At 64.6% G+C, this 57,671-nt stretch carries 46 protein-coding genes and 1 pseudogene (1 of these 47 running past the window's edge); 25 read left to right on the top strand and 22 right to left on the bottom strand.

The features are described 5' to 3' along the window. A protein-coding gene (locus tag E8E75_RS07240) for a TonB-dependent siderophore receptor (protein WP_280358391.1) crosses the window boundary here: on the top strand, window positions 1-2,160 show its 3' portion. Its footprint begins 81 nt before the window's first position; the window shows 2,160 of its 2,241 coding nt (coding positions 82-2,241); its start codon lies off the left edge, out of view; the stop codon is at window positions 2,158-2,160. A 126-nt stretch (window positions 2,161-2,286) separates the two neighbouring features. Here the strand turns inward: E8E75_RS07240 and E8E75_RS07235 are convergent, their stop codons facing one another. Then, the gene (locus E8E75_RS07235; protein ID WP_120651390.1) at window positions 2,287-3,654 is read right to left on the bottom strand and encodes a phosphate ABC transporter substrate-binding/OmpA family protein; all 1,368 of its coding nucleotides are present in this window, start codon (window positions 3,652-3,654) and stop codon (window positions 2,287-2,289) included. Window positions 3,655-3,929: 275 nt separating this feature from the next. Here E8E75_RS07235 and E8E75_RS07230 point away from each other — a divergent pair, with 275 nt between their 5' ends. Further along, complete coding sequence (locus E8E75_RS07230; protein ID WP_153921395.1) at window positions 3,930-4,259, top strand: YegP family protein; 330 nt, start codon at window positions 3,930-3,932, stop codon at window positions 4,257-4,259. Window positions 4,260-4,353: 94 nt separating this feature from the next. Here the strand turns inward: E8E75_RS07230 and xthA are convergent, their stop codons facing one another. Continuing rightward, window positions 4,354-5,166 carry an exodeoxyribonuclease III gene (gene xthA, locus E8E75_RS07225; RefSeq protein ID WP_120651388.1) on the bottom strand — a complete coding sequence of 271 codons (813 nt, stop codon included), beginning with the start codon at window positions 5,164-5,166 and terminating at the stop codon, window positions 4,354-4,356. A 134-nt stretch (window positions 5,167-5,300) separates the two neighbouring features. Between xthA and E8E75_RS07220 the strand changes: the two genes are divergently transcribed. The 4 genes from E8E75_RS07220 (at window position 5,301) to tpx (ending at window position 12,123) form a co-directional block, all read left to right on the top strand. Further along, a complete protein-coding gene (locus E8E75_RS07220) occupies window positions 5,301-5,954 on the top strand; it encodes a GNAT family N-acetyltransferase (RefSeq protein ID WP_120651387.1) in 654 nt (217 codons plus the stop codon). 49 nt (window positions 5,955-6,003) lie between these two features. Next, window positions 6,004-7,734 carry an autotransporter assembly complex family protein gene (locus E8E75_RS07215; protein WP_153921393.1) on the top strand — a complete coding sequence of 577 codons (1,731 nt, stop codon included), beginning with the start codon at window positions 6,004-6,006 and terminating at the stop codon, window positions 7,732-7,734. An 8-nt stretch (window positions 7,735-7,742) separates the two neighbouring features. Continuing rightward, entirely contained in the window at window positions 7,743-11,378 is a 3,636-nt protein-coding gene (locus E8E75_RS07210; protein WP_280358396.1) for a translocation/assembly module TamB domain-containing protein, read from the top strand. Between the two features lie 247 nt (window positions 11,379-11,625). Further along, window positions 11,626-12,123, top strand: a complete 498-nt coding sequence (tpx, locus tag E8E75_RS07205) for a thiol peroxidase (RefSeq protein WP_153921391.1) — start codon at window positions 11,626-11,628, stop codon at window positions 12,121-12,123. A gap of 120 nt (window positions 12,124-12,243) precedes the next feature. Here the strand turns inward: tpx and E8E75_RS07200 are convergent, their stop codons facing one another. Then, window positions 12,244-13,572, bottom strand: coding sequence for a TldD/PmbA family protein (locus E8E75_RS07200; RefSeq protein ID WP_153921389.1), 1,329 nt, complete (start codon window positions 13,570-13,572; stop codon window positions 12,244-12,246). After that, complete coding sequence (locus E8E75_RS07195; protein WP_120651382.1) at window positions 13,572-15,005, bottom strand: TldD/PmbA family protein; 1,434 nt, start codon at window positions 15,003-15,005, stop codon at window positions 13,572-13,574. Before E8E75_RS07195 ends, E8E75_RS07200 begins: the two co-directional genes overlap by 1 nt. A 169-nt stretch (window positions 15,006-15,174) precedes the next feature. On the opposite strand from E8E75_RS07195, the gene E8E75_RS07190 reads away from it, so the two are divergent. From E8E75_RS07190 to E8E75_RS07175, 4 genes are all read left to right on the top strand, one after another. After that, a complete protein-coding gene (locus tag E8E75_RS07190; RefSeq protein ID WP_120651381.1) occupies window positions 15,175-16,443 on the top strand; it encodes an MdtA/MuxA family multidrug efflux RND transporter periplasmic adaptor subunit in 1,269 nt (422 codons plus the stop codon). After that, a complete protein-coding gene (locus tag E8E75_RS07185; RefSeq protein ID WP_120651380.1) occupies window positions 16,440-19,532 on the top strand; it encodes an MdtB/MuxB family multidrug efflux RND transporter permease subunit in 3,093 nt (1,030 codons plus the stop codon). Before E8E75_RS07190 ends, E8E75_RS07185 begins: the two co-directional genes overlap by 4 nt. A gap of 73 nt (window positions 19,533-19,605) precedes the next feature. Then, window positions 19,606-22,713, top strand: a complete 3,108-nt coding sequence (locus tag E8E75_RS07180) for a multidrug efflux RND transporter permease subunit (protein WP_153921387.1) — start codon at window positions 19,606-19,608, stop codon at window positions 22,711-22,713. Then, a complete protein-coding gene (locus tag E8E75_RS07175) occupies window positions 22,710-24,209 on the top strand; it encodes an efflux transporter outer membrane subunit (protein ID WP_153921385.1) in 1,500 nt (499 codons plus the stop codon). The genes E8E75_RS07180 and E8E75_RS07175 overlap by 4 nt, the downstream gene beginning before the upstream one ends. Window positions 24,210-24,268: 59 nt before the next feature. On the opposite strand, the gene E8E75_RS07170 is transcribed toward E8E75_RS07175, so the two are convergent. After that, window positions 24,269-25,138, bottom strand: a complete 870-nt coding sequence (locus E8E75_RS07170; protein WP_153921383.1) for a LysR substrate-binding domain-containing protein — start codon at window positions 25,136-25,138, stop codon at window positions 24,269-24,271. 104 nt (window positions 25,139-25,242) lie between these two features. Between E8E75_RS07170 and E8E75_RS07165 the strand changes: the two genes are divergently transcribed. The 6 genes from E8E75_RS07165 to E8E75_RS07140 all read left to right on the top strand — a co-directional run bounded on the left by E8E75_RS07165 (window position 25,243) and on the right by E8E75_RS07140 (window position 29,402). Next, a complete protein-coding gene (locus tag E8E75_RS07165) occupies window positions 25,243-25,908 on the top strand; it encodes an ankyrin repeat domain-containing protein (protein ID WP_153921380.1) in 666 nt (221 codons plus the stop codon). A 15-nt stretch (window positions 25,909-25,923) separates the two neighbouring features. Further along, a complete protein-coding gene (locus tag E8E75_RS07160) occupies window positions 25,924-26,385 on the top strand; it encodes a nucleoside deaminase (RefSeq protein ID WP_120651375.1) in 462 nt (153 codons plus the stop codon). Beyond that, window positions 26,372-27,568: a CynX/NimT family MFS transporter gene (locus E8E75_RS07155; RefSeq protein ID WP_153921378.1), complete on the top strand. Its 1,197-nt coding sequence runs from the start codon at window positions 26,372-26,374 to the stop codon at window positions 27,566-27,568. The genes E8E75_RS07160 and E8E75_RS07155 overlap by 14 nt, the downstream gene beginning before the upstream one ends. Before the next feature lie 389 nt (window positions 27,569-27,957). Continuing rightward, complete coding sequence (locus tag E8E75_RS07150; protein ID WP_120651373.1) at window positions 27,958-28,701, top strand: glucose 1-dehydrogenase; 744 nt, start codon at window positions 27,958-27,960, stop codon at window positions 28,699-28,701. A 109-nt stretch (window positions 28,702-28,810) separates the two neighbouring features. Then, window positions 28,811-29,137 (top strand): DUF190 domain-containing protein, encoded by a 327-nt coding sequence (locus tag E8E75_RS07145; RefSeq protein ID WP_120651372.1) that lies wholly within the window; start codon window positions 28,811-28,813, stop codon window positions 29,135-29,137. A 49-nt stretch (window positions 29,138-29,186) separates the two neighbouring features. Next, window positions 29,187-29,402 (top strand): DUF3820 family protein, encoded by a 216-nt coding sequence (locus E8E75_RS07140; protein WP_120655213.1) that lies wholly within the window; start codon window positions 29,187-29,189, stop codon window positions 29,400-29,402. 20 nt (window positions 29,403-29,422) lie between these two features. Here the strand turns inward: E8E75_RS07140 and E8E75_RS07135 are convergent, their stop codons facing one another. The 7 genes from E8E75_RS07135 to E8E75_RS07105 form a co-directional block, all read right to left on the bottom strand. Further along, window positions 29,423-30,376, bottom strand: coding sequence for a helix-turn-helix domain-containing protein (locus E8E75_RS07135; protein WP_153921376.1), 954 nt, complete (start codon window positions 30,374-30,376; stop codon window positions 29,423-29,425). A gap of 123 nt (window positions 30,377-30,499) precedes the next feature. Beyond that, window positions 30,500-31,519 carry a phosphotransferase gene (locus tag E8E75_RS07130; protein WP_153921374.1) on the bottom strand — a complete coding sequence of 340 codons (1,020 nt, stop codon included), beginning with the start codon at window positions 31,517-31,519 and terminating at the stop codon, window positions 30,500-30,502. 10 nt (window positions 31,520-31,529) lie between these two features. Further along, complete coding sequence (locus E8E75_RS07125; RefSeq protein WP_153921372.1) at window positions 31,530-32,810, bottom strand: aminotransferase class III-fold pyridoxal phosphate-dependent enzyme; 1,281 nt, start codon at window positions 32,808-32,810, stop codon at window positions 31,530-31,532. Continuing rightward, complete coding sequence (locus E8E75_RS07120; RefSeq protein WP_153921370.1) at window positions 32,803-34,125, bottom strand: amino acid permease; 1,323 nt, start codon at window positions 34,123-34,125, stop codon at window positions 32,803-32,805. The genes E8E75_RS07125 and E8E75_RS07120 overlap by 8 nt, the downstream gene beginning before the upstream one ends. A 506-nt stretch (window positions 34,126-34,631) precedes the next feature. After that, window positions 34,632-35,141, bottom strand: coding sequence for a sterol desaturase family protein (locus tag E8E75_RS07115; RefSeq protein ID WP_218584182.1), 510 nt, complete (start codon window positions 35,139-35,141; stop codon window positions 34,632-34,634). Window positions 35,142-35,247: 106 nt separating this feature from the next. Beyond that, window positions 35,248-36,426 carry an MFS transporter gene (locus tag E8E75_RS07110; RefSeq protein ID WP_153921368.1) on the bottom strand — a complete coding sequence of 393 codons (1,179 nt, stop codon included), beginning with the start codon at window positions 36,424-36,426 and terminating at the stop codon, window positions 35,248-35,250. 101 nt (window positions 36,427-36,527) lie between these two features. Next, window positions 36,528-37,211 (bottom strand): response regulator transcription factor, encoded by a 684-nt coding sequence (locus tag E8E75_RS07105; protein WP_120651366.1) that lies wholly within the window; start codon window positions 37,209-37,211, stop codon window positions 36,528-36,530. A gap of 117 nt (window positions 37,212-37,328) precedes the next feature. Between E8E75_RS07105 and E8E75_RS07100 the strand changes: the two genes are divergently transcribed. Beyond that, a complete protein-coding gene (locus tag E8E75_RS07100) occupies window positions 37,329-38,060 on the top strand; it encodes a phosphatase PAP2 family protein (protein ID WP_153921365.1) in 732 nt (243 codons plus the stop codon). A 151-nt stretch (window positions 38,061-38,211) separates the two neighbouring features. Here the strand turns inward: E8E75_RS07100 and E8E75_RS07095 are convergent, their stop codons facing one another. The 7 genes and pseudogenes from E8E75_RS07095 to E8E75_RS07065 form a co-directional block, all read right to left on the bottom strand. Next, entirely contained in the window at window positions 38,212-39,156 is a 945-nt protein-coding gene (locus E8E75_RS07095) for a hypothetical protein (RefSeq protein WP_153921363.1), read from the bottom strand. Window positions 39,157-39,291: 135 nt separating this feature from the next. After that, a pseudogene (locus E8E75_RS07090) lies at window positions 39,292-40,565 on the bottom strand (HAMP domain-containing sensor histidine kinase). Between the two features lie 9 nt (window positions 40,566-40,574). Then, window positions 40,575-42,218 carry a phosphoethanolamine--lipid A transferase gene (locus E8E75_RS07085; RefSeq protein ID WP_153921361.1) on the bottom strand — a complete coding sequence of 548 codons (1,644 nt, stop codon included), beginning with the start codon at window positions 42,216-42,218 and terminating at the stop codon, window positions 40,575-40,577. 241 nt (window positions 42,219-42,459) lie between these two features. Further along, the gene (locus E8E75_RS07080; protein WP_153921359.1) at window positions 42,460-44,037 is read right to left on the bottom strand and encodes a malate:quinone oxidoreductase; all 1,578 of its coding nucleotides are present in this window, start codon (window positions 44,035-44,037) and stop codon (window positions 42,460-42,462) included. 202 nt (window positions 44,038-44,239) lie between these two features. After that, window positions 44,240-44,851: an HTH domain-containing protein gene (locus tag E8E75_RS07075; protein ID WP_120651360.1), complete on the bottom strand. Its 612-nt coding sequence runs from the start codon at window positions 44,849-44,851 to the stop codon at window positions 44,240-44,242. 22 nt (window positions 44,852-44,873) lie between these two features. Continuing rightward, window positions 44,874-45,506 (bottom strand): hypothetical protein, encoded by a 633-nt coding sequence (locus E8E75_RS07070; RefSeq protein ID WP_153921357.1) that lies wholly within the window; start codon window positions 45,504-45,506, stop codon window positions 44,874-44,876. Between the two features lie 94 nt (window positions 45,507-45,600). Further along, window positions 45,601-47,031, bottom strand: a complete 1,431-nt coding sequence (locus E8E75_RS07065; protein WP_120651358.1) for a mechanosensitive ion channel family protein — start codon at window positions 47,029-47,031, stop codon at window positions 45,601-45,603. 335 nt (window positions 47,032-47,366) lie between these two features. Here E8E75_RS07065 and E8E75_RS07060 point away from each other — a divergent pair, with 335 nt between their 5' ends. Next, the gene (locus tag E8E75_RS07060) at window positions 47,367-47,945 is read left to right on the top strand and encodes a DUF4157 domain-containing protein (RefSeq protein WP_120651357.1); all 579 of its coding nucleotides are present in this window, start codon (window positions 47,367-47,369) and stop codon (window positions 47,943-47,945) included. A gap of 169 nt (window positions 47,946-48,114) precedes the next feature. Here E8E75_RS07060 and E8E75_RS07055 read toward each other — a convergent pair whose 3' ends face one another. The 3 genes from E8E75_RS07055 to E8E75_RS07045 all read right to left on the bottom strand — a co-directional run bounded on the left by E8E75_RS07055 (window position 48,115) and on the right by E8E75_RS07045 (window position 50,580). Further along, the gene (locus tag E8E75_RS07055) at window positions 48,115-48,819 is read right to left on the bottom strand and encodes a glutathione binding-like protein (protein ID WP_120651356.1); all 705 of its coding nucleotides are present in this window, start codon (window positions 48,817-48,819) and stop codon (window positions 48,115-48,117) included. Between the two features lie 126 nt (window positions 48,820-48,945). Continuing rightward, window positions 48,946-49,605, bottom strand: coding sequence for a glutathione S-transferase family protein (locus E8E75_RS07050; protein ID WP_120651355.1), 660 nt, complete (start codon window positions 49,603-49,605; stop codon window positions 48,946-48,948). A 105-nt stretch (window positions 49,606-49,710) separates the two neighbouring features. Beyond that, window positions 49,711-50,580 (bottom strand): LysR substrate-binding domain-containing protein, encoded by an 870-nt coding sequence (locus E8E75_RS07045; RefSeq protein WP_153921353.1) that lies wholly within the window; start codon window positions 50,578-50,580, stop codon window positions 49,711-49,713. A gap of 111 nt (window positions 50,581-50,691) precedes the next feature. Here E8E75_RS07045 and phnD point away from each other — a divergent pair, with 111 nt between their 5' ends. From phnD to phnX, 7 genes are all read left to right on the top strand, one after another. Next, window positions 50,692-51,561, top strand: coding sequence for a phosphonate ABC transporter substrate-binding protein (gene phnD, locus E8E75_RS07040; RefSeq protein ID WP_153921351.1), 870 nt, complete (start codon window positions 50,692-50,694; stop codon window positions 51,559-51,561). Next, entirely contained in the window at window positions 51,558-52,355 is a 798-nt protein-coding gene (gene phnC, locus E8E75_RS07035; RefSeq protein WP_153921349.1) for a phosphonate ABC transporter ATP-binding protein, read from the top strand. The genes phnD and phnC overlap by 4 nt, the downstream gene beginning before the upstream one ends. A 2-nt stretch (window positions 52,356-52,357) precedes the next feature. After that, a complete protein-coding gene (gene phnE, locus E8E75_RS07030) occupies window positions 52,358-53,176 on the top strand; it encodes a phosphonate ABC transporter, permease protein PhnE (protein ID WP_153921347.1) in 819 nt (272 codons plus the stop codon). A 167-nt stretch (window positions 53,177-53,343) separates the two neighbouring features. Continuing rightward, window positions 53,344-54,435: an iron-containing alcohol dehydrogenase PsrA gene (gene psrA / locus E8E75_RS07025; RefSeq protein WP_153921345.1), complete on the top strand. Its 1,092-nt coding sequence runs from the start codon at window positions 53,344-53,346 to the stop codon at window positions 54,433-54,435. 108 nt (window positions 54,436-54,543) lie between these two features. Continuing rightward, complete coding sequence (locus tag E8E75_RS07020) at window positions 54,544-55,845, top strand: MFS transporter (RefSeq protein WP_153921343.1); 1,302 nt, start codon at window positions 54,544-54,546, stop codon at window positions 55,843-55,845. A 39-nt stretch (window positions 55,846-55,884) separates the two neighbouring features. Next, the gene (locus E8E75_RS07015; protein ID WP_153921341.1) at window positions 55,885-56,766 is read left to right on the top strand and encodes a LysR substrate-binding domain-containing protein; all 882 of its coding nucleotides are present in this window, start codon (window positions 55,885-55,887) and stop codon (window positions 56,764-56,766) included. An 86-nt stretch (window positions 56,767-56,852) separates the two neighbouring features. Further along, on the top strand, window positions 56,853-57,671 hold an 819-nt coding region (gene phnX / locus E8E75_RS07010), incomplete at its 3' end, for a phosphonoacetaldehyde hydrolase (protein ID WP_280358376.1).

Raw genomic sequence — 57,671 nt, 5'->3', positions numbered from 1 at the left:
GTGGCGATCCTGGGCGTGGCCCTGGCGTTGCAGGCAGTTGCAGTGCTGGCCGAAGAGCAGGAAGGCAACGGATCGCTGGAACTGGTGGCTACGTCCATCACCGATAACCGCCTCGGGGAAACCACCGAGGGTACCGGTTCCTACACCACCGGCTCGACGCGTACCGCCACAAAGCTGTCGCTGTCGCCTCGCGAGACTCCGCAGTCGATCAGCGTCATCACCCGTCAACAGATGGATGACCAGTACCTGACCAGCATCGGCGATGTGCTGTCGAAGACTCCCGGCATCACCATCAACAAGCTCGACAGCAGCCGCGCCAGCTTCAAGTCCCGTGGCTTCGAGATCGACAACTTCCAGATCGATGGCATCCCGGCGGCTTTCCGCTTCGGCAACGGCATCGACCAGGCGGACATGGTGATCTACGACCGCGTGGAAGTCCTCAAGGGCTCCACAGGCCTGCTCAGTGGCTTCGGCAGCCCCTCGGCCACCGTCAACCTGGTGCGCAAGCGTCCGACCAAGGAACTCTCCGGCTACATCTCCGCCGGCGCTGGCAGCTGGGATACCTACCGCAGTGAGTTCGACATCGGCGGTTCGCTGACCCCGCAAGGCAACGTGCGTGGGCGTTTCGTCACCGCCTATGAGGATGGTCATTCGTTCATGGATCACTTGTCCGAGAAGAAGCAGGTGTTCTACGGCATTCTCGAAACAGATATCACCGAAGACACTCTCCTGAGTGCTGGCGTCAGCCGCCAGACCAACCGCCCGGATGGCTCCTCCTGGGGCTCCTCGGTGCCGCTGCTCGACAGCAATGGCAACGAAATCAACATGTCCCGTTCGCACAATCCAGGCACCAAGTGGAGTCAGTGGGACAACACCACCGACAACGCCTTCGTGACCCTGGAGCAGCGCCTTGCCTACGACTGGATGGTGAAGGCCTCGATCAGTCGCACCGAGACTGATTCGCCCATCACCCTGGGTTCGGCCGCCAGCGGCAACCCGAATCCGGTAGACGGCACTGGTATGTTCGTCTGGCGCGGCAAGTACGACTACGAGACCAGCCAGAACGCCTACGACCTGTACGCCAGCGGTCCGTTCCAGCTACTGGGACGTGAGCATGAGCTGGTGGTCGGCCTGTCCCATCGCGACATTGAGTCGGACGAAACCAACTGGCCGTTCTTCTTCGACGCCGCGCCGAGCGTCTTTGGCTGGAACGGCGACTTCCCCGAGCCCGACTGGGGCAACCCGCAGTCCAAGGTCAAGACCGAGCTGAAAGAGTCTGCCGCCTACCTGACCAGCCGCTTCAAGCCGACCGACGATCTGTCGATCATCCTTGGCACCCGCGTTTCCAACTGGAAGCTGGACAGCACTGGCACCGACCTGACCTCGGGCCAGAGCGCCAAGTTGCAGAGCCTGCGTGAAACCGGCGTAGTGGTTCCTTACGCCGGCGTGGTCTACGACCTCAACGACACCTACTCGGTCTATGCCAGCTACACCAGCATCTTCAAGCCTCATGAGAGTGAGCAGGATGCCAACGGCAAGGCCATCGAGCCGGAAGAGGGTGATGCCTACGAACTGGGCCTGAAGGCGGAACTCTTCGACGGGCGCCTTAACGCCAGCGCGGCGATCTTCGAGGTCAAGCAGGACAACCTGGCTGAAGAAATCGGCTTCGACCTGGCAACCAACAAGTCCATTTACCGAGCGGTGCAGGGCGCCAAGACCAAGGGCTTCGAGCTCGAAGTCGCCGGCGAGTTGATGCCGGACTGGAACGTGCAGGGTGGCTACACCCACCGCATCACGCGCGATGGGGATGACGACAAGATCTCCACCACTGAGCCGGAAGACATGTTCCGCGTGTCCACCAGCTACCGCCTGCCGGGCCAGTTCAACAAGCTGACCATCGGTGGTTCGGCCAGCTGGCAGAGCAAGATCTGGAAGGACATCTGGAACCCGGCGACCAACGCCAGCGACTACGAGTACACCCAGGAAAGTTACTGGGTGCTGGATGCCATGGCGAAGTACCAGGTCACCGAACAGTTGTCCGTCACCCTCAACGGCAACAACCTCACCGACAAGAAGTACTTCAGCAACCTGGGCTTCTATGACGGTGGTTTCTACGGCGACCCGCGTAACTTCATGCTGACCACCCGCTTCGACTTCTGATGCGGCGAGGCCCCCCTCCCGTTTGGGAGAGGGGGCTCGGATTTCCTGCAGGAGCGAGCTTGCTCGCGAAAGATCGCGCTAGGACTGTTCGCGCGCAAGCTCGCTCCTACGATCCTTCTGCCTCGGTCAATACACCCAGACTTCCACTCGACGGTTGCGAATCCGTCCCTCTTCGGCCGTGTTGGCCGCCACCGGCAGTTCGTCGCCAAGCCCAGTCACATCCTTCAGGACGACGCCGCCCTTGACCAGTTCGCGGCGAACGGCCATGGCTCGCAGCTTGGACAGCAGCTCAGCCCGTTGCGGGTCGGCCTTGGGATCGCCGAAGCCTACCAGTACGACTTTCTGCTCCAGTTTGCTGGTCTGCTTCAGGTAGTCCAGCACGCGTTGCACATCGCGCTGGGCCTTGTTGTCGAGGTTGGCGCTGCCTTCCTGGAAGCGGAAATTCACCGATAGCCGCTGGGCGTTGCTGGCCAGTTCGCGGTAGTTCTCCGGCATGTCCTTTTGGGCCTGGACCTTGATTGCCTGGACCTGTTGGGCGACGAAGCCACTCTGGTCGACGATCGCCTGGCCGCGAGCGCTCTGGGCGAAGTGCACCAGCGACTTGGCCCAGCGGTTCTGTTCGCCTGGCCTCATATAAAGGAACAGGCGACGCGACAGCGGATAGTCTTCGGTGGCGATCAGCTCGGCGCTGGGGGGCATCGCCTGGGAATCACCGTCGGCGATGGCCAGGGCGCGGGCCTGGTTGATCGAGGCGAGGCCGACGAAGCCGATACCTTGCGGATCGGTGCTGACGGCGGCGGAAAGCTTGTCATTGGATTCGAAGCGCTGGGCCGTGTTGGCCAGCGTCTTGCCCTGGCGGGCCAGCACCAGTTCCTTGAAGGTGTCGTAGGTGCCCGACTGGTCATCGCGGGCATAAAGATGGATGGCGCCACCCTTGCCGCCGAGCTCTTCCCAGGTTTTCACCTCGCCGGCGAATACCGCGGCCAGTTGGGCGGTGGTCAGGGCGCGCAGCGGATTGCCCGGATGCAGGATGATGGCGAGGCCGTCGATGGCGATCACTTGCTCGGCGTACTGGCTGCGCAGGTCGCCGAAAGTGGACAGTTCCTGGGCCTCGGCATCCTTGATAGGGCGTGAAGAGGCGGCGAGGTCGGCGCTGCTGTCCTTGAGTGCGACGAAACCGGTGGACGAGCCATGGGCGGCCAGCTCCACCTGGATCTCCTTGCCCTGGGCATCATGAGCCACGATATGCACTTCGTTTTCCCGGTCGCCGGGCGTCTGGTGCACGCCGCGCAGTCCTTCCTCTTCCAGCATGCCCTTGACCAGAGCCGGGCCCAGTTTGGCACCGATCGTATTGGAGCCCTGGATGCGCAGGACGGTCTCGGGCTGGGCGGCGAACACCGACCAGGGGAAGGCATAGCAGATGAAACCGAGCAGCAACATGCTGAGGGCACGGCCCCACATGTCCTTGTCGCTGGCGGTCATGGCGCGCGGCATGGGCAGACACCTTGTACATAGGGAGTGAAAGGAGCCGCGAGATTAAGTCAGCCGGGTGACGGAGATATGACAAGGCGCTCTGCCTTGGGCCTTTTCCAACCTTGAGGCTCTTTCGCCTCGACTGCCCAGGGGTATTCCTACAACGCTATAAGTCCGTTCCTGCAACCCGGAAATCTGCCAGGGGGTAGGGTATCCCGCTGCCCGAAACGCCCCGTGAGAGGTGCTTCGAGTTGGCGCATTAAGCGCATCCCTTACTTGTTCAAGGAGTGTTTGAGATGAGTGGTTGGTTCGAGCTGCGCAAGAACACTGGTGGCACCTGGCGCCTGCGTTTGAAGGCGGCCGACGCGCAAACCCTTGTGGATACCGGCATCCATGAAGACCGTGGCACTGCAGAGGAGGCCATGGCCCGTTTTCGCGAGAATTGCGTGCATGAGGAGCGCTTCGTACGGCGCATCGATTCCAGCGGCAAGAACTACTTCAAGCTGCGCGCAGCCAACAAGGAGGTGATCGTCCGGAGCCACCTCTATGATTCGGAGCATGCCCTGCAACGGGCCATCGAAACCATCATGCGGGTAGGTGCGACCCGGATGGTGAAAGAGGCCTGAGCAAACAGGCGCTGAAAGAAGAAAGGCCCATCATCGATGGGCCTTTTTCGTGTGCGGGCTCAAGGCCGGCGCCCTTCGGCGACAGCCTGCGGGGTCAGGCCAGTTCCAGCCAGATGGGCGCATGATCCGACGGTTTTTCCATGCCGCGCAGGTCGTAGTCGATGCCAGCGTCCTTGATGCGTGCCTGCAGCGGGCTGGTGGCGAGAATCACGTCGATACGCAGGCCGCGCTTGGGTTCATCTTCGAATCCGCGGCTGCGGTAGTCGAACCAGCTGAAGCGGTCATTCACCTCGGGGTTGAGGTGGCGGAAGCTGTCCACCAGGCCCCAGTTCTTCAGGCGCGCGAGCCATTCGCGCTCTTCCGGCAGGAAGCTGCATTTGCCGGTCTTCAGCCAGCGCTTGCGGTTCTCTTCGCCGATGCCGATGTCGCAGTCTTCCGGCGAGATGTTGATGTCGCCCATCACCACCAGTTGCTGGCTCGGTTGGAATTGCTGCTCCAGCAGCACTTGCAGGTCGGCGTAGAAGCGTTCCTTGGCGGGGAACTTGACCGGATGGTCGCGGCTTTCGCCCTGCGGGAAGTAGCCGTTCATTACGGTCACCGGGTTGCCATGGGCATCGGCAAAGGTGCCGTAGATGAAGCGGCGCTGGGCTTCCTCGCCGTCGTTCGGGAAGCCCTTGAACAGGGAAATCGGCTCCTGGCGGGAGAGCAGGGCGACGCCGTAGTGCCCTTTCTGGCCGTGGTAGTGCACGTGGTAGCCGAGTTGGCGGATTTCCGCTTCCGGGAACTGCTCGTCGGCGACCTTGGTTTCCTGCAGGCCGATCACGTCCGGCTGGTGCTTGGCGATCAGCGCTTCGAGCTGGTGGGGGCGTGCCCGCAGGCCATTGATATTGAAAGAAACGATCTTCATCGCGAAGGCATCCTGGCAAAAACGCGATGCTAGCCGATGGTTGGCCGCCCGGCCAGCAGGCATGGCTGGGCCCGGAATCTGGTGCTAATTTCCTTCTTGGCCCGATAGAACCCATAACAAAAGAGGTGCCGTGAATGCCCGGTTACATCCCCACCGCGCCGGTCGAGGTGCGTCTGCTGGACGGCGGTTACGCCCGCGAAGCACGTTCCCTGCTGTACCACGCCTACCGCCATGAACCTACCTTCGCCTATCTGTTCGAGGCCGAGCGTCCCGGCTACGACCAGCGGGTACGTGCCACGGTACGAGAACTGGTGCAACAGCATTTCCTTGAGGACCTGCCGGCCATCGGCCTGCTGATCGAGGAGCGCCTGGTGGGCATAGCCCTGATCGCGCCTCCACAGCGCCGCCTGGACATCACCGAAAGCTGGGGCTGGCGGCTACGCATGCTGCTCACCACCGGATTCCGCTGCACCCGCCGCTATCTCGATTACCACGACGCTGTGCTCGCCTGCCTGCCTCCGGGGCCTTATCACGTGCTGCCGTTGCTCGGCATCCATCCGGAGTTCCAGGGGCGGCATCTCGGTGAAAAGCTGCTGGAGGCCTTGCACAACTGGTGCGCCGAGGACGATGGCTCCCAGGGGGTCGTGCTGGACACCGGCAACGTCCGTTACCTGGAGTTTTACAAGCGTCAGGGGTACGAGGAGGTGGGAGAGGTCGCCTTGGGTCCGGTGGTCGAGCATGTCTTCTTCCACCCCAATCCGCGGCCGGTGATGCGGGCTAGCGGCTGATTCGCATTTCCGACAGAAAGGGCGAAATGCCGTGGTAGGATTTCGCCCCATGAATTTCTGCCAAGGATTGCGCGGGCCGCTGCTGTTGGTCCTGCTCTGCACAAGCACTCTGGCGCTGGCCAAGGCCAGGCTGGACGTGAAAGTCGAACCTGCCAATGCGCCGTTGAAGGCCAATATCGAGGCCTATATCGGCGCCCTTGGCGACCGCAAGGAAGAAGACCTGCGACGTTTCCGGCGTTCAGCCGAGGACCAGGCGCGCCAGGCCGCTCAGGCGCTCGGCTATTACCAGGCCGGGATCGACAGCCGCGTCGAAGGTGGCAAGGACCCCGCCCTGCACCTGCTGGTGGTTCCCGGTGAGCCGGTGCGGCTGCGCAACGTAGTGGTGCGGATCGAGGGCGAGGCCGGCGCGCTTAAGGCGTTTCGCGTTCCCGATAGCAAGGCGCTGAAAACCGGTGCGCAACTCAACCACGGCGCCTACGAGGACGCCAAGAAACTGATCCAGAATCAGGGACTGCGCTACGGCTTCTTCGACGGACGCTTCAAGCGTCAGCGACTGGATATCGACCCGCGCGCCGGGGTGGCGGATATCGAGCTCATCTATGACAGCGGTCCGCGCTACAGCCTGGGTGCTGTCAGTTTCGATGGCGATACTCCATTCGACCCCGATCTGCTGGCACGTCTGGTGCCATTTCCAGCCAACACGCCCTACGACTCCGACCAGGTCGCCAAGCTCAGTCAACATCTGCAGGCCAGCGGCTACTTTGACGAGGTCCGGGTGGATGCCAGCCCGGTGAAGGGCGCCGGCCAGGTGATTCCCGTGAAGGTGAAACTGGCGACGGTGAAGCCGCGTACCGTTGGCCTGGGCATCGGTTTTTCCACCGACGTGGGCCCGCGTGCCCGTGCCAACTGGACCCGCCACTGGATCAACCGGCAGGGCCACCGCCTGGGCGCCGAGACCGAAGTGTCGCCGGTACGACAGAGCGTCGGCACCTGGTACGAGATTCCCCTGGACCCGCCGCTCACTGACACGCTGCGCTTCTCTACCGGCCTGCAACGGGAAAACCTGGTGGACGTGGACAGTCGGCGCTTCACCATCGGGGGCCAGTGGCAGTCCAAGCTGCCCAGCGACTGGCAACGGGTGGTCTCGCTGCGCTGGGAGCAGGAAACCTTCGACTTCGGCGATGGCAGCGACGACGGGCGCAGCAGCTCCCTCATTCCCGGTATCAGCTACGGCGTAACCCGCGGTGACAACAAGCTCGACCCCAATCGTGGCTATTCGCTGCAGTTCGACGTGCGTGGCGCCAAGGAGGGCATCCTCTCAGACACCGACTTCACCTATGCCAGCGCCATGGCCAAGGGGCTCTACACCTTGCCCGGTGGCCATCGCGTGCTGGGCCGGGTGCAGGCGGGCGGCATCGCCACCACTGATTTCGACGCCATCCCGCCGTCCCTGCGCTTCTTCGCCGGTGGCGACCAGAGCGTGCGCGGCTATGACTACCAGACCCTTTCGCCGGAAGACAGCAGCGGCAACAAGGTTGGCGGCCGCTACCTGCTGGTGGGCAGCGCCGAGTACCAGTATCCGGTCGCCGAGAAGTGGCGTCTGGCGGCGTTCGTCGACCGTGGCAATGCCATGGATTCCCTCAATGCGGCGATGAAGACCGGCGCCGGCATTGGCGTGCGCTGGGTTTCTCCGGTGGGGCCCATTCGCCTGGACGTGGCCAAGGCCCTGGATGATCCAGGCGGCTTCCGTATCCACTTCTCCATGGGGCCCGAGCTGTGAGGCACAGTGTGAAGTACGGCCTTGCGGGGCTGGCCGCTGTTCTTGCGGCGGCGGTGGCGATTCCGGCAGCACTGCTGTTCACCGAAGCCGGTGGCCGCTGGGCCCTGGGCCAACTGCCGGGACTGGAAGTGGACGACTACAGAGGCACCCTGGGTGGCCGCTGGAGTGCCACCCGAATGTCGTGGCAGCAGGATGGCACCGTCCTGAAACTGGAAGCGCCAATGCTGGACTGGAATCCCGCCTGTCTGCTGCGTCGCACCCTCTGCATCAACGAGCTGTCCAGCGACAGCATTCACCTCGATCTGCCTCCCACCCGGGATGTAGAAAGCGGCGGCCCCATCAGTCTGCCGGCGCTGCGTTTACCGTTGGCGCTGGAAGTCAGGCAAGCGCGAATTGGCCGCTTTCTGCTCGACGGCAATGACCAGCTGCAGCAGCTGGAGCTGGTTGCGCGATGGCAAGCGGATGGCGTGAACCTCGAACGTCTCAAGCTGCGCCGCGATGATCTGGCCCTGGATCTCCACGGCAGGCTGCACCCCGAAGGTAATTGGCCCCTGGCCCTGCAGGGCAGCCTGCAGCTACCCGCGCCGGGAGAGGGACCGTGGACGCTGATGCTGAAGGCGGACGGCGAGCTGCAGTCAGCGATCCGGCTCCAGGCCGATAGCAGTGGCTACCTCAACGGCCGCCTCGACGGCGAGCTGCGCCCCCTGGCGGAGAACCTGCCGGCCAGCGCCACCCTGCGGGCCGATGGTTTCAAGGCCAGCACAGAGCTGCCGGATACCCTGACCCTCAACCAGGTGGTCCTGGACGCCAAGGGCGATCTCCAGGCGGGTTACGCCGTGCAGGGCAAGGCCAGCCTCCCGGGTGAAGGTGGCGCCGTAGCGCTGGACTTGGCTGGGCGAGTCGATGCCAACGGCGCGGACATCCAGCAGCTACTGCTCACTGGTGATGCCCAGCAGACCCTGGCGCTGCAGGGGCGGGTCGACTGGCAGCAGGAGCTGGCCATCGACAGCCGCCTGCAATGGCGTGATTTCCCCTGGCAACGGCTGTTCCCCCAGGAGCAACCTCCGCCAGTGGAGCTGCATCAGCTCGATGCCGAGGCGCGCTATGCCGCGTCGCGCTATGAGGGCAGGTTCGAAGCCAGCCTCAAGGGGCCGGCGGGCGACTTCAGCATTGGCAGTCCGGTGGTTGGAGACCTCGCCAGCGTCAACCTGCCCGACCTGCTGCTTAAAGCCGGGCGGGGGCGGGCGCAGGGCCAGGTGAAAGTTGATTTCGCCAACGGCGTAGGCTGGGACAGCCAACTGGCCCTGAGCGAGCTGGACCCTTCCTACTGGCTGGCCGAACTGCCCGGCAAACTGGCTGGCAAGCTGCAATCAAGGGGGGCTTGGCGCGACCAGCGACTGGAGCTGAATGCCGACCTCGACCTCAATGGCCAGCTGCGCGGCCAGCCGGCTGTGCTTCAGGCCAAGGCCGAAGGTGCCGGCGAGCGCTGGCTGCTCAATGCACTGCAGGCGCGCCTGGGTGACAACCGGATCGAGGGGCGAGGGCAGTTGGACCAGAAGCTCAGCGGCCATCTCGACCTGGCCCTGAATCGTCTTGGGCAGCTCTGGCCGAAACTCTTCGGCAAGGTCCAGGGGCGCCTCGACCTCGCTGGCACGCTGAAAGCGCCGCAGGGCAAGCTGGCACTGACCGGTGAACGGATGGGGCAGGGCGACAACCGCCTCGACAAGCTGAAGCTGGATGCCCAGCTCGACGCCGCCCAACGTGGCCGCGTGCAGTTGCAGGTGGATGGCCTCGCTTCCGGTGACAACGAGTTCGGCACGCTCACGGCTGACGGTTCTGGCGACCGGATACGCCAGCAACTCGAAATGAACCTCAAGGGGCCGATGCTCGATCTGCTGTTGGCCCTGGATGGCAAGCTGGACGGCGGCAACTGGCGCGGTCGCCTTGCCCGGGGGGAAGTCCAGGCCGGTGGCCAGGACTGGCGCCTGGAAGCCCCTGCGCGACTGGAGCGACTGGCCGACGGCAAGCTGAACTTCGGCGCCCATTGCTGGCGCTCGGGCCCGGCGAGCCTCTGCGGCGGGGAACAGCGCCTGATGCCTGAGCCAAAGCTGGATTACCGCCTGCGCGACTTCCCCCTGGCCAGCCTCGCGCGCTGGTTACCAGAGGACTTCGCCTGGCAGGGCCAACTCAACGGCGACCTCAAGCTCGACCTGCCCGCAAGCGGCCCGAACGGCCAGATCACCCTGGACGCCGGGAGCGGCGTGCTGCGCCTGAAGGAAGAAGATCGCTGGGTCGATTTCCCCTACCAGCGCCTGCTGCTCGATAGCACCCTGCGTCCACAGCGAATCGACAACCAGCTGAGCTTCCAGGGTCAAGGCCTTGGCGAATTGCAGCTGGATGCGCGAATCGATCCGCGTCCTGCGAACAAACCGCTGTCCGGACAGTTCCGCCTGGACGGACTGGACCTTGCGGTGCTGCGTCCCTTCGTACCCAAGGTGGAAAGCCTTGAAGGCCGCCTTGAAGGTGCCGGCAGCCTGAGCGGTACCCTGCAGGCTCCCTATGTCCTGGGCAACTTGCGACTGGCGGATGGTCGAATCGGTGGTGGCGACCTGCCCATGAGCTTCGAGAACCTGGGCCTGGACGCACGAATCGCCGGCGAGAACATGGAACTGAGCGGGCAATGGCGCAGTGGCGAGCAAGGCCAGGGCAGCCTGTCCGGCAGTCTCGCCTGGGATCAGGGTCTGGACCTCGATCTCGCGTTGCGTGGCACTCGCCTGCCGCTGGTGGTGGAACCTTACGCCAACCTGGAAGTGGAGCCGGACTTGAACATCGGACTGTCCGGTGATCGCCTCTCCGTGAGTGGCAAGGTGCAGGTGCCGCGAGGCAAGATCAAAGTCCGCGAGCTGCCGCCGCAAGCGGTCAAGGTCTCCCCGGATGCCCGTGTGGTCGGCGAGCAGGAGGCAGAGCAACAGCCGCTGCAGATGGCCATGAACGTGGATGTGGAAGTCGGCCAGGACCGCCTGCAGTTTTCCGGCTTCGGCCTGACCGCAGACCTCCAGGGGCATCTCAAGGTTGGCGACAACCTCACTGGCAACGGTGAGCTGGTACTGAAGAACGGTCGTTATCGGGCGTATGGCCAGCGCCTCGACCTGCGCCGTGCGCGTCTGCTGTTCGCCGGCCCGCTGGATCAGCCCTACCTGGATGTGGAAGCCGTCCGCGTCATTGGCGACGTCACTGCAGGCGTGCGGCTGAATGGTCGTGCCGACGAACCCGCTACCGAAGTGTTCTCCAATCCGGCCATGAGCCAGGAGCAGGCGCTGTCCTATCTGATTCTCGGCCGGCCGATGAACACCAGTGAAGGTGACGGCAACGCCGTGGGCCGCGCGGCATTGGCCATGGGCCTTTCCGGGAGTGCTTCGTTGACCAGCGAACTGGCCCAGAGTCTCGGCCTCAAGGACCTTCAACTCGATGATGATGGCGCCCTGGGGCAGATTACCGATCGCCTGAGCATCCGTTACGGACTCGGGGTGGTGGACTCCACCAGCGTGGTGGCGCTGCGCTACGAGCTGACCAAGCGTCTTTACCTGGAGGCCGCCAGTGGCTTGGCGAGTTCACTGGATCTCTTCTACAAGCGGGATTTCTGAACGCGGCCCTTGAGATGGGCATCCAAGGGTGGATCACGCTTCATCGATCCACCATAGAAGCCTGAATTGGCAACCATTGATGGATGCAAAAAACGACATCCACCCTGCATTCATCCAGTAGTTGGGATGCGCTAGCATCCAGTCGAATTCTCCCGCGCCGGGCTGACTCAAAAGTCAGGACATTTTCCCTGACCCGTGATTAACTCAGCGCTTTACTACAACACCACCTGAAACAAGGACCCATGCAATGGCTCAAGTAACCCTCAAGGGCAATCCGATCAACGTTGACGGCCAACTGCCGCAGAAAGGCCAGCAAGCCCCGGCCTTCAGTCTGGTTGGCGGCGACCTGTCCGACGTGACCCTGGCCAGCCTGAGCGGCAAGCGCAAGGTGCTCAACATCTTCCCGAGCGTTGACACTCCGACCTGCGCCACGTCCGTGCGCAAGTTCAACGTCGAGGCCAGCAAACTGGCGAACACCGTGGTGCTGTGCATCTCCGCCGACCTGCCGTTCGCCCAGAAGCGCTTCTGCGGCGCCGAAGGCCTGGAGAACGTGGTGAACCTGTCCACCATGCGCGGTGCCAGCTTCCTCAAGGACTACGGCGTCGCCATCGCCAACGGCCCGCTGGCTGGCATTGCCGCCCGTGCCGTAGTGGTTCTGGACGAGAACGACAAGGTGCTGCATAGCGAGCTGGTAGGCGAAATCGCCGACGAGCCGAACTACGCGGCTGCCATCGCTGCCCTGTAAGGCAAGATGAAATGAAGAAGGGAGGCCAATGGCCTCCCTTTTTTCTTGCGCGCTGTGGGGGTAAGGCTGATCTGTGGGAGCGAATTCATTCGCGATTGAAATCGCTCCCACAGGGCAGGGCTACAGCGTCAGTTTCAGGTTTCTGACCAGTGCTCCCGGCAGCAGTGCCGACCAGGTCTGGCGCTCGCCGTAGGTGCTGTTGGACAAGCGCAACTGTCGCTCCTGGGTCAGCTCTTCCAACTGGTCGCCGAGCAGGTTGAACAGGCTGTCATCGAAACGCATGGTGTCCACTGGCGCCTGGATCTGGCCGTCTTCCACCCAGAATGTGGCGAAGCGGGTCATGCCGGTCATGCGTGCGGCAGGCAGGTCGGACCAGTTCAGGTACCAGAGATTGCCGATGTAGAGACCGTTACCAAGGCGCTCCAGCACGTTTTCCAGGGGAAGCGTGCCAGCGCCCATCACCAGTGACTGGGTGGCTTCGTTGGCGTCGGCGCAGTTGGCCTGCAGGTCGTATTCGCGCGCGCTGCGGGGATAGACCAGTTGCCCGGTGAGCTTGCCGCCGCGCACCAGTGACACATCGCTGCGCGGGGCTCCCTCTGGGCCGAAGGCCGGGGCCAGGGCGCCGGCAACCTGTTCGTCGAGGTTGAGTAGCGGACTCAAGTGGGCGTTGCCGTCATGCAGGCGCTGCAGAGGGCTTTCCTTGTTGGCCAGGGCGCGGGCTGAAAAACCAGTCCAGGAGAGCATGCCCAACACTTCGTCCAGGGCGGCCGGGGCCAGGTAGGCGCGGTAGTCGCCGGGGTGCAGGTGACGCACTGGCTTGCCCAGATACTCCAGTTGCCGGCGGGCATTGTCGAAGCGACTGGCAAACTCATTGGCGTCCCAGCGTGCGCCGGCGTAATCGGCCTTCACCGCCTGGTGATTGGCGTGGAACAGGCTCCAGTCGAAGTTGAAGCAGTGTGCTGCGTGCCATCCGAGGGCGCCGAAGCTATTGGCGAAACCCCGGTACAACGGGCCGGCGGCGTAGATACCCACCAGGTCGAGGCCGTTGGCCGCTTCGTCGATCCCGGCCAGCACGCTGGCGCAGTCGGGAAGGGTGGCTTCGTCTACCGAACGACGATGCCAGGCGGAGCGCTCCACTTGCAGGTAAGGGTCCGGCTGCAACTGGCAGATCACCAGGCGCAGCTGCACCAGGCCTTCGGCCAGATGCTGGCGGTCGCTTTCCGGATCGCCGGATAACGCGATGGCGATCTCCGCGCTGCGATCGTCGCGGATCAGCCGCAGGCGGCCGGTGCCCTGGGTCACGTGCCCCGCCTGGCGCACCTGGGCACGGTTGAAACGAATGAACTCGGACTCCTCGCCGCTGTACCAGAGGCTGAAATCCTCGCCGGCCTGCAGGTTGGCGTTCAGGCTTTCGGCCAGGGCGGTGAAGCGGGATTCTGCGTCAGCCATCACTGGGCTCCTCCAAAGACTTCCACTTGTCTGAAGACGCATGCGGGCGAGGCATGGCCCACGCGCACCACCTGGTTCGGCTCGCCCTTGCCGCAATAGGGCGTGCCATGGACCTCGAAGGTGCTGGCATTGCCCACTGCGGCGAGGTTGCGCCAGAACTGCGCGGAAACCCCGCGATAGTTGGGGTTCTTTACCACGCCCCGGAGTTCGCCATCCTCGATCAGCCGACCCCACTCGCAGCCGAACTGGAACTTGTTACGGGCGTCATCGATGGACCAGGAGCGATTGGTGCTCATCAGGACGCCGCGCTCGATGCCGCCGATGAGCTGGGTCAGGCTCTGGTCGCCCGGCTCCAGGTTGAGATTGGCCATGCGGTCGATGGGGGCGCGATTCCAGCTGCTCGCCCGGCTGTTGGCCACGCCCGGCAGGCCGCTGCGTTGCTGGGACAGGGCGCCGCCGAGCGGGCGCAGGAGCACGCCATCCCGGATGAGCATTTCCTTGCTTGCCAGCCGGCCGTCGTCATCGTGGCTGTAACTGGCCAACTCTTCCGGGATGCCTGGATCGAAGCTGACATTCAGCAGCGGCGAGCCGTACTGATAGCGGCCGAAGTCCTCCAGGCCGATGAAACTGGTGCCGGCATAGTTGCGTTCGTCTCCGAGGATGCGGTCAAGCTCCAGCGGGTGGCCGATGGACTCGTGGATCTGCAGCATCATCTGGTCCGGCATCAGCAAGAGGTCGGTGATCCCGCTGGGGGTATTGGGCGCCAGCAGCAGTTGCAGCGCCTCGTCGGCCACGCGCTCAGCGGCGCCGACGAAACCCAGGCGCTGCAGCACTTCGGTGCCGCCTTGCTGGCCACTGCCGTAGCCGCCGAAGCTGCGAGTCTGGCTGTCACTGCCGTCGAAAGCGGTGACGCTGATGCCGGGGTAGGTGAAGCGCAGGTCCTGCCATTGCTCGGCGCCGGCACTGTTGAGGTAGAGCTGCTCATGGCGCTGGCTGTCGAGATAGAGGCTCCAGTTGACCAGGCGCGCGTCATTGGGGATTCGCGCCGATTCCTCGGCCAGCAGTTCGAAGCGTTCGGCGAGGCTGGGGAAGGGCTGCTCCAGTCCCGGTGAACGGTAGTCCGCACTTCCTCGGGGCGACTCGAGTCGGCTCTGGTCCACCAGGGCGTAGCGGGCGATCTGCCGGGCCAGCTCCTCGGCCTTGTCCAGGGCCCGTTGCAGCCCGGAGGGGCTGAGGTCGGCAGTGGCCGCATAGGCTTCCACGCCAGCGACGCGCACGCTGAGCATCGCCCCCATGTCCAGCCCCAGGGACGGCGGCTCGGCGATGCCGCGGCGCACCATGGCCTGTTCGGAACTCTGGCGGACGATGCGCAAGGAATGGACCTCGGCACCTGTCCTGAGGGCGGCAAAACGCTGCCTGAAACATTCGAACACGGAACTCTCCCTGGCCCGGTGTAATCACTTGTGGCCGCAAAAGCAGGGTAATCGCAGGTCAGTAAGGATAGTTCGCTGCGTCGGGCCAAGGTAAATAGCCGGTAAATAGACTTTGCCTTCTGCTTTCAACTGCTTATCGTTCACGCTCTCGCATACCTCGACTCGAATCATGTCCCCGATCACTGAGATTTCCCCGAACTCCCGTTCCCTCCGTAACTGGCTCGTCATTGCCGTCTCGCTGTTGGCACTGCTGGTCCTGATCTGGTGGTTCTGGCCAGAAGCCGCCTCCAAAGCCGGCCACCAGAACGGCCGAGGGGGAGCCGGGCGCCCCGGATTCGGTGCCTTCTCGGGACCGGTACCGGTGCGTGTCGCCACCATCAGCCAGGGCGACTTCCCGGTTTACCTCAAGGCTCTCGGCACCGTTACTGCGCTGAACACCGTAAACGTGCGCGGTCGTGTCGATGGTGAACTGGTCAAGCTGCAGTTCGAGGAAGGTCAACAGGTCAAGGCTGGCGACCTGCTGGCGGTGATCGACCCGCGTCCCTACCAGGTCGCCCTGCAACAGGCCGAAGGCACCCTGGCGCAAAACCGCGCGCAACTGAAGAACGCCGAAATCGACCTGGGCCGCTACAAGGGCCTCTATGCCGAGGACAGCATCGCCAAGCAGACCCTGGACACCCAGGAAGCGCTGGTGGCGCAGTACCGCGGGACCATCAAGACCGACGAGGCGGCCGTGGCTTCAGCCAGGCTGAACCTCGGTTTCACCCAGGTGCGCGCGCCCATTTCCGGTCGCCTCGGCCTGCGCCAGGTGGACCTCGGCAACCTGGTCAGCAGCGGCGACACCACGCCGCTGGTGGTCATCACCCAGACCAAGCCCATCAGCGTCGCCTTCACCCTCCCCGAGGGCCAGTTGCCGCAGGTGGTCAGCCGCTTCCGTGCCGGCCAGCCCCTGGTGGTCGAGGCGTGGGACCGTGGCGACAAGGTCAAGCAGGCCGAAGGCGTGCTGCAGAGCCTGGACAACCAGATCGACACCACCACCGGCACCCTGAAACTCAAGGCGCGTTTCGCCAACGAAGACGAAATCCTCTTCCCCAACCAGTTCGTCAATGTCCGCCTGCGCGCCGAGTTGCTGACGCAGGCGGTGCTGATTCCTTCGGCTGCCGTGCAGTTCGGCAGCCAGGGCACCTTCGCCTACGTGATGGATGGCGACAAGAAGGTCAAGGTCCGCAAGCTGGAAACCGGTCCGGACGACGGCGAGCGCACGGTGGTCAAGAGCGGTCTGCAGCCAGGCGAGCGCGTCGTGCTGGAAGGTACCGACCGCCTGCGCGACGGCAGCGACGTGGAAGTGGTGCATGACGCCGACGAGGTTCCAGTGCAGCCCACCGAGCAACTGCAGGGCGCCAAACCTGAAGGCCAGGACGCGAAAGGCGGCGTATGAACCTCTCTCGCCTGTTCATCCTGCGGCCGGTCGCCACCACTCTGAGCATGCTGGCGATCCTCCTCGCCGGCCTGATCGCCTACCGCCTGTTGCCGGTTTCCGCGCTGCCCGAGGTGGATTATCCGACCATCCGCGTCCTCACCCTCTATCCGGGCGCCAGCCCGGACGTGATGACCAGCGCCGTTACCGCGCCGCTGGAGCGCCAGTTCGGGCAGATGCCAGGGCTGACCCAGATGTCTTCCACCAGTTCCGGCGGTGCCTCGGTCATCACCCTGCGCTTCAGCCTGGAAATAAATCTGGACGTGGCCGAGCAGGAGGTGCAGGCGGCCATCAACGCGGCCACCAACCTGCTACCCAACGACTTGCCGGCGCCGCCGGTCTACAACAAGGTCAATCCGGCCGATACCCCGGTGCTGACCCTGGCCATCAGCTCGAAGACCATGCCGCTGCCCAGGCTGCATAACCTGGTGGACACCCGCATGGCGCAGAAACTGGCGCAGATCAGCGGCGTGGGCATGGTCAGCATCGCCGGCGGCCAGCGCCAGGCGGTGCGCATTCGCGTCAATCCCGAAGCCCTGGCGGCCAATGGCCTGAACCTGTCCGACGTGCGCAGCCTGGTGAGCGCGTCCAACGTCAACCAGCCCAAGGGCAACTTCGACGGCCCGACCCGCGTTTCCATGCTGGACGCCAATGACCAGCTCAAGTCCGCCGAGGAATACGCCAACCTCATCCTCGCCTACAACAACGGCGCCGCCCTGCGACTGAAGGATGTCGCCAGTATCGTCGACGGTGCTGAGAACGAGCGCCTCGCCGCCTGGGCCAACCAGAACGAGGCGGTGCTGCTGAACATCCAGCGCCAGCCCGGCGCCAACGTGATCGAGGTGGTGGACCGCATCCAGGCCCTGATGCCGTCGATCACCGCCAACCTGCCGGCGGGCATCGATGTCGTGGTCCTCACCGACCGCACCCAGACCATCCGCGCGGCCATCACCGATGTGCAGCATGAGCTATTCCTCGCCATCGCCCTGGTGGTGATGGTGACCTTCCTGTTCCTGCGCCGGATGAGTGCCACCATCATCCCGTCCATCGCCGTGCCGCTGTCCCTGGTGGGCACTTTCGCGGTGATGTACCTGGCCGGCTTCTCCATCAACAACCTGACGCTGATGGCACTGACCATCGCCACCGGCTTCGTGGTGGACGACGCCATCGTCATGCTGGAAAACATCTCCCGTCACCTGGAAGAGGGGGAGACACCGCTCAATGCCGCGCTCAAGGGTGCGAAGCAGATCGGTTTCACCCTGATCTCCCTGACCTTCTCGCTGATCGCCGTATTGATCCCGTTGCTGTTCATGGCTGATGTGGTGGGCCGGCTGTTCCGCGAGTTCGCCATCACGCTGGCGGTGGCGATCCTGATCTCGCTGGTGGTCTCCCTGACCCTGACGCCCATGATGTGCGCGCGCCTGCTCAAGCGGGAGAAGAAAGAAGAGGAGGGCGGTTTCTACAAGGCCAGCGGTGATTTCATCGACGGCATGATCCAACGCTATGGCCTTGGCCTGACCTGGGTGCTCAGGCACCAGGGCCTGACCCTGCTGGTGGCCATCGGCACCCTGGTGTTGACCGTGCTGCTCTACCTCGCGGTACCCAAGGGCTTCTTCCCGGTGCAGGACACCGGCGTCATCCAGGGCATCACCGAGGCGCCGCAGTCGGTGTCCTTCCGCTCCATGAGCGAACGCCAGCAGAAGGTCGCCGCGCTGATCCTCAAGGATCCGGCGGTGGCCAGCCTGACGTCCTACATCGGCGTCGACGGCGACAACGTCACCCTTAACAGCGGCCGCATGCTGATCAACCTCAAGCCCCACGGCGACCGCGATGTGACCGCCAGCGAGGTGATCCAGCGCCTGCAGCCCGAGCTCGACAAACAGAGCGACATCCGTCTTTACCTGCAGCCGGTGCAGGACCTGACCATCGAGGACCGGGTCAGCCGCACCCAATTCCAGTTCAGCATGGAATCCCCGGACGCCGACCTGCTCAACGAGTGGACAGGCAAGCTGGTGGACGCCCTGCGTCAGCAGCCGGAGCTATCGGACGTGGCCAGTGACCTTCAGGACAAGGGCCTGCAGGTGTACCTGAACATCGACCGCGACATGGCCGGACGCCTGGGTGTGGAGATTTCCGCCATCACCGACGCCCTCTATGACGCCTTCGGCCAGCGGCAGATTTCTACCATCTTCACCCAGTCCAGCCAGTACCGCGTGGTGCTGGAATCCGCCGCCGGCGAAGTGATCGGCCCGCAGGCGCTGCAGCAGATTCACGTCGTCACCAGTGCCGGCACCCAGGTGCCGCTCTCGGCACTGGCCACAGTGGAAGAGCGCCAGACGCAACTGGCGGTCAGCCATATCGGCCAGTTCCCGGCCGTGACCCTGTCCTTCAACCTGGCGCCTGGCGTCGCCCTGGGCGAAGCGGTGGCGGTGATCGAACGGGTGCAGCAGGACATCGGCATGCCCGAAGGCATCCAGACCCGCTTCCAGGGCGCGGCGGCGGCCTTCCAGGCGTCGCTGTCGAGCACGCTGCTGCTGATCCTGGCGGCGGTGGTGACCATGTACATCGTGCTGGGGGTGCTCTACGAGAGCTATATCCACCCGGTGACCATCCTCTCCACGTTGCCTTCGGCGGGCGTCGGCGCCCTGCTTGCGCTGCTGCTGACCGGCAATGACCTGGGCCTGATCGCGATCATCGGCATCATCCTGCTGATCGGCATCGTGAAGAAGAACGCCATCATGATGATCGACTTCGCCCTGGACGCGGAGCGGCACCAGGGCATGTCGCCCGAGGATGCGATCTACCAGGCGGCGCTGCTGCGCTTCCGACCGATCCTGATGACCACTCTGGCGGCCCTGTTCGGCGCCATCCCGCTGATGTTGGCTACCGGCTCCGGCGCCGAACTGCGCCAGCCACTGGGCCTGGTCATGGTGGGCGGCCTGCTGCTGTCCCAGGTGCTGACCCTGTTCACCACCCCGGTGATCTACCTGGCCTTCGACCGCCTGGCCCGTCGCTTCACCGGCCGCAGTGCGGCGGGGGTGGCGGTATGAGCCGCTTTTACTCCCCCTCCCCCTGGGAGAGGGCGGGGGTGAGGGCAGTCGTGCTCCGCGCGGAGGCTAGTCTTTGAACCTCTCCGCCCCCTTCATCCATCGCCCGGTCGCCACCATGCTGCTGAGCCTGGCGATCCTGCTGCTGGGTAGCGTCAGTTTCGGCCTGCTGCCGGTGTCGCCGCTGCCGCAGATGGACTTCCCGGTGATCACTGTGCAGGCCAGCCTGCCCGGCGCCAGTCCGGAGATCATGGCGTCCAGCGTGACCACGCCGCTGGAACGCTCCCTGGGCACTATCGCCGGCATCAATCAGATGACCAGCCGCACCAGCCAGGGCTCGACGCGGATCATCGTGCAGTTCGACCTGGACCGCGACATCAATGGCGCTGCCCGCGATGTGCAGGCGGCCATCAACGCCTCCCGCAACCTGCTGCCCAGCGGCATGCGCAGCATGCCCACCTACAAGAAGGTCAACCCGTCCCAGGCGCCGATCATGGTGCTGTCGCTGACCTCCGACGTGAAGGAGAAAGGTGAGCTCTACGACATGGCGTCCACCATCCTGGCCCAGAGCCTGTCCCAGGTTAAGGGCGTGGGTGAGGTGCAGATCGGCGGCAGCTCGCTGCCGGCCGTGCGGGTGGAGCTGGAGCCGCAACTGCTGACTCAGTACGGCATTGCCCTGGACGATGTGCGCAGCGCCATCGCCGCCGCCAACCAGCGTCGCCCCAAGGGCTCCGTGGAAGACGCCGGCCGCCACTGGCAAGTCGGCGCCAACGACCAGCTGGAGAAGGCTGCCGACTACACGCCGCTGATCCTCCGCTACCAGGACGGCGCCGCCCTGCGCCTGGGCGACGTGGCCAAGGTCCGCGATGCGGTGGAAGACCGTTACAACAGCGGCTTCTTCAACGACGACTCGGCGGTGCTGCTGGTGATCAACCGCCAGGCCGGCGCCAACATCATCGAGACCATCGAAAGCATCAAGCAGCAACTGCCCGCGCTGCAGGCGGTGCTGCCGGCCAGCGTCAAGCTGGATCTGGCCATGGACCGCTCGCCGGTGATCCGCGCCACCTTGCACGAAGCCGAGCGCACGCTGCTGATCGCCGTCGGCCTGGTGATCCTGGTCGTCTACCTGTTCCTCGGTAACCTGCGCGCCTCGCTGATTCCGGCACTGGCGGTGCCGGTGTCGCTGGTGGGCACCTTCGCGGTGATGTACCTGATGGGCTTCTCGCTCAACGTGCTGTCGCTGATGGCGCTGATCCTCGCCGCCGGCCTGGTGGTGGACGACGCCATCGTGGTGCTGGAGAACATCTCGCGGCACATCAACGACGGCATGGCGCCATTCAAGGCGGCGCTGCAGGGCACCCGCGAAGTCGGCTTCACCTTGCTGTCGATGAACCTCTCGCTGGTGGCGGTATTCGTCTCCATCCTGTTCATGGGCGGCATCATCGACCGGTTGTTCCGCGAGTTCTCGCTGACCCTGGCGGTGGCTATCCTGGTTTCGCTGCTGGTGTCCCTGACCCTGACGCCGATGCTCTGTGCGCGTTGGCTGAAACCCCATGTGCCGGACGAAGACAGCCGCCTGCAACGCTGGAGCGAGGCGCTGCATACGCGCATGGTCAATGTCTACGACCGGACCCTGGGCGTGGCCCTGCGTCATCCGCGTCTGACCCTGGCGAGCCTGTTGCTGACCATCGGCTGCAATATCGCGCTCTACGTGCTGGTGCCCAAGACCTTCCTGCCACAGCAGGACACCGGCCAGTTGATCGGCTTCATCCGTGGCGACGATGGTCTGTCCTTCACCGTGATGCAGCCGAAGATGGAAATCTTCCGCCGCGCCGTCCTCAAGGACCCGGCCGTGGAAAGCGTGGCCGGCTTCATCGGCGGCAGTGGTGGTATCAACAACGCCTTCATGATCGTGCGCCTGAAGCCCATCGCCGAGCGCAATGTGTCGGCGCAGAAGGTCATCGAACGCCTGCGCGCCAATCTACCCAAGGTGCCCGGTGGCCGGCTGATGCTGATGGCCGACCAGGACCTGCAATTCGGTGGCGGCCGCGAGCAGCGCAGTTCGCAGTACGAGTACGTGTTGCAGAGTGGCGAACTGTCCGACCTGCGCACCTGGGGGCCGAAGGTCACCGCTGCACTCAAGGCGTTGCCGGAGCTAACCGCCATCGACGCCAACGAAGGGGAGGGCGCCCAGCAGGTCACCCTGCAAGTGGACCGCGACACCGCCAAGCGACTCGGGGTCGACATGTCCATGGTCACCACCGCGCTGAACAACGCCTACAGCCAGCGGCAGATTTCCACCATCTACGACACCCTGAACCAGTACCAGGTGGTGATGGAGGTCAACCCGAAATACGCCCAGGACCCGGAAACCCTCAAGCAGGTCCAGTTGATCACTGCCGATGGCCAGCGCGTGCCGCTGTCCAGCTTCGCCCGCTACGAGCGCAGCCTCGAAGAAGACCGCGTCAACCACGAAGGCCAGTTCGCCTCGGAGAGCATTGCCTTCGACCTGGCGCCTGGCGTCAGTCTCGACAAGGCCACCGTGGCCATCGAGAAGGCGGTGGCCGCCATCGGCCTGCCCAGCTCGGTGATCGCGCGTATGGGCGGTAGCGCCGATGCCTTCCAGAGCACCCAGCAGAACCAGCCGTGGATGATCCTCGCCGCCCTGGTGCTGGTGTACCTGGTGCTCGGCATCCTTTACGAGAGCTATGTCCACCCGCTGACCATCCTCTCGACGCTGCCGTCGGCCGGGGTGGGCGCGCTGCTGGCGATCCTGCTTACCGGTGGGGAGTTCAGCCTGATCTCGCTGCTGGGACTGTTCCTGCTGATCGGCGTGGTGAAGAAGAACGCCATCATGATGATCGACCTCGCCTTGCAGCTCGAACGCCAGGAAGGCATGGAGCCTGAAGAATCCATTCGCCAGGCCTGCCTGTTGCGACTTCGGCCGATCCTGATGACCACCATCGCCGCCATCCTCGGCGCCGTGCCGTTGCTCATCGGCGGCACGGAAGGCGCGGAAATGCGCCAGCCCCTAGGTGTCGCCATCATCGGCGGCCTGGTGCTGAGCCAGTTGCTGACTCTCTACACGACCCCTGTGGTCTACCTCTATCTCGACCGTCTGCGCCATCGCTTCAATCGCTGGCGTGGCGTGCGCACTGACGCCGCTCTGGAAACACCCCTATGAACACCGCCGCCATTTCCCTGAACCCCCTGCGCCGCGCGATAGCCCTGGCGCTCGCCGGCCTGTTGCTCGTTGGCTGTGCTATCGGCCCGGACTACAAGCGTCCGGAACAAAGCGTGCCCGTGCAATTCAAGCATGCAGAGGGCTGGTCCCTGGCCAGCCCGGCCGACCTGGACCATCGTGGCCGTTGGTGGGAGCTTTACGGCGACGCCACCCTCAACGACTTGCAGCAGCGCCTGGAAACCTCCAACCAGACCCTGGCGCAGTCCGTCGCCCAGTACCGTCAGGCGCAGGCGCTGGCCCGTGGTGCCCGTGCCTCGTTCTTCCCCTCGGTGAGCGGCAATGCTGGCAAGACCCGCTCGGGCCAGGGTGGCGGCGATAGCACCGTGCGCCTGTCCGACGGTTCAACCGTCACCAGCTCCGGTGGCGGTGGCGTGTCCAAGAGCTACGACGCCAGCCTCGGGGTGAACTGGGAGATCGACCTCTGGGGCAAGCTACGCCGCCAGCTGGAGTCCGACACTGCCAGCATGCAGGCCAGCGCTGCCGACCTGGCCGCAGCGCGCCTCAGCCTGCAATCGGAACTTGCGCAGAACTATCTGCAACTGCGCGTTCTGGATGCGCAGAAACGCTTGCTGGAAGCCACCATCGCCGGTTACCAACGCGCCCTGACGCTGACCCAGAACCAGTACAAGGCTGGCATCGTGACCCGCGCCGACGTGGCCCAGGCCACCACCCAGCTGAAGAGCACCCAGGCCCAGGCCATCGACCTCAAGTACCAGCGTGCGCAACTGGAAAACGCCATCGCCGTGCTGATCGGCGTACCGCCGGCGGAGTTCAGCCTGGCCGAAGTGGACAGCGTGCCGGCCCTGCCGAGCGTGCCCACCCTGCTGCCTTCGCAACTGCTGGAGCGTCGTCCTGACGTGGCTTCCGCCGAGCGCAACATGATGGCCGCCAACGCGCAGATCGGTGTCGCCAAGTCGGCCTACTTCCCCAGCCTCAGCCTGACCGCTGCGGGTGGTTATCGCAGCGGCAGCCTGCAGGACTGGATCACCACGCCGAACCGCTTCTGGTCCATCGGCCCTGAATTCGCCATGACCCTGTTCGATGGTGGCCTGATCCGCTCCCAGGTGGCGCAGGCCGAAGCCAGCTACGACCAGACCGTCGCGACCTACCGCCAGACTGTGCTGGACAGCTTCCGCGAGGCCGAGGACTACATGGTCCAGCTCGACGTCCTGGAAGAGGAGAGCGGGGTGCAGCAGGAGGCCCTCGATGCTGCCCGCGAGGCCCTGCGCCTGATCACCAACCAGTACCGGGCCGGTACCGTGGACTTCAACAGCGTGGTCACCAACCAGGCCACCGCACTGAGCAACGAGCGCACCGTTCTGACCCTGATGGGTACCCGCCTGACCACCAGCGTCCAGCTCATCGCGGCGCTGGGTGGCGGGTGGGATCAGGGACAGTTGGAACAGGTGGATTCGGATTCGGAAGCGACTCCCTGACGCTCCCGACACTTGGAGTGGGACACCATTGTGGGAGTGAATGATTCGCTCCCACAGGGTTACGTCTGGCCGCTCACATCCACAACCGGCACCTCACACAACACCTTCAGGCTCTCCACCAACTCATCCCCCGCACGCCCCAATCCCGTCCTCCCATACAGCGCCAGCCTCAACCCTCGGATCTCCGGCAACCCTTGCCCTTCGTCCAGCAAACGGTGCTCCGGCCCCAGCACGCGCAGCGGCAAGAGGCTCACGCCCAGGCCAGCAGCCACTGCCGCACACACGCTTGCCAGGCTGGCGCTGGAGTAGGCGATGCGCCAGCGCCGGCCCTGCACGTCCAGGCCATGGAGCATTTCGTTGCGGTAGAGCCCGCCAGGCGGAAACACCACCAGCGGCAGCGGTTCACGTCCGAAGACCGGTTGGCTGGCGCTGTCCACCCAGCCCAGGGGCTCCGGCCAGGACGCCAGGCTGTCACCGCCATCGCCCATACGCTTGACCAACAGCAGGTCGAACTCACCGCCCTGGTACAGCCGCAGCAGTTCCGGGCTGAGGCCGCTGGTCACCTCAAGGCGCACGCCGGGCCAGGCGGCGGAGAATTCTGCGAGCACCGGCATCAGGCGTTCAGCGGCGAAGTCCTCAGGCACCCCCAGGCGCAATACGCCGCTGCCGGGCTGGTGGCGCAGCACTTCAGCGGCTTCGTCCTGAAGGGCAAGGATGCGCCGTGCATAGCCGAGCAGTTGTTCCCCCTCGGCGGTCGCCACCACCTGGCGCTGGCTGCGGTCCAGCAGGCGGCAACCGAGGCTTTCCTCCAGCCTTCGCAACTGCTGGCTGACGGTGGATTGAGTGAGGTGCAGGCGCTCGGCGGCGCGGGTGAAGTTACCGCAGTCGGCTACGGCCACGAAGCTGCGCAGGAGGAGGGGATCGAACATTTAACTATTCCTACTGACACTGATAGGCATGGATATATTTAATTTCAGAATACCTGACCAGGTGGACATAATTTCGCTCATTCGACGAAGCGCGGAGGCGAACCATGAAAGCCCGACTCACCCACTGCCTGCTCCTCGCCACCAGCCTGCTGCTGGCGGCCCAGGCGAACGCCGATGACGCCGGCCAAAGCCTGCTTCAGGCGGCCGGGACGGGTGACCTGGTCACCGTCGACAAACTGCTGGAACAGGGCGTTTCGGTGGATGTACGCGATGCCGAGGGCAATACCCCCTTGCTGGTCGCCACGGCCGGAAATCAGGTCGAGGTGGCGCGCCGCCTGATCGAAGCCGGTGCCAACGTCAATCTGCAGAACCGCATGCAGGACAGCGCCTACCTGCTGGCCGGCGCCAGCGGTCACCAGCAGATCCTGGAACTGACCCTTGCCCATGGTGCCGACCTGCGCAGCACCAATCGCTTCGGCGGCACTGCACTGATTCCCGCCTGCGAGCGTGGCCACGTGGAAACCGTGCGCACCCTGATCGCCGCTGGCGTCGACCTCGACCATGTCAACAAGCTGGGCTGGACCTGCCTGCTGGAAACCGTGCTGCTGGGCGACGGCGGCCTGGCCCACCAGCGCATCGTCGACCTGCTGATCGCCGCCGATGCCGATCTCGACCTGCCCGACAAGGACGGCGTTACCCCCTTGCAACATGCCGAGCAGCGCGGCCAGTCGGCCATCGCCGCCAGGCTGCGTGCCGCCGGCGCCCGCTGATTGATGGAGCAACCCATGTCTGAAGAACGCAATTACCTGGAACAGGCCGTGGAACTGGCGCGGCAGAACGTGGAACAGGGCGGCCGTCCATTTGGTGCACTGCTGGTTCGCGATGGTGAAGTTCTTGCTCGTGCCGTGAATGAAATCCATCTGACCCAGGACCCGACCTGCCATGCCGAACTCCAGGCCATCCGCGCTGCCAGCAGGCAGCTGGGGCCGCGCCTGGACGGTTGCGTCATCTATGCCAGCGGCCAACCTTGCCCCATGTGCCTGGCGGCCATGCATCTGTGTGGCGTGAGCCGCGTGGTATTTGCCGCGGCCAATTCCGTGGGCGAACCCTTCGGCCTTTCCACCGCTGCCGTCTACCAACAGATGGCCCTGCCGCTGGAGGCCCAGAAGCTGGATATCCGGCACCTGCCGCAACCGGCCATGAGCGAAATCTACGCGCGCTGGCAGGCCCTGCATGCAACGCGCTGAACGCCTTGAAAGATTCGCCGGCTGGGCACTGCTCATCGCCCTTGGATTGAACCTGCGACCTATCCTCGCCTCGGTCAGTCCGCTGCTGGCTGATATCCGCGGCGCCACCGGCATGGGCTTCCAGACTGCCGCGTTGCTGACCACCTTGCCGGTCGTCTGCATGGGCCTGGTGGCGCTGCTGAGCAACCGGCTGGACGGCCTGGGCGAGCGGCGCGGCATCGGCCTCGGTCTGGCACTGATCGCCGGCGCTTGCCTGGCGCGGTTGCTCCTCGGCCAGGCCGGGCCACTGCTTGCAACCGCGTTGCTGGGCGGCGCCGGGGTGGCGCTCATCCAGGCGTTGCTGCCGGCCGTGATCAAGCGACGTTTCGAAGGCCGCGTGGCGCTGGCCATGGGGGTCTATTCCGCATCCCTGATGGCCGGTGGAGGTCTGGCCGCGCTGTGCAGCCCGCTACTCGCCCACCATTTTGAGCATTGGCAGGCCGGCCTTGGCCTTTGGCTGGTGCCGGCGTTGCTGGCCCTGGTGCTGTGGCTGGCGCGTCCCGTGCCGGGGCCCGCGCCGACCGTCGCAGGTAGGTCCGCGCGTTTCGCCGGCAATCGCCGGGCCTGGCTGCTGGCGCTGTACTTCGGCTTGGTGAACTGCGGCTACATGAGCATGGTGGCGTGGCTGCCAGCCTACTATCAGCAACTCGGCTGGAGCCCAACCCGCAGCGGCTCTCTGCTCGCCTTCATGACCCTCTTCCAGGTCATTGCCGCGCTGGGCATGCCCGCACTGGCGCAGCGCAGTATTGACCGTCGGCCATTGCTGTCGGTCAGCCTGGCCGCCCAGGCAGTGGGATTCGGCGGTCTGATCTGGGCGCCGACGGAGCTGTCCGCTCTCTGGGTGGCGCTGATCGGCTTCGGTCTCGGGGCCTGCTTCGCCCTCAGCCTGATCCTCACCCTCGACCACCGCCGCGACCCGCGCGAGGCTGGTCAACTGGCGGCTTTCGTGCAGGGAGTGGGCTTTCTGATCAACGCCGTGTCGCCCTGGCTCAGCGGCTTTTTGCGGGAACTCACCGGCAGCTTCGCCGCCGCCTGGCTGGTGCTGGTGGTCAGCGCGGTGCTGATGCTCGGGCTGACCCGGCTGTTCAGCCCGGCGAGCTACAGGCCGGTGGCGACCACAGCGCCGGTAGGCGGCACCTTCTAGGGGCGATTTCAATCGCCTTGCGGACTGCCGCTCTACCCTTGGTGACCGGTAGGGCAGATGGCCTCTGCGTCCGCCCACCTGGGAACTTGTAGGAGCGACCTTGCTCGCGAACAGGCCGAGCACGATCTTTCGCGAGCAAGCTCGCTCCTGCAGAAAGTTCAAACCCCTCCCGCTAATGGGAGCACTTCGAATTATCACAGGCAGAGCCGATGATTCGTGATCACGTCCTGAGGATGTGGTTTCCCGGGATCAGATGAATGAGCCCCTTCGGGGCCGATTGCGGCGCCGGATAACCGGTCCCGCACGGCGCGCCAACAGCGGCTATACCACTGAAAAGGCCCCACACACGGCAGCAGCCGTGGCTTCGAGGGCCTGTCCGGGAGAGCCGCATGCCAGAAACTGCCAGAACAGCCATCGTCACCGGAGCGTCCCGGGGTATCGGTGCCGCCATTGCGCGACGCCTGGCCGCCGAAGGAATCCAGGTGGTGGTCAACTACGCCTCGCGGCCGGAAGCCGCCGAACAGGTGGTGGAGGAGATCCGGCGCGCGGGTGGCAAGGCCTACCCGGTGCTGGCCGATGTCAGCGACCCGGTGGCGGTCGCCGTCCTCTTCGACCAGACGGAGATGGAATACGGCGCCATCGACATCCTGGTAAACAATGCCGGAGTGATCCAGCCCGGCCTGGTGCCGTTGGCCGACACCGAAATGGCGCTCTACGACCGGCTGTTCGCCATCAATACCCGAGGCACCTTCAACACCCTCAAACTGGCGGCGTCGCGCCTGCGCCGTGGCGGTCGCATCGTCAATCTGTCCAGCAGCGTGGTTGGGCTGAGCCTGCCGGGCTACGCCATCTATGCCGCGTCCAAGGCGGCGGTGGAAACCATGAGCGCGATCTTCGCTCGCGAGCTGCGCGGGCGGAACATCTCGGTGAACTGCGTGGCGCCGGGGCCGACCGCAACCAACCTGTTCCTGGAAGGTAAACCGGCGGAACTGGTGGAGCGCCTGACCAAGCAGGCGCCGCTGGAACGGCTGGGCAATCCCGAAGACATCGCCAATCTGGTGGCTTTCCTCGTCAGTCCGGAAGGGGCCTGGGTGAACGGACAGACGCTGCGGGTCAATGGTGGCATCGTCTGAGCGCCTGCTCACGATCGGCTGCGCGTCGGATTAACTGCGTTGCGAATGGCTTCGGGCTTGTTCATTTACAGCTCGCGCAACCGTGAGCAGGCTCTAATGTGGAGGTCGCATGAAAGGCTACCAGCTCACCCTGTATACCCAGCAGAACCGCCGTCATCAGGGCAAGATGCTGGCTGACTGGATCGTCGCCCAGGCCATGGACATGGGCCTGCGCGGCGCCACTCTGGTTTCCGGGATCGAGGGTTTTGGCCACAGTCGGCAATTTCATTCTCACCACTTCTTCGAGATGGCCGACCAGCCGATGCTGATCCTCCTTGCGCTCTCCGAGGACGAATGCGACGCCTTGCTCAAGCGCCTGGAAGAAGAGGGCGTGACTCTGTTCTACGTGAAGGTGCCGGCGGAGTTCGGTCTACTGGGCGCAGCTGTGGATGCCTGAGCCGTGGCTCTGCGACAATCGCCGCTCTCTCTACCTGCAAGGCCACCCGATGAACCCCGAAGACCTGCTGCTCCTGGTCACCCGCGAAATGCCTTACGGCAAGTACAAGGGCCGTCTGCTCGCCGACCTGCCTGGGCATTACCTCAACTGGTTCGCCCGCGAGGGCTTTCCCAAGGGTGAGATCGGTCGGTTGCTGATGCTGATGCAGGAGATCGACCACAACGGCCTGAAACCGCTTCTCGAGCCGCTGCGCAAGAGGCGCTGAGTCGGCCTTGGGGGCGCGGCCTAACCCCGGCGCCCGGTCAGGGAGGGCTGTTCGCCATACAGGCGCTTGTAGAGCGAAGAGAAATGGCTGGAGCTGGCAAAGCCCAGGTCCAGCGCCAGGGTGGTGATGCTCTGCAGCGGGTCTTGCTTTAGCCGGCGACGTGCCTCGGCCAGGCGTAGGGAAAGGAAGAACTGCTGCGGCGTGGCCTGGCTGATCTGCTTGAAGCAGTACTGCAAGGTGCGGTGGCTGGTGTTCAGGGCCTGGCAGAGTTCGAGCATGGACAGCGGCAGGTCGAGGTTCGCCTGCATCATCTCCACCGCCGCGAGCACCAGGCGGCGACGTTGTTCCAGTGTGCGGGGCAGGGCGCTACCGCGCTGGTTCGGACCGAGTAGCACCTCGTCCAGCCCCTGGAGCACGCAGTCGAGGCTGGACATCACGGTACGCACGCCATGCTCGGCTGAGCGCGGGTCGTATTCCGCGCGCTCGAAGGCGCCGATGGAGGCGCACAGGTACTCGCGCAGGCGCTGCGCAGCCAGCGGTGAGATATCCAGGCGGCGCCGGCCGAGTGCCTGCTCCAGGCGTTCCTGCTCCTCGGCCCCGAGAACCCGGGCGATCAGGCGGCGATCCACTGTCAGCCCGAGCATGCCGATTTCGCCGGGGGCACAGATTTCCATTTCCTCGCCACCTTCCAGTACCAGCAGAGTGTCGCCGGCCAGGGCTCCGCCATTGAACAGCGAATCAGCGGAAACCTTCAGCGGAATGCCGAACACCACTTGGTCTTGCGGTGGCGTCATGTTCTCGTGCAGGTGCAGGTTGGAGTGCTCGTAGATGAGTGACGCCTCGACGAGCTGGATGTGCAGCAATTCGGCATGCAGCCGGCCACGTCCCAGTTGGGTGTAGTCCTGGTTCCAGCCGGCCAGTGCGCCGGCGAGCTCGTCGGAGTCGGATGCCTGGTGTCGGGCGATGCCTGTCATGTCGGGTTACCTGTCGAGCGCGGTTGGCGGACGCTCCGGGCCATCATGGCGGAGTCCCGCGCAACCGGCATTACCCTGCGCGCCAGGCGCTTGTGCATCCCTGCCAGGCGCTGCCGCGATGGATCATCGCTGGTCGAGGTAGGCCTGCGCCAGATGGCAGACCCGCCCGATCAGCATGGGCGCCAGCTCCTCGGCTGTGCGACTTTCCCGACGGGTGTGAATCCAGCCCAGGTAGGTCATCCCGCGTAGCGCCAGGAACAGCGGCAAGGTCGCGCGGTCAGCCGCGGTCAGCGGTTTGACCGAGTGGTAGCCACCCAGCAGCGCCGCTTCGATCTCCGTGTAGCGCGGGTCATCCAGGCAGAAGTACAACGCCGTGGCGAGCTCGAACATGTGCCAACCGAAGCCGGCGTCATCGAAGTCGATCAGGTGCAGTCTGGCCTGCTCCAGCAGCAGGTTTTCCGGCACCAGGTCGGCGTGGATCATGCCGAAGTTGTCCAGGTTGCGCCCATAACGTCGCAGGTCCGCGCGTGCCGCCTGACGTGTGGCCTGCAACAGCGCGCGCTGGGCTGGTTGGAGCAGGTCCAGCTCCCAGTAGGGGCCCCAGAATGGGCGCTGGCCGATCAGGCCTTCTTCATCCCAGGCGTGGCGGCTGAAAGCGTTGGGCTGCTCCCAGCGTGCCGAACTCTGGTGGATGCGCGCGGCGACGGCACCGGTGTCGAAGAACAGGCCGGCAACGTCGGTCTGCACCGCGAGTCCGTGTTCGGCCGAGCCGATGCTGGTGCCGTTCAGCCAGCCGAGCATGTCGATGTAGCGAGATTCGCCCAGCTCGTCACTGTGAACCCGTGCCAGATGCTCACCGTGGCGGGTGCGGATGATCTGCGGTACATGGATGCCGTCGGCGGCCAGTGCCTCCATCCATTGCAGCTCGGAGCGCAAGGCTTCCTCGGAGTGGTAGCCGTCGCGATGGACGCGCAGGGCGCTGCGTTGGCCGTCGCGGCGGGTGGCGCAGAACACAGCGTTTTCACGGTACTTGATCAGGTCCAGACGGACGAAATCGCCGTCCCATTGCTCAAGGGCGGTGAACGCCAGGCGCTTCAGGCTGGCGACCTGCTGGTCGTGGTCGAAGGTGTGGAATTGGCTCATGGCACGGTTCTCAGAGTTCGCGCAGGACGCTGTCGAGGGTGTCGATGAACAGGTCCGCGTCGGCGCGGCTGAACACCAGCGGCGGGCGGATCTTCAGCAGGTTGTCGTCGGGGCCAATCTTGCTGATCAGCACGCCGCGCTCGCGCATCTGGTTGACTACGCGGCGCGCCTCGGCACCTGCCGGCGTCTTCTGCTGGCGGTCGCGCACCAGCTCGACGGCGAAGAACAGGCCCTTGCCGCGCACGTCACCGATGATCGAATGCTGGCCCGCCAGGCGCTCCAGTCCGTTCGCCAGGTGCGCGCCAACCGCGCGGGCGTTGTGCAGCAACTGTTCGTCCTCGATGACGTCGAGCACCGCGCTGCCCACGGCGGCGGCCACCGGCGAGCCGCCGAAGGTGTTGAAGTAAAGGTTGCGCCCACCGAAGGACTCGACCCGTTCGCGGCGGGTCACCAGGCCTGCCAGGGGGAAACCGTTGCCCATGGGTTTGCCCAGGGTGACGATGTCCGGTACCGCGCCATGGGCCTGGTGGCCCCACATGTGCTCGCCAGTGCGACCGAATCCGGCCTGGACCTCATCGACGATCAGCAGGCCGCCGGCCTCGTGGACCAGCGCCGCGATGCGCTCGACGTAGCCTGTCGGAATGCGGGGCAGGCCCTCGTTGGCGAACAGGGTGTCGATCAGCATCGCCGCCAGTTGCACGCCCTGGGCCTTGAGCGAGGCAATCGCTTCGGCCACACGAGCCACGTACTGATCGGCCAGGTCTGCCGCACTGGTGCCGACCGGCGCCCGGTACAGGCAGGGAATCGGCACCGCGCGGGCGAACGGCGAGAAGGGCTCGGAACTCGGCAGCGCGGTGGTCACTTCGGCCAGGCTGGTGGTATTGCCGTGGTAGTTGTAGCTGCTGACGATCACGCCCTTGCCGCCGGTGCCCGAACGCGCCATGCGCAGCGCGAGTTCGTTGGCCTCGCTGCCGGTACAGGTGAACATCACGCAGTCCAGAGACGCATCGAAGGTGCGGGTCAGGCGTTCGGCGTAGGCGACGATCCGCTCGTTCAGGTAGCGGGTGTGGATGTTCAGGGTGGCCGCCTGGCTGGCCATCGCCTCCACCACGCGCGGGTGGCAGTGACCCACGCAGGGCACGTTGTTGTAGACGTCCAGGTAGCGTTTGCCGCTCTCATCGAAGAGCCATACGCCCTGGCCCTTCACCAGATTCAGGGGCTGGTCATAGAACAGCGGCGACTGGTCGCCCATGGCCCGGTAGCGGCGTTGCAGAAGATCGTGCTCAGACATTGTCGGGATTCTCCGTGGCGAGGGGCTTGGCAACGCGCGAGACGCGCATCAGGTAGTTGATGACCAGCACGACGGCCAGCACGGCGAGGGCGATGAGCACTTCGACTTCGAGCTGGAAGCAGGCGGCAATCACCGTCAGTGTCAGCAACATGCCGAGGCCGGCGATCACGGGGCCGCCGCGCAGTCGGTACGGGCGCGCCAGATGGGCATGGGTGCGGCGCATGCGGATGTAGGCGGCGAACAGGAAAAGGTGGCAGGTGCAGAGCAGCAGCACCACGCACAGCAGCAGTTTCTCCGGGCTGACCAGGGTCAGCGGCAGGCCGATTGCGGCCAGGGCCAGCAGTGCGATGTAGGGTGAGCCGCGACGGTTGGTCCGCGCCAGTGCGGCTGGGAAGTAGCCGTCGCGGGACAGGGCGAAGAGCTGGCGGGAGGCTGAATAGACCACCGAGAAGAAGGTGGCCAGCAAGCCGCAGATGGCGCCAATGCCTACCAGTTGCGCCAGCCAGCTCGAGGCGTCGTAGCGACCGCTGTGGGTCATGGCGGCATACAGCGGGTCGGCGGCTGTGCCGACCACCTGGACCCCGGCGGCGCCCGGTGCACAGACCAGCACGGTGACTGCCGTCAACAGCAGGGTGGCGACGGCTGCGGCGATCCCGCGGGACATGGCGCGGCCGGGGTCGGCAGCTTCTTCGGCGGCGGAGCTGACCTGCTCGATGCAGATGAACATCCAGATGGCGAAGGGCACGCAGGCGAAAATGCCATGGAGACTGAGGGACTCGCCGAAGCTTCCCGCGGTGCCGAGCAGGTTGCTGCTATCGAGCTGGGGCAGCATGGCGCCGCCGAATACCAGCAGGGTCACGGCGGCAATGGCACCTGCCAGCAAGGTGACACCAAGGGCTTCACCGACGCCGCGGATGTGGATGCCGATGATCAGGGCGAACAGAGCCACCTTTACCGGCCAGCCACCGAAGCCGAATACCGACTCCATGTAGGAGGCGACGAAGGTTGCTGCGGCGCCGGTGCCGATAGTCAGCGCCAGTGCGCAGGCGGACCCCACCAGGTAACCGACGAACGGGCCGAATGCGCTCTGGGCGTAGGCGAACACGCCACCGGCATGGGGCATGGCGGTGGACAGTTCGCTGATGCACATCGCCAGTCCGCAGCTCAGTGCCGCCATCAGCAGGGTGGCCAGGAGCATGTTGGCCCAGCCGTTTTCGGCGAGGCCGAAATTCCAGCCGGAGAATTGACCGGCGATCACCAGCGATATGCCGAGCCCCGCGATCTGGGGCCACCCGAGTACAGCTTTCTTGAGCATGGCGGTGCTTCCTTCTTGTTGTTGTGCCGTGGAGCAGGCGCGGGATGGCCGTGCCTGCCGGTGCGACGTTAAGGCGAGGGGAGAGGCGGCGATATCAGGAATGCGCAAAGTGGATCGGGGGCGGACCTGCGGCCCGCTTGGCGAATGAATTCGCCCCTACAGGCTTATGCCGGCGGTGAGCCGAGCGTCACCCCTCGCCATTGAGGGAGAGGGGCTGGGGGAGAGGGCGGGTACCCGTGACTTGGGGTCCCCGGTATTTCGCGAATGAATTCGCTCCCACAGGCAAATGCCGGTGGTGAGCGGAGCGTCACCGCTCGCCCTTGAGGGAGAGGGGCTGGGGGAGAGGGGGTTACCCGCGACTTGGAGTCCCCGGCATTTCGCGAATGAATTCGCTCCCACAGGTTCATGCCGGCGGTGAGTCGAGCGTCACCCCTCGCCCTTGAGGGAGAGGGGGGGCCGTCCCTCTGGTTCCCGCTGGCAGTGAGCCGGGGGCAGGGGCGAAGGGATCACGACGGCGCGGTGGCGTCTTGCTGTTTACCCACGAAATGCTCACGCGTGCCAAACACCCAGTCGAACCAGGGCTTGGTTACGCACCAGTTGGCCTGGGGGTTGGGACCCATGTGGTGGTCGTAGTGCCAGGGCAGGTGCTGGCGGGCCCAGTCGGGGTGGTCGTGGGCTTTCTTGTGGGTGAAGTAGTAGTTGCCGGCGCAATACCAGAGCGTCAGGCACAACCAGGGTGCCCAGAGAATCAACGGTGCCACCAGCAGGCTGGCGACCACCAGGGCCCAGGCTTCCTTGCCCTGGGCGTGCCAGCCCAGCGGATGGCGGCGATAGCAGGGGTCGTAGAAGTTGTTCTGGCGGGCGTTGCGGTGGTGTTCGTGGAAATGGAAGCTCCAGAAGGTGCCGCGCTTGCGGCCCAGGCCGTGGAGCACGACGCGGTGGAACCACCATTCAGTGAAATTGCCGAGCAGCAGGCCGGCGGGGATGCTGATCAACGCTTCGAGGTACCAGGGCATTTTCTTCTCCTTGTTGTCGTCCCATGCAGCCCGGAGTCCGACACCCGCCCCGGGCCATCGAAACAAGGTTCGCGCCGGCGAATGACGGAGGCAGCCCGACTTTCGATTAGTGTCGACGCAGCGCCAGCACTACCAGCGCCGCCACGCAGAATGCCGCCCCGGCGAGGAAGGTGCTGGCGGGACCCTGGCTTTGCCAGAGCCAGCCTGCCAGCGTGCTGGCCACCAGCAGGGCGCCGCCGCTGGCCAGGTTGAACAGGCCGTACGCGGTGCCCTTTAGCTCCGCTGGAGTGGTCTCGGCCACCAGCGCCGCGAGGATGCCCTGGCTGAACCCCATGTGGAGACCCCAGAAGGCGACGCCGGCCAGCAGCAGGGTCGGGTTGTCAGCTCCGGCCAACAGCAGATCGGCGACTATCAGCAACGCCAGGGAGAAGACCAGCAGCCCGGTGGGGCCGATTCGATCGGACAGCTTGCCGGCGGGGTAGGCCGAGAGCATGTAGAAGGCTGCCATCACCACCATGACGAGCGGCACCCAGATGGTGGAGAGGCCCGCATCCCGCGCACGCAACACGAGGAATGCCTCGCTGAATCGCGCCAGGCTGAACAACGCCCCCAGGCCGACCACCCACCAGTACGCCGGAGAAAAGCTTCGCCATGCGCGAAACCGAATGGGCGAGCGCAGACGCCGGGACGGATGGGTGATGTCGGGTTCTTCTACACCGAACAGGATCAAGGCCACTGAAATCAGCGCTGGCAACACGGCGAACCAGAGCACCAGTGCGATATCACCGGCCAGCAGGATCATCAGCAGGATCGCCAGCAGCGGACCGAGAAAGGCGCCGACCGTGTCCATGGACTGGCGCAGGCCGAAGCAGGCACCACGGATATCTACAGGCGAGACGTCGGCCATCAGCGCATCCCTTGGTGCGCCACGAATGCCCTTGCCGATCCGGTCCAGCAGGCGCGCGAACAGCACCTGGTCGGCGCTGGCCGCAAGGGGAAACAGCGGTTTGGTAAGCGCCGCCAGGCCGTAGCCGAACAGCACCAGTCCCTTGCGCTTGCCGAGGAAGTCGCTGAGTGCCCCGGAGAAGACCTTGACGATCAGCGCGGTGGCTTCGGCCAGGCCCTCGATCAATCCGACCGCGAGCATGCTCGCGCCCAGGCTGCCCACCAGGAACAGCGGCAATAGGCTGTGCACCAGTTCGGAGGAAAGGTCCATGAACAGGCTGACGAAGCCCAGTACCCAGACGGTGCGTGGAATGCGGTGAGCGGTGGCGGAAGCGGGCATGTCCCTGTCCTGTCGGCACTTGCTTCAGGTTAGGCAAGAACCTGTAGGGGCGAATTTATTCGCCACCCGGGCCTCAGGTCCGGCCATCGAATGCGCAACGATCAATCCTTGTCGTCCAGTTCCGCCAATCGATATCCCACGCCATGGATGGTGTGCAGCAGGGGGCGCTCGTAGGGTTTGTCGAGCACCTGGCGCAGTTGGTGGATATGGCTGCGCAGGCTATCGCTGTCCGGGCAGTCGTCGCCCCAGAGGGCTTCCTCCAGCACTTCGCGGCGCACCACGGCCGGGCTCCTGCGCATCAGGGTAGTGAGCAGCTTGTGGCCGATGGGGTTGAGTTTCAGGCGCTGGTCGGCACGGGTGGCCTGGAGGGTGTCCAGGTCATAGATGAGGTCGGACACCTGCAGTCTGCTCTTGCGTCCGCCGTGGCTACGCCGTACCACCGCCTCGATGCGGGCCACCAGTTCGGACAGCGCGAAGGGTTTGACCAGGTAGTCGTCGGCGCCCGACCTGAGGCCGGCCAGTCGATCTTCCAAGGTGTCGCGGGCAGTGAGCATGATGATCGGCGTGTCCCGCCGGGCTTCCTGGCGCAGGCGGTTGCAGAGCTGCAAACCGTCGATGCCCGGCAGCATGATGTCCAGCACGATCAGGTCGTAGTGCTGGGTAGTCGCCAGGTGCAGGCCCGACAGGCCGTCCTGGGCGCAATCGACGCCGTAACCCTTGAGCTGGAGGTAGTCCAGCACGTTGGCGAGGATGTCGCGGTTGTCTTCGATGATCAGTACTCGCACTTAGTGCCCTCGATCCTGCGCCGTGGCGCCGTTGATGTTTTTTTCACAAGCCCTTTACCAGTTGCTCACGCATGCCGGCGCAGACTTCGGTCGTCCCACTTGACCAAGGACCTTCCGATGCCCCATTCCCGTCCCTTCAATTTCGTGCTCTGGAGCGGCCTGCCGCTGGCCACCATGGCACTTCTGCTGTTGATCGACGTGCCCCACGTCGATTTCGCCCTGGCGCACCTGTTCTACGACCCGCAAAACGGTTTCATCGGTCGGCACAGCGCGTTCCTCGAGGATGTACTGCACGACCGCGCCAAGCAGGCCGTGATCCTCCTCGGCGTCCTCGCTATCGCCGGCTTTCTCGTCAGCCTGCTTCCTACCCGCCTGCGCCAGTGGCGTCGTCAGCTGGGCTATCTGGTGCTGGCCCTCGGCCTGTCCACGGCCATCGTCACGCCGCTCAAGGCGGTTACCGCCGTGCAGTGCCCCTGGAGCCTGGCGGAATTCGGCGGTGTCGAACCCTATTCGCCATTGATCGGTCACCATCCCTACGTCGACAAGCCTGGCCGCTGCTGGCCGGGTGGCCATGCCTCGGCGGGTTTTTGCCTGCTCGCCCTGTTCTTCGTCTTGCGCGACCGCCGTCCACGCTTGGCGCGGGCCGCGCTGGTGGGGGCGCTGGTCCTCGGTAGCCTGTTCTCGCTCGGACGGATGATGCAGGGCGCGCACTTTCTCTCGCATAACGTCTGGACGCTGCTGTTCGACTGGATGATCAGCCTGGTCTGCTACCGCCTCGTGCTCTATCGCCCGGAGCCGTTGGAAATGGCCGCCCGGGCGGAGGAAGCGCTGGACGTCAGTTCTTCCTGAAACGGTAGAGTTGCCGGTGCCGGTCAAACCGGCACCGCTCGCGGGTATGGGACTAACCTAACGACACAATGGTGAAAGCTGTGTGTTGATGTTTCGGGATTTCGAGGTGGTTCCTTTTCGCTGTCGGGCGGTTGCGAGGAGGCAGTGGCCATCAGCGATGCTCAGGGTTTCGTTGCAGTTCCAGCACCCGTTTGCGTCCTTGCTCGGCGACCAGGTAACGGCCTGAAGCGACCTCGACTATGGTTTGCGGCGAACGCAGGTGGGACAGCACGACGTTCAGGTCTCCCTTGGCATCGAGCAACAGGACGCGGGCCATGTGCGTGGCGTCTTCGGTGACCCACAATCCATCGTGGTTACAGAGCAGGAAACCGGGTTCGCGCAGGCCATCGATCGCCACCGGGTCCTGCCCGTCATCCTGCAGCAGGCGGACCTGGCCACTGGTTTTCTCGCTGTAGAACAGGCGGCCATCGGGACAGAAGGCGACCGCTTCGGCTTCGTCCAGGCCGCTGCGCAGCGTGGTGACGCTATCGGTTTCCGGGTCGTAACGCAGCAAGCGGCCGTTACCGTGGAGATCTTCGATTGCGTAGAGGTAGTGGCCGTCTGTGGACAGGCCTTCGACGCTGTCGGCGCTGAACAGTTGCCGGGTGCCCAGGTCGTTCATCCAGAGCACCGGGTGTTCGCCCTGTTCCTGGCTGAAGGCGATGCCCCCGCGATAGCGGGCCATGCCGTCGGGCTTGGACAGGCCGGTCTCAACTTCGCTGTTCCTGCCGCCCGATCCGACACGCAGGATACGGCCCTTGCCGTCTTGCAGTTCCTGGCTGAGGAAAAGGCCTCCCCGGTCATCGGGTATTAGCGCGCTGACTTGCTCGATACCGTCGAGGTGCACCTGATAGCTCCATCCCTGCGCGGCAACGGCGGGGTACAGGTGGTGCCAGGCAGGTATCCCTGCACCCAACAACAGGAGCAGGGCGAAGGCCCCTAGCAACCAGCGCATGGTGCGCTGGTCGAGAAGCAGGATCAGCCATTGGCCGCCGGCGCGTGAGCGCTTGCGGAAGGGAGAGCGGCGACGCGGCAGAGAGGTGGTATTGGCGGACATGGGGAGTTCCTTCGCTCAGGACGCGGAACGCAGACCCGCCACTTGGCGAAGCCCAGTGCACCGAATCCATGTGGACAGCTGATAAGTCTGGATGGCGGGCTGTATTGGCGAGGTCAAAAGCCCGTGAAAAAAACGTCAACGGCTGCAACCAAGGTGTACGGAGAAGCAACTGCCCGAGTCCGGACTGGATTCCACCCGGACTTCCCAACCCTGCTGCTGGCAAATGCGCCTGACCAGCGAGAGCCCCAGGCCCAGACCTTCGCCGCGGGCCTGCTGGCCGCGTACGAAACTCTGGAAGATGCGTTCCTGCTCTTCCTCCGGAATGCCCTGGCCACTGTCTTCGACCCGGAAACCGTCTGCCGCGAGGATCAGCCGCACCGCACCCTGTTCAGTGTAGTGAAAGGCATTGCGCAGCAGGTTGGACATGACCGTACGCAGTTGCGGGGCTTCATAGCGGTCCGCGCTGGAGCCTTCGTCGATCAGGGCGAACGCCAGGCCCTTGGCCTGGAACTGGGGCATCCACTGGCGGTACTGCTCGGCCGCGAGTCCGGACAGGGCAACTTTCTCGGCGATGCCGCTTTCCTCCTGGCCGGCTCGCGCCAGGCGCAGGAAGGTCTGCACCAGATCGTGCATGTCAGCGCTGGCGCGAGCGATGCGGGCGACCTGGGCGCGCTCGCTGGCGGTAAGTCCGGGGGCGTCCAGCAGCAGCTCGCAGGAGGTGGCGATGACCATCAGCGGGGTGCGCAGTTCATGGCTGACATCGCTGGTGAACAGCCGCTCGCGCTCCAGTGAATGGCGGAGCTGGCCGAGGGTCTCGTCGAAGGCGGCGGCGAGCCGACCGATCTCGTCGTCCGGGTAGTCGGGCGACAGCCTGGGTGCCATGGGCAGCAGCTGGTCACGATGGCGAACCTGTTGCGCCAGGCGTCGAACGGGGGCCATCACCCGGCGTGCGAGCAGGCGTCCAAGTCCCCAGGCGCCGAACACGCTGGCAAGAAGCCGGCCAGGACTACGTCGAAAAGGACCTGCTCCCGGGCCTCGAACTCGTGCTGTTCTTCCACCAGCACGTCCTCATGGCTGCCGTGGCTGCGCTTGAATACGTAGTAGGCGGCGTCGCCATCGAGCACCTCGGAGAAGCCTTCCGGCAGACCGGTGAAACGCGGTGGCAAGGCATCACGTCCGCTGTGGGAACTGAAGAAGCGGGTATTGGCATCGATACGCGCAACCGTGTCCAGCTTGAGCTCTTCGTCTATCGCATAGTCCAGTTCCCGGCCCATCTCCTCTGACACCAGGTGCTCTTCGATGAAGTGCACGATGGCGACGATTCCCAGGGAAAAGGTGCCGCCAACGATCAGCGTCATCAACACGAAGGCGAAGATGATCCGTCGCTCAAGTGGCTGCTTCCCGCCCATGGCGTCGACCTATTTCCTTGCAACGGTGAGGCCGCTGGTACGGCAGGAGGCGAACAGATCCAGGCCTTCCCGGTATTCACCGGTCTGGACCTGCAACAGACCCAGCATCGAGTGGAAGAGGTTGTCCTGGCTCAGCGGCTTGTCGCGCTCCCTGGACAGGCAGCCGGTGTCCAGGGCGAACTCCCTGCGGTAGCTGTCGGAGAACCAGGTGAGCATGGCCACGTGCTTCTGCTGGTCGGGGGCCAGCACATAGGGCGTGCCATGCAGGAAAAGGTTGTACTCGCCGAGCGATTCGCCGTGGTCGGCGAGGTAGATCATGGCCGTGTCGACCTTGTCCTGGTTCTTGCGCAGGAGATCGATCAGGTTCGACAGCACGTAGTCGGTATAGACCAGGGTGTTGTCGTAGGCGTTGACGATGCTTTCCTGGCTGCAGTCGTTCAAGGCATTGCTGTTGCACACCGGGGTGAACTTCTCGAAACGCTTGGGATAACGCTTGGCGTAGTCCGGGCCGTGGCTACCCATCTGATGCAGGACCAGCACCGAGTCGTCCTTGAGCTGGTCGATGTAGGCTTGCAGGTCCTTGAGCAGGATTTCATCGTGACACTCGCCGCCACTGCACAGGACGGGGTCCTTCAGGTGGCTGAGGTTTTCCTGGGTAACGCGGTCGCAGGTGCCCTTGCAGCCGGACTGGTTGTCGCGCCAGGTCACTGCGAGGCCCGCATGCTTGAGCACATCAAGCAGGCCTTCCTGGCTGCGGGCGCGGGCGGCGTCGTAGTCGCCGCGTCCCATGTTGGAGAACATGCAGGGCACGGAGACGGCAGTCTCGGTGCCGCAGGAACGCACGTTGCTGAAGGCGGTGACGCCTTGCTGGCCCCGGAGTAGCGGAGAGGTGTCGCGTGCATAGCCGAGGATGCCGAAGTTTTCCGCCCGCGCGCTTTCACCCACGACCAGGACTGTCAGCGACTTGCGCTGGTGGGTCTGCCAGGCCGGCGCCTTTTTCGCATCGGTGCCGATCTGGCGCAATGGCTCCTTGGCCACCACCAGTTGTTCGCGCACATAGCCAAAGGAGGCGTTCAGGTAGTTGCTGGGCACCACCAGCAGACGCAATTCGTGGTGGTTACGGAACAGCGACGCCAGGCCTTGGTAGTTGGCCAGTGCGACCACTCCCAACACAGTCAGCGAGCCGACTGCCAGGGCTAGCTTGCCCAGCAGTTCGCGGCGCAGGGGCTGGTGGCGGACCGGCAATTTCCACAGCAGCCAGCTCGGCAACACACCGAGGATGAGGACGAACAGCAGCAGCTTGAAGGAAAGCAGGTCGCGAACTTCGTTGACGTCGGTTTCCGCGACGTTGCGCAGCATGTTGGCGTCGATCAGCACGCCGTACTGGCTCATGAAATAGGCGACCCCGGAGCTGGCCAGGAACAGGAAGATCAGCACCGGTTTTAAGACCCGGCGGAAGGAGAGCAGGGCGAGTACGAAGTTGAAGATGGCCAGCACCATGACGCCGAAGGCCATGCGCATGCCGAGTCCGTCGGCATCGGCCGGGACTATGGCGAAGACATGCCGCCAGAGCGGGAAGTTGTAGACCGAAAGCAGCAGGAGGCTGGCCAGGAAGGCCAGGGCTTCGGGGCGGATGGAAATGCGTTTGAACATGGGCCGCTCGCTTGGGACGTATCCCTCGTGGATACGGCGCGCAGATTAGGAACGGCGGAATCAAAACTTCGTGAAAAAAATCTGGGGAAAATGTCGAGGTTGTGAAGGCGATGTCGGGGGTGTTGTGGGGGCGAATTCATTCGCTATGGGCAGCGCAGCTGCCCTCATTCAGGCTTGAGGCGAACCTTTGGTCCGCTTGGCGATTGAAATCGCCCCCACAGATCGAGTTGGGGCCGTGGCCTTACTGCGCGGCAACTTCCGGCAGCACCGGAATGTGCTCCAGTTGCAGGCGCTCACTGCTCCAGGCGCGGACCTGGTTGGTCAGCTCCAGGTCGTTGTTCAGCTTGCGCCCGTAGGAAGGAATGATCTCCTTCAGGCGGGCTTGCCATTCCGGGGTCTGGACCTTGTCCTTGAAGGTCTTCTCCAGCACGGTGAGCATGATCGGCGCAGCAGTGGACGCACCCGGCGAGGCGCCCAGCAGCGCGGCGATGCTGCCGTCGGCGGAGCTGACGACTTCGGTACCGAACTGCAGGATTCCGCCTTTTTCGGCGTCCTTCTTGATCACTTGCACGCGTTGGCCAGCGGTCAACAGCTCCCAGTCCTCGTCCCTGGCTTGGGGGAAGTACTCGCGCAGTTCATGCATGCGGTCGGCCTGGCTGAGCATCAGTTGACCCATCAGGTAGGTGCTCAGCGGAATGTTGTCCAGGCCGGCGTTGGTCATCGGGCCGATGTTGTCGGTGGTCAAGGCGCTGAACATGTCCAGCAGCGAGCCGTTCTTCAGGAACTTGGTGGAGAAGGTGGCGAAGGGTCCGAACAGCAGCACTTTCTGGCCGTCGATCACACGGGTATCCAGGTGCGGCACCGACATGGGCGGCGAGCCGACCGACGCCTTGCCGTAGAGCTTGGCCTGATGCTGGGCCACCACTTCGGGATTGCGGGTGACCAGGAACTGGCCGCCCACCGGGAAGCCGGCATAGCCCTCGGCTTCTGGAATGCCGGATTTCTGCAGCAGCTTGAGGGCGCCACCGCCAGCACCGATGAAGACGAATTTCGCCTTGACGCTGCGTACGGCCTCGTCGTTTCCGAGGTCGGCGACGACCACAGTCCAGGTGCCGTCGTCGTTGCGCTTGATGTCGCGGACTTCGTGCTTGAGGTTGAGCGAAACCTTGTCGCTCCTGGTCAGCGAGTCGATCAACTGGCGGGTGATTTCACCGAAGTTGACGTCAGTGCCGATGGCCATGCGCGTGGCGGCCACTTTCTGTTCGGCAGGACGTCCTTCCATCGCCAACGGGACCCACTTGCTGATCTGCTCATGGTCTTCGGAGTACTCCATGCCACGGAACAGCGAGCTGTGCTGCAGGGCGGCGTGGCGCTTCCTGAGGAACTCGATGTTGTCGTCGCCCCAGACGAAGCTCATGTGCGGCACGCCGTTGATGAAGGACTTGGGATTTCCCAGCACGTTGCGCTCGACCTGGTAGGCCCAGAACTGTTTGGAGATCTCGAAGGATTCGTTGATCGCCACGGCCTTGCTGATGTCGATGCCGCCGTCTGCGGTTTCCGGTGTGTAGTTCAGCTCGCAGAAGGCGGAGTGGCCGGTGCCGGCGTTGTTCCAGGGGTTGGAGCTTTCCGCGGCGACCTGGTCGAGGCGTTCGTAGATGTCGATGGTCCAGCCCGGCTCCAGTTCGTGGAGATAGGTGCCGAGGCTGGCACTCATGATGCCGGCGCCGATCAGCAGTACGTCGACCGACTTCTCCGCCTCCGGTTGCTTGGCACAGCCGAGCACCGTGAGGCACAGGAGTCCTAGGAGGAGTTTTTTCATGGGACCGTCCCTTTGCTATTTCTCGAAAAGGGCGGTGGGTAGGCAAATGCCGTGCCGTATAGGCGAAAACCCCATGAATCGATTCACTTTGCGCGATTCAAGGCTTACACGGGGGTGGGCAGGTGGCGGATATCCGCCCGATGAGTGGGAATCCCGCCCTGCTTGCGGCGGATACCCGCCAGGCACAGGGTGAGTTGCTGGTTCAGCCGCGATCGATCCGGAAGCGGCAGACCTGCCCCTGGCGCACCATGCATTCGAGGTGATCAACCGTGCCGCCGCCGAGGGTACCGATCAGCGCGAGGTCCAGCTCGCAGACCTCCGGATGCAGCGCCGCAAGGTGATGGAACACGCAGTTGTGGGCGACGATCTCGGCTTCGCCACCGGAGCGGAAGAAGACCTCGGCCTCGTAGCCGGCTTCGTGCATGTGCTGGGCGATCCGGGGCTCATCCACGACCTTCGTTTCGATCTCGCCGGCCAGACGGCGTCCGAGGCCACGCATGAGTTGGATCAGGGCGTCGTGGCCGATGAGGCTGGCCACTTCGCCAATCAGCAGGTCGGCCAGTAACTGGTACTGGCGGGGAAATAGCTCCCGGCCACGCGGGCTGAGCCGGTAGAGCTGCTCGGGGCGGCGGCCGGTAGGTCGCGTTTCGCCCCGCAGTATCAGCCCGTCGCGCTCCAGCGCGGCCAGGTGCTGGCGGATCGCCGTGCGGGTCACCGCCAGGTGGTTGGCCAGCTCGTCGATGCTCATGCCGCCCGGTTGATAGAGCAGGGCGCCGAGCAGGTCCTGTTGGGTACGTCCCATTCCTTGAAGCATCGATTACCTCGACAGACCGGAGTCAGAACTTGTCAGGGAATTGCTTGACCAGCGCAGCGGCCAAGGTATCGGCCAGTACCTGCATGTGCTGGCGCATGGCTGTCCAGGTCCTGGCCTCACCTGCGAAGTCCCCTTTGCTCAGCTCGTCGATTTGCGCCACATGGTGTCCGCCATGGGCGCTGAGCATGTTGAGCAGCGCGTCCTCGGGCAGGTTCGGGTTGGCGCTGGAGAGGAACCTGGCAATGCCTTTGGCATTGCGGGTGAGGTCGGTGACCGCGGCTTTCTTGCCCGCATCATCCTTGGCCACGGCCGCATCGCTGTAGTGCTTCACGGCACTCCAGTGGCCGGCCAGCAGTTCCAGCAACTGATCCGCGGCTGGCTGGCCGTAGAGCGGGGCGATGCTGTTGGCGATTGCCTTGGCGTTGTCCACCACCTGCGTGGCGGCTGCGTCGGCCTGCTTGCGCTGGCCGTCCTGATTGGCGACGACGTAGTTCCTGACCCAGAAGATGTGTTCCACCCACAGATCGCGTAGCGCCAGTCGGGTTGTCAGTGCGGCATTGTCAGCGCCGGAGGCAGCCGTTTGTTGCGTGGCCAGGCTCCAGGTGGGTTGGACGAGTGCTGCAAGCAGCAGTAAAGCCAGTGTCCTGAGTTTCATGACGGGCCCCTCGTGTTACGGATTGTCCTGCAAAATCAATTAAAGCATAAAAAAATGCCATTATTGATTTTGAGATATCCGCTGATCGGAACCCTCAGTGCTTCTTCTGTAGCCAGTTGAGGAAACCGGTCTTTTTCACGGCCTGGGGTTTCTGCATTAACAGGTTGCGGCTGGCCTGTTCGCGGAAGGTGCGCAGATGGATGAGGGCGGCGCGGACTTCCACACGCGTATCCAGGAATTTGCTCATGGCATCACGCTCGATGCGGTAAAGCACGCAAGCAGTGAGGGCGGTGAACTGTGCCTGGGACGGTGCGTTGCAGCCGATGCCTTCCTCGCCGATGATTTCCCCCGGCCCCATGCGGCCAGCTTCTATCAGCTTCCCGGTGCTGTCCGGCACTGCGGCGGAGACCACGCCCGTACCGACGATCAGCAGCCCTTCGGCCACTTCGCCTACCGCCATTACCACCTGGCCGGCAGAAAACGCGAGCGGCGCCATGGCTTCGCTGAGTTCGTCCTTCTCTCCATGGCTGAGCGCGCGGAAGATCTTCACCTCTTCCAGCAGCAAGCGTGGCCGCGAGGAGGGCTGCGGTGCATCTTCTCCGGTGAAGGTAATGCCGGCCGCTTCCAGATGCCTGTGCGCCAGGTCGTACATCAGGTTACGCACCTCGGTCTTGTTCTCTCCGGTGCGGATGAAGCCACTGATTTCGTACTCCATGGACTCCAGGTCCGAGCCCTTGATCGCGACCTTGGGCTTGGGGTTGGTCAGCAGCGCACTGATGCTCTGGACCGCCCTTTCCAGGGCCTCCAGTACACGGCGTGGACGCACCTGGGTAGACACCTGAACGGTGATCGACACGCTGGTCAGCTCATAGGGTCGGCTGAAGTTGTGCACCTTGGTCTTGGCCGCCACCGAGTTTGGAACCACGACGGTGCTGCCTTTGTTGGTCAGCAGGTGGGTGGCGCGCCAGTCGATTTCCACCACCTTGCCTTCGGTGCCGTCGATGGAAATCCAGTCATCCAGTTGGTAGGGCTTGGTGGTGTTGAGGACGATGCCGGAGAACACATCGCTCAACGTGCTCTGCAAGGCCAGGCCGATCACGATCGCCATGACCCCGGAGGTGGCCAGCAGGCCCTTCACCGGCAGCTGCATCACATAGGCCGCGGCGGCTACCACCGCCACCAGGAATATCACCGCGCCCAGCACGTCCTGGAGCAGTCGGCCGGCATGGCCGATGCGCGGCATCAGAAGGCCCAGTACCACGGTGGCGGTGCGGGCACCAAACAGCCACCAGCCGATTTCCATCGCGGTGGCCACCAGGTTGAGCGTTGGATCCGACCACGTCGGCGGCTGCAGGGGGCTCATGCCGGCATCGATGATCACGGCGCTGAACAGCACGAACAGCAGCAACCGGCAGACCACCCGCCAGGTCTGCTGTTCGGCGGGAATGATGCGCCAGGTCGAAAGGTCGATCAGGATCAGCAGGGCGCCGAAGGCCAGGGGGTGGCTTTGAATGAAAGCGAGCATGAATTCCGTTCCGCGAGAGGGCCTGCATCACGTTAGCAGACCGCCGCGTCGACCGGTGAGCCCCTCCATCACTGGTCGTCAAAATGCATGCGGTGGCACTCAGGGCCCGCCTTCAGCGAAGGGGTTACGGCCCTCGGAAACGGAGACCAGCGGGTCGTTCGTGGGATAGCTCCACTCCTTCGGCAGCCCCTCCGAATCGGATTGCCACGCCTGCTGTGAGCTGCTTCCTCCTGCTGGCGCTCAGGGTCAATCGTCGGATGCCGTCTCACGACCGCTGACGGTGCGCTTGGTCGCTCGCCGTGGTCAAAGCCCAATGGAACAGTCCCGGAGGACGCATGACCAGGATCGCCTTGAGCCTCGCATTGTTCGCCACTTGCAGTCTCGACGTGACGGCTGCGGCCTGCCCGCCGGAGCAATACGAAGTCTGCGTGACGGATTGCGTCTGCCTGCCCGACGTACGCGGAGTGCTCGGGCCGCTACCGGGCGAGGTGAGTCGGGTGGCGTCCGGCGCCTTGCAGCAATGGCTGGTGCAGGCCAGGGCCGATGCCCTGGCCAGCGGGGTCGAGCCGATGCCCCCAGCCATCCGCGAAAAGCTGACGCCTTACTTCGACGCCGCGCTGCTGGAGGGCGCGCGCTATCGCATCGGCGACAGCAGTGAATTGGGCGCGGCCAGTGCGATGCTGCATGACCCGGATATCAAGGCAGTGACCCTGGTAGACGTCATCCTCTTTCGCGATCGCGAAGGAGCGCTGGACGATGTGGCGCTCTGGGCCCACGAACTGGTGCATGCGCAGCAGTACCGGGAGTGGGGCGTGGAAGGTTTTGCCAGCCGCTATGCCGAGGACGCCGACAGCGTGGAGCAACCGGCCTACGAGATGCAGTTCCGGGTGGCGAAGGCATTGCGGGGGAAGTGAGTTGACCGAGGCCGGATGCAGGGACAGGCATTCTTGGTTACTTCTTTTTGGTTCGGCATCCCGACGTTTGAAAGAAGTGACTTGCCTGGGAGGGCAAAACCAGAAACATCCGCAGAACTCGGCAAGCAGCCTGGCCCAGGACGTTCTAGCAGCCCCCGGCAGACAGCATTCAATCCCGCTGCGGAATCCCCAGCCCGCGTACGACTGCCGGGCGTGCCAGGAAGGCTTCCAGCACCCGCTTCACGTTGGCGAAGCGCTCGAACCCGACGAGCTCACCCGCCTCGTAGAAACCCACCAGGTTGCGAATCCAGGGGAAGGTGGCGATGTCGGCGATGCTGAACTGCTCGCCCATGATCCAGTCCCGACCTTCCAGGCGCTGGTCGAGCACCGCCAGCAGGCGTGCCGACTCCTGCACATAGCGGTCAAGGGGGCGTTTGTCCTCGTAGTCCTTGCCGGCGAATTTGTTGAAGAAGCCGATCTGGCCGAACATCGGGCCAATCCCTCCCATCTGGAACATCAGCCACTGGATGCATTCGTAACGGCCGGCCGCGTCCTGCGGGATCAACCGGCCGGTCTTGTCGGCCAGGTAGATGAGGATCGCGCCGGACTCGAACAGGGGCAGTGGACGGCCGTCTGGTCCATTGGGGTCGATGATGGCGGGGATCTTGTTGTTCGGGTTGAGGGAGAGGAACTCCGGCGACATCTGGTCATTGCGTTCAAAGCTGACCAGGTGCGGTTCGTAAGGCAGACCCGTTTCCTCCAGCATGATGGAGACTTTGACGCCATTGGGCGTCGGCAGGGAATAGAGCTGCAGGACGTCCGGCCGGGTCGCGGGCCATTTGCGGTTGATGGGGAAAGCCGAAAGATCACTCATGAGGTGGACTCCCTGTTCGAAATAAACGGATGGGAAACCTTACTCGCCTGCTGCCGGGTAGCGAAAGGCCGAAAGCAGGCAGGAGCGGGCTCCGCTCGCGAACTTCACGGCGTCCAACCTTGAGCTTCAGTCGCGATCCGGCGCTCCCAGCGGGAACAGTGGCCGATACGGGCGCGCCTCATCTACTGCACGGGCGATCGAAGGATGCGCAAGCAAGCGTTGCCTATAGTTGCGCAGGTTGCTGAAGGTCGCATCGATCGGGTGTACCCAGTCGGCGTAGAACAGCGAGGGCGCAGCCGCGCAGTCCGCCAGGCTGAAGGCGTCGCCGGCAGCCCAGGTTCGCCTCGCGAGCTTCCCCTCGAGCCAGGCGTAGCTGCGCTCCAGCAGAGCCTTGGCGTCCGCCACCCCACAGGCATCGCGCTGGCCCTCCGAGCGCAGGCTATCGAGCACCGGCTTCTGCATGGGTGTCATCACGTACAGGTCGAAGAAGCGATCCAGCATCCGCACCTCCAACGCCATTTCCGGCTGCTCGGGGATCAGCTTCACCGGCCCGGCATGATGCTGCTGGAGGTATTCGATGATGATGCTCGATTCCATCACCGGCCGCTCGCCGTCCAGCAGCAGCGGAAACCGCTGCAACGGCCAGAGGCGCTGGAACTGCTCGGCGGTGGCCGGATCGTCCGGCGACAGCAGGCGCATCTGGAACGCTGTGTCGTTCTCGTAGAGCGCGATCAGGACCTTCTGGCAGTACGACGAGAAGGGATGCGCGAACAGTTGCAGGGACATGGGTGACTCCTGGAAAGAGGATGGCTTCGCTGACTGGTCGTTTGGCGCAGGGAGAGATCGACACATCGGGCTGTTGGTCGGTTCCTGCGCAGGCTCAGCAACAAGCTAGCGGATCTCTCCCTGGAGTGCCGCCTCGAAGAACGACGAAATCAGCAGGCTGTTGCGCCGTTCCGCCAGGCAGTAGAGGTAGGTTTCGGTGTGCACCGGATCACCCTCGATGCGGATCGGCTTGATCCGCGGGTCCGGAATGAATTCCGCCTCGGACACCGCACCCAGGCCGATCCCGCGCACTACCGCCTCGCGCAGGGCCTCGCGGCTACCGATTTCCATGGCGATGCGTGGCGTCACGCCGGCCTGCGCCAGCGCCAGCTCCAGGGCTGCGCGGGTGGTGGAGCCAGCCTCCCGCTGCAGCAGAGGCTGACCCTCGAGTTCCCCCAGCGCAATGCTGTCGCGGCGGGCGAGGGGATGGTCGTGCCGGGCGAACAGGATGATGGCGTGGCGGGCGTAGCGCACGGTGCACAGGCCCGGGTCCTGATGCAGGCCGGCGAGCACGGCTATGTCGGTGACGTACTGCTCCAGGTCGGCCAGCACCTCGGCCGAGTTGCCGACGCGGATCGACACCTCGATACGCGGATGGCGCTGGCGGTAGTGGTCGACCATCTCGATCACGTGGAAAGGGCCCACCGCGCCCAGCTTGAGCTGGCCACTGTCCAGGCGCCCGGAGTCCCGCAGCAGGTTGTGGGCTTCCAGCTCCAGGGCGGCCAGGCGCTGGGCGATGGGCAACAGCTGCTGGCCGACATCGGAGAGCTCGATGCGCCGTCCCCGGCGGTGGAACAGCTCGACATTATGTTGACGCTCCAGGCTCTGCACCTGGGTGGTCAGGGTGGGCTGGCTGAGCCCCAGCGCGCGGGCCCCGGCGCTGAAACTTCCATGCCTGGCCACAGCGAGGAAAGCGCGCAACTTGGCGGACGACATCCATAGGTTCCTTCAATAGTTTCCTGTCGAAACCCATATTGAATTGATCGTATGACTGTCACGTGACCTTCCTAGCCTGTGCCCATTCCAACCACAACCGCTGGGAATGCCATGAAAAACCTCGCCAAGTTCCTCCGGGTCGCCGGTATCGTCCTGCTCCCGCTGGTCGCCGCCACCTCTGTCCAGGCCGCCGAAAAACTGACTATCGGCCTGATCCCCTCGGAAGATTCCCAGGCCATGATCGAGTCCAGCAAACAGGTGCTCGACCGCCTGGAAAGCCAGCTCGGCATGCCGGTGGAACCCTTCGTCGCCACCGACTACAACGGCATCATCGAGGCCCTGCGCGCTGGCAAGCTGGATGTGGCCTACCTCGGCCCGTTCTCCTACGTGCTCGCCACCACCGTGGCGGATGTCGAGGCGTTCTCCGTGGCGGTGACCAAGAAGACCGGGCAGAGCGCCTACAAGAGCCTGATCCTGGCGCGCAAGGACAGCGGCATCCGCAACCTCGCCGACCTCAAGGGTCACACCTTCGCCTTCGTCGACCCCAGTTCGGCGTCGGGCCATCTGTTTCCCAAGGCGGGCCTGGAACAGGCCGGCTTCGAACCCGACAAGCTGTTCTCGCGGGTGATCTTCTCCGGCTCCCACGACGCCAGCATCCTCGCGGTGGAGAATCAGAAGGTGGACGCCGCCGCCGTGGCCGACCGCATCCTCGCCGGGGCGGTGGCCAAGGGGCTGGTCAAGCAGGACGACTTCCAGGTGGTCTGGACGTCCCGTCCGATCCCCGAGTCCCCCATGGTCTGGCGCAAGGACATGGACCCGGCGCTGAAGCAGAACGTGGCTGCTGCGCTGGCTTCGATCAAGGATCTGCCGTGGGGCGACCAGGGTCAGCTTGACGGCTTCCAGCCCACCAACGACGCGGCCTACGACGTGGTCCGCGAAACCGCCAAGGTCCTCGATCTCGACCTGCGGAGCATGAAATGATCAGGGTTCGCCAACTGACCAAGCAGTACGGCAGCAATGCCGTGCTGCGTGGCATCGACCTCGATATCGAGGCCGGCGAGTTCGTCGTGGTGCTGGGCCAGTCGGGTGCCGGCAAATCGACCTTGCTGCGCTGCATCAACCGCCTGGTCCAGGCGGACTCCGGCAGCCTGGAGGTGGCGGGGATCGATGCAATCGGTTGTCGCGACACCCGCGCCCTGCGCCGCCAGGTGGCGATGATCTTCCAGCACCACAACGTGGTGCCGCGGCTGTCGGTACTGAAGAACGTGCTGACCGGCCGTCTTGGATCGGTGTCTACCCTGGCGTCCGTGCTGCAACTGTTCCGTCGCGAGGACCTGGCCCTGGCGATGGACTGCCTGCAGCGGGTCGAGCTGGCGCACAAGGCCCAGGAGCGCACGGACGCGCTGTCCGGCGGGCAGAAACAGCGGGTGGGCATCGCCCGTGCGCTGGCCCAGCGGCCCAGGGTGATCCTAGCCGACGAGCCGGTGGCCAGCCTCGATCCGAAGACCGCGCGCCTGGTGCTGCAATACCTGCGCGATGCCAGCCGCGAGCTGGGTATCACGGTGGTCTGCAACCTGCACCAGGTGGACTACGCCCGCGAGTTCGGCGACCGCATCGTTGGCCTGGCCCATGGCCGCCTGGTGTTCGATGGCGACGGCGCGAGCCTGACCGAAGCCGACCTGCAACGCATCTATCCCGGCCATGCGCCGGAACCCGAGGAACTGCACGGCTCCGGGCGGGCGCAACTGCGCTATGCCGCCGGGCTGGAGGGTTGACCATGCAACGAAGCAACTACACCTGGACCCTGGACCTGCCGCAGGGCAGCCGTGGCTGGCTCGGTACCGGCGCGGTGGTGCTGGCGGTGGTCCTTGTTCTGCACTGGAGCGCCACGGGCGCGCAGCTCAGCCTCGGCGAGCTGGCTGCCGGCCTGCCGCAGATCGGTGACTTCCTCGGTCGCACCATGCCGCCGGATTTCAGCATCCTCCCCAGGCTGCTGGCGCCGGCCCTGGAAACCGTGCAGATCGCCATCTGGGGCACGCTGCTCGGTGTGCTGCTCGCCATCCCGCTGTCCTTCCTGGCCGCGCGCAATCTCACGCGCAACCGCTTGCTCTACGGCGCCACCCGGCAGTTCCTCAACCTGACGCGCAGCATCAACGAGCTGATCCTAGCCCTGGTGTTCGTCTCGGCAGTGGGCCTGGGACCTTTTCCCGGCGTGCTGGCGCTGGCGCTGCACGGGCTGGGCATGCTCGGCAAGTTCTTCGCCGAGAGCATCGAAGAGATCGACCAGGGCCTCATCGAGGCGCTCCAGGCCACCGGCGCGCGGCCGCTGCAGGTGATCGTCTTCGGTGTGCTGCCGCAGGTGATCACGGCGTGGATCGCCGTGGTGCTCTACCGCTTCGAGGTCAACCTGCGCTCGGCCACCGTGCTCGGCATGGTCGGCGCCGGCGGTCTTGGCTTCGAGCTGGTCAGCAGCCTCAAGCTGTTCAAGTACCAGGAAACCGCTACCTGCATCATCGTGATCACCTTGATGGTGATCATCGCCGACACGGCTTCCAGCCGCCTGCGCAACGCCATCCAGCGCGGCGCCTCTCACTGATCCGACATTGACCACCAGCCGCCCGGCATGACGCCGGCGCGGCCGGAGAAGGCCTGTGCGTCTGTATCGGCCTGGCCGATGCACGCCTGCAATTAATCGATTTGAGCCGTTGTCGGGCAGGGCTGACCATGCACCCACCTTCCGACAACAACAAGAAAGGAGCCACCATGACTGCCCGTTTCCATAATCCGGTCGATACACGCTTCGGCTGCGGCAGCCTCCGTGATCTCGCGTCCCTCACCGAGAACCAGAAGGTCGCCCTGGTGATCTTTCCCGAAGCCCGTGCCCTGGGTCTGCTGGGTCGCCTCCAGCTGCTGCTGGGCGAGCGCCTGGTGCACGTGGTGGAGGATGTCCAGCCCAACCCCGACGTTGCCCAGCTCCGCCACACCTACGAGCGCTTCTGGCGTGAGGCGGCTGACTGCCAGACGGTCATCGCCGTTGGTGGCGGCAGCGCCATCGACACCGCCAAGGCGCTGATCGTTGGCACTGAATCCGGCAGCTTCGACGAGTTGCTGGGGCTACTGTCCACCGGCCAGGACTTCGTGCCAGCCCGCGCCAAGTCGCTGATCGCCGCGCCCACGACTGCCGGCACCGGGAGTGAAGTGACGCCCTGGGCGACCATCTGGGATGCGGGCAACCAGAAGAAGTATTCACTGCACCTGGACTGCACCTGGCCGAAGGTCGCCATCGTCGACCCGGAGCTGATGCTGACGGTCCCTGCCGGTGTCACCGTCTCCACCGGCCTGGACGCGCTGTCCCACGCCCTGGAATCGATCTGGAACGTGAACGCCAATCCGCTTTCGGACACCTTTGCCGTGTCCGCCATCGAGGACATCCTTGACTGCCTGCCGCAGTTGCGTCGCGACCTCGGCAACAGGGAGCTGCGTTCGCGCATGGCGCTGGCGGCGCTCAAGGCCGGCATGGCGTTCTCCAACACCAAGACCGCGCTGGCCCATTCCATTTCCTACGAGATGACCCTGCGCTACGGGTTGCCCCATGGCATTGCCTGCTCCTTCACCCTGCCGCTGGTGCTGGGCCTGGCCTGGGGCCGCGACGAAGCCCGTGACCGCACCCTGCAACGGGTGTTCGGCCCTGACCTGCGCAAGGCCCAGGCGCGCCTGCGGGAGTTCCTCCACAGCCTCGAGGTGAAGACCGAGTTCGGCGACTACGGCGTGACAGCCAGGGAAGCCGAGGAGATCATCGAATTCGCCATGCAGGGCGCACGAGGCAAGAACTTCATCGGTTCGCGAGCCGCCTAGGGGCCTGCCTTCCCGATCTGAGCGCGGCTTCGGCCGCACCTTTCCTGTTGCACCGAACAAGAGTGCCGCCCCCGGCTTGACCGGAGGACCGTACAAAAGGAAAACACCATGAATCGTGCAGATACCCTGTCTGGCTTGACGATGTCCCATTCACCTTCGTTCCGTGTTGCCCAGTGGCGCATGCTGCTGGCAGCGATGTTCTGCTACCTGTTCTTCTACACCGGGCGGCAGACCTTCGGCTTCGCCATTCCCGGCATGCAGGCCGAGTTCGGCCTGAGCAAGGAAACCCTTGGCTGGGTGTCCACCGCCATGCTCTGGACCTACGCCATCGGCCAGGCGATCAACGGCAACCTCGCCGACAAGTTCGGTGGTCGCCGCATCATGAGCCTGGGGGCGGTGCTGTCCTGTGGCGCCAACTGGATCACCAGCTTCGCCAGCGGTTTCATGAGCCTGATCCTGCCCTGGGGCATCAACGGCTATTTCCAGGCCCTTGGCTGGGCGCCGGGCAGCCGCTTGCTGTCGAACTGGTGGGGCGTGTCGGAGCGCGGCAAGGTCTATGGCTTCTACGTATTCGCCGCTGGTTGCGCCTCGATCCTGTCCTATGTCACGTCCATCGTCGTGATCGAAGTGCTGCACCTGGAGTGGCGCTGGATCTTCCGTCTACCGGTGCTGCTGATGCTGGCCGGCGGCATCCTGTTCTTCCTGATCGCCCGTGAGCGTCCGCAGGACCTGGGTTTCGAGCCGCTGGCCGACACCGGTGTGGCCAACGCCGACGACAAGGACCAGGAAGTCGCGCAGGGCGAGGTGGAAACTTCTGCGCAGCGCTACAAGGCGGTGCTGAAGAACGCCAAGCTGATCATCGCCGCCGTTTCCCTGGGCTTCCAGAACGCCGCCCGCTACGGCCTGATCGTCTGGGTGCCGGTGCATTTTCTCGGTGCCGACTGGAAGAGCGGCGGCGACGGCTGGATAGATCCGAAGTGGATCACCGTGGCGCTGCCGGTGGGCATGGCGGTGGGCGCGCTGAGCAATGGCTGGGTCTCGGACAAGCTGTTCGGCTCCAAGCGCTACCAGGCGATCATGCTGTACATGGTGCTGGGCGCCGCCACCAGCCTGTGGATGTGGAGCCTGCCGGCCCATAGCACCATCGGCCTGGTGGCGCTGTTCCTCTGCGGCTTCTTCGTCTACGGCCCGGCATCGAGCTTTTGGGCGCTGTGCCCGGACCTGGTGGGGGCCAAGCGGGCGGGTACCGCGACCGGCGTGATGAACTTCTCGTCCTACCTGTTCGCGGGCCTGGCCGAGCCGCTCATCGGGCGTCTGTTGGACATCAGCGGGAATACTTCGCTTATCTTCGTCGTGGTCACCGCTGCCTGCCTCAGCAGTGCCCTGGTCGCACTGTTCGTGCGGCGCTGACCTTCACTTCCACCCATTGGCCGACGCCCGGAACTCTTCATGTACCAGTACCACAAGTGGCTCCGCTCCTTTCACGCCGTGGCCCGGACGGGCAGCTTCACACTTGCGGCGGAGTACCTGTGCGTCGGCCAGCCCACGGTGAGCGAGCAGGTCAGCTCGCTGGAGAAGCAGTTCTCCGTGGAACTTTTCCATCGCCGTGGCCGCTTCATCGAGCTGAGTGCGGCGGGCCGCGAGCTCTACTCGATCACCCAGGGCCTGTTCGGCCAGGAGAGCGAAGCGGTGCAATTGCTGCAGAGCTTCAAGCAACGCAAGGCGGGCATGCTGCGCCTTGGCGCGGTGTCGCCGCCGATCGCCATGAGCCTGACCTACCAACTGATGCAGTGTTACCCGGAGATCGAGCTGGAGACGTCCTTCAACACCGAGGGCGAGACCCTGGAGCGGCTGTACAACTTCGACATCGACGTCGCCATTCTCGCCCTGTCGGAGTTCGACCAGCGCCTCAACACCCAGCTCTACCGCAGCTACCCGATCATCGCCGTGGTTCGTGACGATCACCCCTGGGCGAGCCAGGAACAGGTCCGTGTCGAGGAAATCAGCGGGCAGCGGCTGGTACTGCGCGAGCGCGCCTCGCGGACCCGCCAATTGGTGGAGGAGGAGTGCCACCGGCGCGGTGTGGAGCTCGATTGCGCGATGCAGCTCAACAGCCGCGAAGCCATAGTCCACGCCATTGCCCAGGGCATCGGGATTGGCTTCGTGTCGGCGGTGGAGTATGCGCAGACGCCCGGAACGCGGCCGATCACCTTCGTCGACCACCCGTTCCACATCGACTACTACCTGTGCTGCCTGGGTATCCGCCGTAACCGGCCGATGATCAACGAGCTGTTCGACTCCAACGCGCAGCCCGACGCACCACCTCCCTGATTCCATCTGATCCCGATCAGCAACCTGCATGACTCCCGCCACTGGCGCGGAGCAGCCCCTCTCATCCCTGAAACTGGAGATCCACCATGGGCTACAAGCAACCCACCCATCTGCAAGCCGTCATCCTCGACTGGGCCGGTACCGTCGTCGACTTCGGGTCCTTTGCGCCGACCCAGATCTTCGTCGAGGCCTTCGGTGAATTCGGCGTCGCCGTCTCCCTGGAAGAAGCGCGCGGCCCGATGGGCATGGGCAAGTGGGACCACATCCGCACCCTTTGCGACATCCCGGCCATCGCCGAACGCTACCGCGCCGCCTTCGGCCGCCTGCCCACCGACGATGACGTCACCGCCATCTACGAGCGCTTCATGCCGCTGCAGATCGAGAAGATCGGCCTGCACTCCGCGCTGATCCCCGGCGCCCTCGACGCCATCGCCACCCTGCGCGGCAAGGGCCTGAAGATCGGCACCTGCTCCGGCTACCCGGCGGTGGTGATGGCCAAGGTGGTGGAGCTGGCCCGCGAGAACGGCTACACGCCGGACCACGTGGTGGCCACCGACGAAGTGCCCAACGGCCGCCCGCACCCGGCGCAGTCCCTGGCCAACGTCATCGCCCTCGGCATCAACGACGTCGCCGCCTGCGTGAAGGTGGACGACACCTGGCCGGGCATCCTCGAAGGCCGCAGCGCCGGCATGTGGACCGTGGCGCTGACCTGCTCGGGCAACGCCCTGGGCCTGACGTACGAGCAGTTCAAGGCGCTGCCGAAGGACAAGCTGGACCAGGAGCGCGCGCGCATCGGCCAGATGTTCGAAGGCTCCCGCCCACACTACCTGATCGACACCATCGCCGACCTGCCGGCGGTGATCGACGACATCAACAAGCGCCTGGCCCGTGGCGAGATGCCCCAG

The sequence above is a fragment of the Pseudomonas sp. BN606 genome, from assembly GCF_029873115.1.
Lineage (GTDB): Bacteria > Pseudomonadota > Gammaproteobacteria > Pseudomonadales > Pseudomonadaceae > Metapseudomonas.
The sequence above is the reverse complement of the archived record's forward strand: the minus strand, read 5'-3'. Positions and strand labels throughout refer to the sequence as shown.

Coding starts and splice junctions, on each gene's coding strand:
- E8E75_RS07215 (WP_153921393.1), top strand. CDS start 6,004: ATGAATTTCTGCCAAGGATTGCGCGGGCCGCTGCTGTTGGTCCTGCTC.
- E8E75_RS07055 (WP_120651356.1), bottom strand. CDS start 48,819: ATGAGTGATCTTTCGGCTTTCCCCATCAACCGCAAATGGCCCGCGACC.
- E8E75_RS07015 (WP_153921341.1), top strand. CDS start 55,885: ATGTACCAGTACCACAAGTGGCTCCGCTCCTTTCACGCCGTGGCCCGG.
- E8E75_RS07145 (WP_120651372.1), top strand. CDS start 28,811: ATGAAAGGCTACCAGCTCACCCTGTATACCCAGCAGAACCGCCGTCAT.
- E8E75_RS07150 (WP_120651373.1), top strand. CDS start 27,958: ATGCCAGAAACTGCCAGAACAGCCATCGTCACCGGAGCGTCCCGGGGT.
- phnC (WP_153921349.1), top strand. CDS start 51,558: ATGATCAGGGTTCGCCAACTGACCAAGCAGTACGGCAGCAATGCCGTG.
- E8E75_RS07075 (WP_120651360.1), bottom strand. CDS start 44,851: ATGCTTCAAGGAATGGGACGTACCCAACAGGACCTGCTCGGCGCCCTG.
- xthA (WP_120651388.1), bottom strand. CDS start 5,166: ATGAAGATCGTTTCTTTCAATATCAATGGCCTGCGGGCACGCCCCCAC.
- E8E75_RS07125 (WP_153921372.1), bottom strand. CDS start 32,810: ATGTCTGAGCACGATCTTCTGCAACGCCGCTACCGGGCCATGGGCGAC.
- E8E75_RS07170 (WP_153921383.1), bottom strand. CDS start 25,138: ATGTTCGATCCCCTCCTCCTGCGCAGCTTCGTGGCCGTAGCCGACTGC.
- E8E75_RS07100 (WP_153921365.1), top strand. CDS start 37,329: ATGCCCCATTCCCGTCCCTTCAATTTCGTGCTCTGGAGCGGCCTGCCG.
- E8E75_RS07220 (WP_120651387.1), top strand. CDS start 5,301: ATGCCCGGTTACATCCCCACCGCGCCGGTCGAGGTGCGTCTGCTGGAC.
- E8E75_RS07070 (WP_153921357.1), bottom strand. CDS start 45,506: ATGAAACTCAGGACACTGGCTTTACTGCTGCTTGCAGCACTCGTCCAA.
- E8E75_RS07190 (WP_120651381.1), top strand. CDS start 15,175: ATGTCCCCGATCACTGAGATTTCCCCGAACTCCCGTTCCCTCCGTAAC.
- E8E75_RS07110 (WP_153921368.1), bottom strand. CDS start 36,426: ATGCCCGCTTCCGCCACCGCTCACCGCATTCCACGCACCGTCTGGGTA.
- E8E75_RS07130 (WP_153921374.1), bottom strand. CDS start 31,519: ATGAGCCAATTCCACACCTTCGACCACGACCAGCAGGTCGCCAGCCTG.
- tpx (WP_153921391.1), top strand. CDS start 11,626: ATGGCTCAAGTAACCCTCAAGGGCAATCCGATCAACGTTGACGGCCAA.
- E8E75_RS07060 (WP_120651357.1), top strand. CDS start 47,367: ATGACCAGGATCGCCTTGAGCCTCGCATTGTTCGCCACTTGCAGTCTC.
- E8E75_RS07095 (WP_153921363.1), bottom strand. CDS start 39,156: ATGTCCGCCAATACCACCTCTCTGCCGCGTCGCCGCTCTCCCTTCCGC.
- E8E75_RS07135 (WP_153921376.1), bottom strand. CDS start 30,376: ATGACAGGCATCGCCCGACACCAGGCATCCGACTCCGACGAGCTCGCC.
- E8E75_RS07085 (WP_153921361.1), bottom strand. CDS start 42,218: ATGTTCAAACGCATTTCCATCCGCCCCGAAGCCCTGGCCTTCCTGGCC.
- E8E75_RS07185 (WP_120651380.1), top strand. CDS start 16,440: ATGAACCTCTCTCGCCTGTTCATCCTGCGGCCGGTCGCCACCACTCTG.
- E8E75_RS07080 (WP_153921359.1), bottom strand. CDS start 44,037: ATGAAAAAACTCCTCCTAGGACTCCTGTGCCTCACGGTGCTCGGCTGT.
- E8E75_RS07230 (WP_153921395.1), top strand. CDS start 3,930: ATGAGTGGTTGGTTCGAGCTGCGCAAGAACACTGGTGGCACCTGGCGC.
- E8E75_RS07155 (WP_153921378.1), top strand. CDS start 26,372: ATGCAACGCGCTGAACGCCTTGAAAGATTCGCCGGCTGGGCACTGCTC.
- E8E75_RS07175 (WP_153921385.1), top strand. CDS start 22,710: ATGAACACCGCCGCCATTTCCCTGAACCCCCTGCGCCGCGCGATAGCC.
- E8E75_RS07120 (WP_153921370.1), bottom strand. CDS start 34,125: ATGCTCAAGAAAGCTGTACTCGGGTGGCCCCAGATCGCGGGGCTCGGC.
- E8E75_RS07065 (WP_120651358.1), bottom strand. CDS start 47,031: ATGCTCGCTTTCATTCAAAGCCACCCCCTGGCCTTCGGCGCCCTGCTG.
- E8E75_RS07045 (WP_153921353.1), bottom strand. CDS start 50,580: ATGTCGTCCGCCAAGTTGCGCGCTTTCCTCGCTGTGGCCAGGCATGGA.
- E8E75_RS07115 (WP_218584182.1), bottom strand. CDS start 35,141: ATGCCCTGGTACCTCGAAGCGTTGATCAGCATCCCCGCCGGCCTGCTG.
- E8E75_RS07165 (WP_153921380.1), top strand. CDS start 25,243: ATGAAAGCCCGACTCACCCACTGCCTGCTCCTCGCCACCAGCCTGCTG.
- E8E75_RS07200 (WP_153921389.1), bottom strand. CDS start 13,572: ATGGCTGACGCAGAATCCCGCTTCACCGCCCTGGCCGAAAGCCTGAAC.
- E8E75_RS07160 (WP_120651375.1), top strand. CDS start 25,924: ATGTCTGAAGAACGCAATTACCTGGAACAGGCCGTGGAACTGGCGCGG.
- E8E75_RS07050 (WP_120651355.1), bottom strand. CDS start 49,605: ATGTCCCTGCAACTGTTCGCGCATCCCTTCTCGTCGTACTGCCAGAAG.
- E8E75_RS07140 (WP_120655213.1), top strand. CDS start 29,187: ATGAACCCCGAAGACCTGCTGCTCCTGGTCACCCGCGAAATGCCTTAC.
- phnD (WP_153921351.1), top strand. CDS start 50,692: ATGAAAAACCTCGCCAAGTTCCTCCGGGTCGCCGGTATCGTCCTGCTC.
- E8E75_RS07235 (WP_120651390.1), bottom strand. CDS start 3,654: ATGCCGCGCGCCATGACCGCCAGCGACAAGGACATGTGGGGCCGTGCC.
- phnE (WP_153921347.1), top strand. CDS start 52,358: ATGCAACGAAGCAACTACACCTGGACCCTGGACCTGCCGCAGGGCAGC.
- E8E75_RS07020 (WP_153921343.1), top strand. CDS start 54,544: ATGAATCGTGCAGATACCCTGTCTGGCTTGACGATGTCCCATTCACCT.
- psrA (WP_153921345.1), top strand. CDS start 53,344: ATGACTGCCCGTTTCCATAATCCGGTCGATACACGCTTCGGCTGCGGC.